Source organism: Serratia sp. D1N4 (assembly GCF_054552755.1).
This window is the reverse complement of sequence record NZ_CM137274.1, coordinates 1,556,872-1,614,542: the sequence shown is the minus strand read 5'-3', so window position 1 is coordinate 1,614,542 and position 57,671 is coordinate 1,556,872. Positions and strand designations below refer to the sequence as shown.

The following is a 57,671-nucleotide window of genomic DNA, read 5'->3' as shown; positions in this document are numbered from 1 at the left end:
CTTCCGCACGGCCCGACAACGTTGGCGTCGGATCGTCCGTTGCACTGCCGCTGGTCATAGCCTGTGGCTGCACGCTGCCCACGTCGTCCGCTGCCGCGTCGATAAACGGTGCGTTCGGTGCCACCGAGTCGACCGTAAACGCCCACTTGCCGCTGGTGCTGACGTTGCCCGCCGGATCCTTGGCGCTGGCGCTCAGGCTGTGTGCGCCCTGACCCAGATCGACCGCTGGCGTAAAGCTCCAGTTGCCGCTGCCGTCCGCCGTCACGCTGCCCAGCACTGTGGTGCCGTCGCTCACCGTCACCACGCTGCCAGCTTTCGCCGTGCCGTTCAGCGTCGGACGGGTGTCGTCCGTCACGCCGTTCTGCTCGATGGCGCCCTGCTTGCTGCCCACGTCGTCCGTCAGACCGCCCAGTTGCACCTGACCCGGTACCACGTCCACGTTCACCACCAGATGCTCACCTTCGGCACTGGTGTTGCCCGCTTTATCGGTCACCGTGGTGGTGAAATCGTGCTCGCCGTTGGTCAGCGGGGTACTTGGCGTCAATGTCCAGTTACCGTTCACATCCACCGTGGTGCTGCCGATCGCCTGGCCTTTGTCCAGCACGGTGACCACGCTGCCCGCTTCCGCTTTGCCGCTGAAGGTTGGCGTGTTGTCGTCGGTCGTAGCGCCCGCCGTCAATGGGCCCTGTACGGCACCAAAGTCGTCGGTGACCACCAGACCGGTGGCCGGGGCCGGAGGCAGGGTGTCAACCACGATACCGAAGTCGCCGGTGGTCGGGCTGACCTGGCCGATGCTGTCCATCACCGAAGCCGTCAGGTTGTGGTTACCCTCACTCAGCGGGGTGGATGGCGTAAAGCTCCAGTTACCGTTGGTATCGACGGTGGTGGTACCGATCGCGGTGGTGCCGTCGTACACGGTCACGGTGCCGCCTGGCAACGCCGTCCCTTTCAGGGTCGGGGTGTTGTCATTGGTGACATCGCCCTTCTGCAACGCGCCGGTGTGCGGTTCAGCGTTATCTTCCACCGAGCCGATCACCGGGGCCGCCGGGGCCTGGGTGATGACCGTAAAGCCATACTCCGGTGACGCCACCGTGGTATTACCCACGCTGTCGGTTTCTTTCGCGGTCAAGGTCACCAGACCGTCTGCCAGTGGCAGGGTCGGCTTCAGTGACCAGGTACCGTCATCTTGCACGGTCGCCGTACCAATCACGGTAGTGCCGTTGTACACCGTAATGGTGTTACCGGCTTCCGCCCCGGTCCCCTTGAGGGTCGGACGGTTATCGTCGGTCGAACCACCGGCTACCACATTGCCTTTGATGGCGCCAACCGCATCATCCACCCCGGTGATCGCCACAAGGCTTGCGTCCGGTGCGCTGAAGTCCAGCGTCAGGGTAAAGGTGTTGGACGGATCGCTGACGTTACCCGCCGCATCCGTTGCCGTCACCGTAAAGCGGTGTTCGCCTTCCGCCAGCTTGCTGGTCGGGGTAAAGCTCCACTTGCCCGTGGCATCGGTCTGTGCCGAGCCCAGCAACCCGTTCTGATCGGAGATCTTCACGATGCTGTTGGCTTCCGCACGGCCCGACAACGTTGGCGTCGGATCGTCCGTTGCACTGCCGCTGGTCATAGCCTGTGGCTGCACGCTGCCCACGTCGTCCGCTGCCGCGTCGATAAACGGTGCAGTTGGTGCCACCGAGTCGACCGTAAACGCCCAGCTACCGCTGGTGCTGACGTTGCCCGCCGGATCCTTGGCGCTGGCGCTCAGGCTGTGTGCGCCCTGGCCCAGATCGGTGGTTGGCGTAAAGCTCCAGTTGCCGCTGCCGTCCGCCGTCACGCTGCCCAGCACTGTGGTGCCGTCGCTCACCGTCACCACGCTGCCAGCTTTCGCCGTGCCGTTCAGCGTCGGACGGGTATCGTCCGTCACGCCGTTCTGCACGATATTGCCCTGCACGCTGCCCACGTCATCTGCCAGCCCGGTCAATTGTACCTGACCCGGTACCACGTCCACGTTCACCACCAGATGCTCACCTTCGGCACTGGTGTTGCCCGCTTTATCGGTCACCGTGGTGGTGAAATCGTGCTCGCCGTTGGTCAGCGGGGTGCTTGGCGTCAATGTCCAGTTACCGTTCACATCCGCCGTGGTGCTGCCGATCGCCTGGCCTTTGTCCAGCACGGTGACCACGCTGCCCGCTTCCGCTTTGCCGCTGAAGGTTGGCGTGTTGTCGTCGGTCGTAGCGCCCGCCGTCAATGGGCCCTGTACGGCACCAAAGTCGTCGGTGACCACCAGACCGGTAGCCGGGGCCGGAGGCAGAGTATCGATCACGATACCGAAGTCGCCGGTGGTCGGGCTGACCTGGCCGATGCTGTCCATCACCGAAGCCGTCAGGTTGTGGTTACCCTCACTCAGCGGGGTGGATGGCGTAAAGCTCCATGCGCCGTTGTTATCAGCAGTGGTGCTGCCGATCGCGGTGGTGCCGTCGTACACGGTCACGATCCCGCCTGGCAACGCCGTCCCTTTCAGGGTCGGGGTGTTGTCATTGGTGACATCGCCCTTCTGCAACGCGCCGGTGTGCGGTTCAGCGTTATCTTCCACCGAGCCGATCACCGGGGCCGCCGGGGCCTGGGTGCTCACCGTAAAGCCGTATTCTGCCGACGGTGCGGTGGTATTGCCCACGCTGTCGGTTTCTTTCGCGGTCAGGGTCACCAGACCGTCTGCCAGTGGCAGGGTCGGCTTCAGTGACCAGGTGCCATCGACCTGGACCGTCGCGGTGCCGATCACGGTGCTGCCGTTGTACACCGTAATGGTGTTACCGGCTTCCGCCCCGGTCCCCTTGAGGGTTGGACGGTTGTCGTCTGTGATCCCATCCACAGCCACATTGCCTTTGATGGCCCCAACCGCATCGTCCACGCCGGTGATCGCCACTTTGCTCGCATCCGGTGCAGAATAGTCGGTAGTCAGGTCAAACGACTCGGATGGCGCACTGGTGTTGCCCGCTTTGTCCGTTGCCGTGGTGGTGATGCTGTGTTCGCCTTCCACCAGTGGGGTGGTCGGGGTAAACGACCACGCGCCGTTGTTGTCGGTCACGACCGAACCCAACAGTTTATCGTTGTCGTACACCTTGATGGTGCTGCCCGGCTCTGCTGACCCGTTGAAAGTCGGGTTGGCGTCGTCGGTCACGCTGCCGCTGCTCAATGGCCCGCGCACATCGCCCACGTCGTCAATCGCCCCGCCAATCACCGGCTGTGCTGGGGCTTCAGTGTCCACCTTCAGCTCAAACGCCGGGGAGGTCACGCTGTTACCCGCCGCATCTTCTGCGGTCACGGTCAGGCTGTGGTTGCCTTCACCCAGGTCGGTCTCTGGCGTAAAGCTCCAACTGCCGTCCGGATTCACGGTGGTGGTGCCCAGCACGGTGTCACCGTCTTTCACGGTCACGGTGCTGCCCGGCTTGCCGCTGCCGTTCAGTTCTGGACGCGCGTCGTCCGTCACATCGCCCGGTTGCAGGCTGCCGGTATTCGGCCCCACGTTGTCGTTAACGGAACCCAACTGAACCAGGACCGGGGTGTCGTCCACCACGATATTCACGCCCGGGCTCGGCTCGCTCACGTTGCCTGCCGGATCGGTCACGGTGGTGCTCAGGGTGTGATCGCCGTTATCCAGCGGTTCACTCGGGGTGAACGTCCAGTTGCCGTTCTCGTCGATCACGGTGCTGCCAATTTCGTTGCCGTTGTCGATCACCGTCACGGTGCCGCCCGGCTCACCTTTGCCGCTCAGGGTTGGTGAACGGTCATCGGTAGTCTCACCCGGCTTCACTTCACCGGTCTTCTCACCCACGTTGTCGGTGATGACAATTTCGGTGGCCGAATCTGGCACCGTGGTGTCAATGACGATACCGAAGCTGCCGCTTGGCGCGCTGACGTTACCCGCCGCATCGGTCGCGGTGATATTCAGGCTGTGGCTGCCGTCTTTCAACGCAACGTCCGGTGTGAAGCTCCACTTGCCGTTGGCATCGGCGGTCACCGAACCAATGGCCTGGCCGTTGTCAGAGACAGTGACAATGCTGCCCGCTTCGGCAGTACCGCTCAGGGTCGGGGTGCTGTCGTTGGTAACATCGCCCTTTTGCAGTGCACCGACGTGTGGCTCGGCGTTATCGACTACGCTGGTGATCGCTGGCTGCGTCGGCACGGTAATGTCGACGTTGAGGTCATACGAAGGGGTGCTTGGCGTGGTCTTATTGCCTGCCGCATCCACCGCCACGATGGTCAGTTGGTTCTGGCCTTCCAGCAGCGGGGTGGCTGGCGTCAGTGACCAGGTGCCATTGGCCTGCACGGTGGTGCTGCCAATCGGGTGGTTACCCGCCGCATCGGCTGCGTACACGATGATGGTGTCACCGGCGGTACCGATACCGCTGATCAACGGCTGGCTGTCGTCGGTGATGCCGCCGGACGCAATGGTGCCCTGCTCGCTGCCCACGCGGTCTTGCACGCCAGTGATCGCCAGGAACTCTGGCCCGGTCGGTGACGCGGTGTAGTCGGTGGTCAGGTCGAACGACTCGGATGGCGCACTGGTGTTGCCCGCGGTGTCCGTTGCCGTGGTGGTGATGCTGTGCTCACCCTCCACCAGTGGGGTAGTCGGGGTAAACGACCACGCGCCGTTGTTGTCGGTCACGACCGAACCCAACAGTTTATCGTTGTCGTACACCTTGATGGTGCTGCCCGGCTCCGCTGTCCCGTTGAAGGTCGGGTTGGCGTCGTCGGTCACGCTGCCGCTGCTCAATGGCCCGCGCACGTCGCCCACGTCGTCAATCGCCCCGCCAATCACCGGCTGTGCTGGGGCTTCGGTGTCCACCTTCAGCTCAAACGCTGGCGAGGTCACGCTGTTACCCGCCGCATCTTCTGCGGTCACGGTCAGGCTGTGGTTGCCTTCACCCAGGTCGGTCTCTGGCGTAAAGCTCCAGCTGCCGTCCGGCTTCACGGTGGTGGTGCCCAGCACGGTGTCACCGTCTTTCACGGTCACGGTGCTGCCCGGCTTGCCGCTGCCGTTCAGTTCTGGACGCGCGTCGTCCGTCACATCACCCGGTTGCAGGCTGCCGGTATTCGGCCCCACGTTGTCGTTAACGGAACCCAACTGAACCAGGACCGGGGTGTCGTCCACCACAATGTTCACGCCCGGGCTCGGCTCACTCACGTTGCCTGCCGGATCGGTCACGGTGGTGCTCAGAGTGTGATCGCCGTTATCCAGCGGTTCACTCGGGGTGAACGTCCAGTTGCCGTTCTCGTCGATCACGGTGCTGCCAATTTCTTTGCCGTTGTCGGTCACCGTCACGGTGCCGCCCGGCTCACCTTTCCCGCTCAGGGTCGGTGAACGGTCATCGGTAGTCTCGCCTGGCTTCACTTCACCGGTCTTCTCACCCACGTTATCGGTAATAACAATATCGGTGGCCGAATCTGGCACGGTGGTGTCAATGACGATACCGAAGTTGCCGCTTGGCTGGCTGACGTTACCCGCCGCATCGGTCGCGGTGATATTCAGGCTGTGGTTGCCGTCTTTCATCGCCGTTTCTGGCGTGAAGGTCCACTTGCCGTTGGCATCGGCGGTCACTGAACCAATGGCCTGGCCGTTATCTATCACGGTGACGATGTTACCTGGTGCCGCAGTGCCGCTCAGGGTCGGGGTCGTGTCGTTGGTGACATCGCCTTTCTGCAGTGGCCCGACGTGTGGCTCCGCGTTGTCCACCACGCTGCCGATCGTCGCTTCGGATGAGACAGGAATAAACAGGCTGATGTCATAGCTCGGTGAAGAGAAGCCGGTACGGTTGCCCGCCGGATCCTGCGCCACGATCGCCAGTTGGTTGTTGCCTTCCAGCAGCGGCAGCTCAGGCGTCATGCTCCACTTGCCATCCGGCTGTACCACGGCGCTGCCAATCAGATGCTGACCGGCGCTGTCGGTGGTGTAAACAAACACGGTGTCACCGGCGGTGCCGATACCGCTGATCAGCGGCTGGCTGTCGTCGGTCACCGCGCCGTTATCCACGGCACCCTGGCGATCGCCCACGCGGTCTTCCACGGCGGTAATGGCCAGATGATCCGGGCCCTCCGGCGATGCGGTGGTATCGACGGTAAAGTTCAATGACTCGGACGGCGCACTTTCATTGCCGGCCGGATCGGTTTCGGTCACGGTAATGCTGTGATCGGTTTCAGCCAGCGGGGTCTCTGGCGTGAAGGACCACTTGCCGTTGTCACCCACCACCACGGAGCCGATTTTCTCGCCGCCGTCATAGATGTTGATAACGTTGCCTGGTTCACCCGCGCCACTCAGTTTAGGCTGGGTTTCATCGGTGGAGCCGCCGTTAACAATCGGCCCGGTGATCGGCCCGGTATTATCCTGCGCCTGCGCCACATCCGGTTTGCCCGGTGCCGTGGTATCGACCACGATCTCAATCGGGTTGGACGGTACGCTGGCATTGCCGGCCTGGTCGACTTCGGTCACGACGAGTTGATGGCTGCCTTCAGTCAGAGGCTCATCAACGACGTAGCTCCAGTTGCCCTGATCGTCGACCACGGCAGAGCCCAGTGGCTTACCGTTGTCCGTGATAATGATGACGTTACCGGGCTCACCCACGCCGTTCAGCTGTGGCTGGGTTTCATCCGTCACGCTGCCATTGGTCAACGGGCCAGTGACGCTGCCGGTGTTGTCAAGAATGCTGCCGATAGACGGCTGGGAAGGAGCCTGGGTATCGACCGTAAAGGTCCAGCCGCCAGACTGCTCGCTCTGGTTGCCCGCCGGATCGGTCTGGGAAACGGTCAGGGTATGGCTGCCGTCGGTCAGATCGGTGTCAGGCTTAAAGGACCAGCGGCCATCTTCGTTGACCTCGGTTTCGCCAATCACGATACCATTGTCATAAATGGTGACGGTGCTGCCGACTTCGCCGCTGCCGCTCAGTTCAGGACGCGGATCGTCGGTCATGCCGCCGGCGTTGATTTCACCCACAACATCCCCGACTTTATCCATGACATGCTGGAGGCCCGGCACATCCGGAGGAGTGGTATCGACGTTGAAATTCAGAGAATCGGACGGCGAACTGACGTTGCCTGCCGGATCGGTCTCGGTGATCACCAACTGGTGCGAACCTTCACCCAGTTCAGCGTCAGGGGTAAACGTCCAGTTGCCGTTGCCGTCAATCACCACGCTGCCAATGGCCTGACCGTTGTCATAGACGGTGATGAGGTCACCAGGCGTGCCCTGACCGTTCAGAACCGGGCGAGTTTCGTCGGTGACGCTGCCGTTCTGGATCGCGCCGGTGACGGCACCTTTCTGGTCTAACGCTTCGCCGATGGCGGGTTTGGCCGGTGGGGTGGTATCAGCCGGGTTGTTGTCATCGGTGTTGCGGTTATGATAGGCAATAGCGGCACCAGCGCCGATCGCCGTCGCCGCAGCGACCCAACCGAGCAGACCAAACAAGGCATCATGATTGTCGTCTGAGGAGGTAAATATACCATTGCCGCTGCCTAACGCGGGGCCGCCTAAAGCGGCTGGCGACAACTCACCTTCACCGGTCAGATAGCCATGTTCGTAGCCTTCACCGGACAATGGTACGTAGGCATACAGTTGCCCATCTTCCGCCATGCCCAACAGCACCGGGTTGTTGGCATCACCATTGAAATAATCCTCAATGATAATACTGGCTTTAGTGTCCCCTTCCTGGATAACGTGTAGCGCTTTGCCTACACGTACCAGGGTAATATTCTCCGGTGCAAAATCGTTACCCAGATTTTTCAACAGGTATTTATTACCGTGAATCAGCTTAACTTTAACAGCCTTGTTTGCGTTCGCAGTCAACAGTCGAGTTTTTCCTTCTCCGCTGTTAACAGCCAGAACTATTGTTTTATCCATGTATGTCATAACTCCAGACGTAGTTCCGATTAAAATTCAATTACATTCCCTGATAGCAACCCATACCTCGCATTGTTATACGAGTTAATCACCGAACATCTTATCACCAATTATTCTCTCAAATGATGCCTCCCGAACGGGGTATAACCACACAGAAACAGCACACTAAGTAAAAATAAGAACCACCCAACAAAAAACAAAACTAACCATATGTTTTTAATGATTTTTTAATGACAAAAAACATAAAAAAATACATAATTCTAGGAAAAAATAATCCTTGGATTAAATAAATAATCCATTCCTAGTAGTATGGTTTTAATGATTTTTTAGGATTATTCCAATTCATGCACAATGAAAAACCAACACATAAAGTAGGTTTTTAATTAAAAGAAAAAATAGAGCATGAAACAGTATGAGTGCGTATTGGCACACATAATTTTCATTAGCCTATAAGTCGCTAAAGAGGTAGAAATTGTTGTTGCGGACAAACTCAGAATCCAATGTTGGAAACTGAATCGAGCAGTTCGAAAATCTGCCAGTAGCGACCTTGAATTAGAACGACGCAGACAGCATTTTTAAACGGAGAGGAAGGTCATAGAACATTGCTAACATTTCCCTGTTTTGTGAGCAGCAAGAAGCATAATCAATATGATGAGATAGGATCAAACTCCTTTCCTCCTCTCTCAAACTTCTGGAGTTCCAACACGCTGAGAGAGTATTGGAACAACCTAAAATAGTGACTTAATGAGTTAGATTAACGGGTAACCGTTTGGTACCAATTTTGCGCAGTATGTTAGACTTGTGCGCACTGATAGTTTTTTGACTGCGTGACAGTTTGATTGAGATTTCCTTATTTGTTGCACCATCCAGGTACATCTTCAGGATCTCCATCTCACGCCGTGTCAAACCCACAGACTCAAAATAGGCTTCATTAAATAATTCTGAATTGTCATTCTTCAGGTTATAGATATCCCATGAATAACAATATCCACCGGCTAGAACCATGTTTATGGCATTAAGGAAAAACTCAACACCACTTTCATACTCAATGACTCCGCGCACATTGCTCAAGTGATTGAAGAATTTATGCAATGATTGCTCTTTTTTTGCCAGAATAAGAACAGGGATGTCAGACATCAGCAATAGTTTCTTAAAGTTTTCAACTGGCTGTGTCTCGAGTTTTTTGCCATCAATAATACAGATATCATAAGGATCTGATAATGCCTTATTGTCGCACTCTTCCACACCTTTTAGAATAATTGATGACTCTGGATAACTGGTCTCAATAATGCGGATAATCCCTAAACTTCCAATGTTCTTTTCACCCAAGTATAAAACTTTCATCATACAATCCTGTTAATACTACGTCCATATGCCCTTTATACTTGAAACTATAGGGGATCCAACCACCTTCACTCACTGGGATGCTGACGAGAACCAGCTCACGCACATGCTCCTTAATCAGTATTTTCAAAAAGCTAAAAACTGATTAAATAGAGCATTACCGTGCATAAACACCGTTTATGAAGATGTGGTAAACAGTGACTAAAAATCCATTTATCGTCTTCTTTCTCGTCAATACTAAATTGAGTAGAGTTTACATAGAATTAATTCAGATCTGAGTTATCACCAATTACCATTACCCATATCAGAAATTATTTTACCTCTACCCAATAGAATAGAAATAAGATTTCACGCAATCATCATGTAAGATGATTCTTAAAAATAATCTTTATAAGGATTATCTTAGGAAAATAATACATGAAACTTAGCGAGAAAAAAATAGAATATGGTAACTATTCGTTTAAAAAACCGTAACTCATTGGTTTATTTATGAGAAAATTCTTAATTGGAAATCAAGGAAGGACTAAGCACACAAAGTAATAATAAGACAATATGCCGGGTTTCAAGAAAATTCCTAAAACGCAATGACTGGTCGTGAGGTGAGAATGAGGTTTTCGTTATCTAAAAAACCACTAACATCACTCATTTTATAAACCATACACTTAGTTATATAAACAAACATGCAACAAATAACACATTCCGTATAGTATAGTAAATAAAGGACATCGCACTGTAAATCTATGCTGGCTGGCATTGATGCTATAGCACGCCCACATTGGATTACCCGTAACCATTAACTCATGATATCGTTGTTCTCCCGTACTGATTACAGAGCTATAATTATTATCTGAATAATAGATTAAAAGCCTGGTGGTTTTCCGGCATTGATATTCTTAGATATTCTTAATTAACTCGCTCTTTTTCAACGGTATGGAAAGAGTGTCGTTTGCTTTGTTGGTAAACGGTTCAATGGGGGCAAGGATCGCCCAGCGCAGGTCCCCACATTCAGATCATGTATCAGTTTGAGGCAAGCTTATTTATGCGTCCTTTTCAGAAAAACAACCCAACCTCTCCTCCCCATGCCTTGCAGGAACAGCGTCTCAACGCACTTGCGCAGCAGTATCGTGAGGCTATCGCTCTCAATGATTATGCAGCTGGCAAAGCGATCGCAGAAGCTACGCTGCGCTTGGTACCACGCAACGCCGACGTGCTAGCCAGTTATGCCCTGTGCTTAATGCGTACGGGGGACTATGAGAAAGCCTATAAAACCTATAAAAAGCTGTTGCAAAGCCAACCACTGGAACAGCTCCCTGCTACTATGATCGATGGTTTGGCAGAGGTTTGTGGCTGGTTGAACCGCCCGGATGAGGTGCGGCGCTTCGGTTTGATGTCACTGGAACAGGGGGACCAGAAATTCGGTAGCAGCCAAGCTTACCCGCTGCCCGCCCCCCAGCCCCCGGCATTTAACCCGCATAATCCAGAAGAAAATGCCATTGCGTTCACCCTGTTTGGTTCACTGGTGCGTTACTGTGAAAGTGCCGTGATGAACGCCAAGGTGAGTAAAGCGTTGTTTCCCCACTGGCATTGCCGTTTCTATCTGGACGATAGCGTGCCGCAGGATGTGCAGCAACGTCTGCGCGAGGCTGGGGCCAAGGTGATCAAAGTGGAAGGTGAACTGCATCAGAATATCCCACCGCTGATGTGGCGCTTTTTGGTGCTGGATGACCCAACTGTTAAACGCTATCTCATTCGCGATGCGGATTCGCTACTCTCAGAGCGGGAACAAGCGGCGGTAGAAGCCTGGTTGCAAAGCGATTACTGGTATCACCACATGCGGGATTACTTTACTCATACCGAACTGTTGCTGGCAGGGATGTGGGGCGGCTGTCACAACCCTAATCTGCCCTCAATCATCAACCAGACCCGTGAGTATCTGAGCCAGCAGGACAACCATCGCCGCTTTGTCGATCAGTATTTCCTGCGCCAGCATCTTTGGCCCACCGTCAGGCAGAGCTTGCTCAGCCATGACGATCTTTTCGGTTTCCACCAGGCTCAACCTTTTCCCGCGCATGCGCCGATTCGCTGGCAGACAGACAAATTCCATGTGGGCAGTAACGCCAGTTATCAGTTAGCAGGCGTCGCCAGCCAGAGGCAAGAGGGTGAATTACAACCGTGGGAAGTGCTGGATGAACAGGGTAACCGGTTATGCCAATACGCAACGGTAGTGAAAAACCACGAGTGGCGCGAATTGATGCCTTTCTTTTTGCTCGACCGTATTCTCGCCGGAGAATGGCAGTTACGTAATATCGATTGATTTGAAAGCCATCAGGGGCCCTGACTGGGCCCCTGAGGTTGCTGACAAACGGATTTTTAGACCGCTATCACTTCTCCAGCGAAACCTGCTTGAAGATATGCTTGCCGAACGGATCGATCTCGTAACCTTTCACTTCTTTGCGCACCGGCTCAAAAATGGTGGAATGGGCGATCATCAGCGCGGGCATCTGCTCGTGCATCATCACCTGTGCCTGTTCATACATTGCCACACGTTTTTGATGATCATTTTCTTCCCGCGCCTTAGCGATCAGCTCATCAAACGGCTTATAGCACCACTTGGCCGAGTTTGAACCGCCGTTAGCAGAGGTGCAGGTAAACAGCGGGCCGAAGAAGTTGTCCGGGTCACCATTTGCGGTAGTCCAGCCCATCAACGCCGTCTGGTGCTCACCACTTTTCACCCGTTGCAGATATTCACCCCATTCGAAAGTGACCACTTTAGCCTGAACGCCAATCTTGGCCCAGTCCGCCTGGATCATCTCGGCCATGCGTTTGGCGTTCGGGTTATAGGGGCGCTGCACCGGCATCGCCCATAAGTCGATAGCAAAGCCCTCCCCCAACCCGGCCTCTTGCAGCAACTGTTTCGCCTTCTCTGGCGAGTAGGCATAATCTTCAATGCTGGCATTGTTGCCCCATTGGGTTGGCGGCAACAGGTTCTTCGCCTGCTGGCCTGCACCGTGGAACACCGCCTCGATGATCGCCGGTCGGTTCACCGCCATCGCCAATGCCTGGCGTACTTTCACGTTATCCAGCGGTTTCTTCTGGGTGTTAAACGCCAGGAAACCAATGTTCAAACCTGATTTCTCCATCACCTGAATATTTTTATCTTCGCGCATGCGCACCAGATCGGCCGGATTAGGGAACGGCATCACCTGGCACTCGTTCTTTTGAAGTTTAGCGTAACGCACCGCCGCATCTGGCGTGATGGAGTACACCAGCCGATCGATCTTCGGCTTGCCTTCCCAATATTGATCAAAGGCTTTATAGAGGATCTTGGCGTCTTTCTGATACTGCAAAAGCTGGAACGGCCCGGTACCGATCGGATCGTTATCCACCCGCTGCGGCGTACCGGCCTTCAGCATCACGTCGGCATATTCAGCCGACAGGATGGTGGCAAAATACATCCCCAGATCGGCCACAAACGGCGCTTCAGCACGTGAAAGCTCAAAACGCACGGTGTGATCGTCCACTTTGACGATGTTATTGATCAGCGAACCAAACTCCATCGACTCAAAGTTGGTATAAGCGCCGTTGGACACCTTGTGATAAGGGTGATTAGCGTCTTTCTGGCGCATAAAGGAGAAGATCACGTCGTCGGCGTTAAAATCACGGGTCGGCGTGAAGAATTTGTTGCTTTGGAATTTCACCCCTTTACGCAGATAGAAAGTGTAATTCTTGCCATCTTCACTCACTTCCCAACGCTCCGCCAGGCTCGGTTGCAGATCGACAGTACCGGTTTTGAAGTCCACCAGCCGGTTGTAAATGGCGGCAGAACTGGCATCTACCGTAGGGCCAGAGGTAAACAGCTGTGGGTTAAAGCCTTCAGGCGAACTCTCTGAACAGAAAACCAGCGTGTTAGCCTGCACACTACTCATTACCGCCAGTGCCAACAGGCCCAGCGTCATTTTTACGATCTTTTTCTGCATTGTCCCATCCCATGAGGTATTAAAGAATTAAAAACTCTGATACCAATAAATCAAACAGTTAGGGATGTAAAGCAGAAGTTATAGCTGCTTGCCCCACCTAATAGCAGGGCAAAGGAATAAGGCAGGATTAAATCATCTGGCTGAAGTTCATTTGGGCCATCAGCTTGTAGTTGTCGGCATAATCTACCGGGATCGCCACCACCACCGGCCCCTGAATTTCCATCGCCTTACGCAGCGTCGGCCGCAGCTCTTCCACCGCTTGCACGGCAAACCCGACCGCACCGCACGCCTCGGCATAGGCTTTGAAATCAATCGGGCCAAATTCTACGCCAGATTTACGCTGATATTTACTCACCTCCTGCATTGCCACCATGTTGTAAGCGTTGTCCACCCAGATGACATGTACAATATTGGCTTTCAGCCGTACCGCCGTTTCCAGCTCCATGCTCGACTGCATAAACCCGCCATCGCCGGAGATGGATAACACTTTGTCTCCCGGCCGAACCAGTGCAGCGCCAATGGCCCAAGGCAGGGCGACCCCCATGGTCTGCTGACCATTAGAGATCAGCAACTGACGCGCGCGGAAGCTATACAAATAGCGAGCGATCCAGATATGGAAGCTCCCCATATCCACACACAGCGTCACGTCATCGCTGACAATATCCTGCAACTCCTTAACGATGCGCAGCGGATGAATTGGCATACTATTACGGCGTGCCGCGCGCTCGGCCAGTTCTGCACGTTGCAAGCTGAGATCGGACAAGATCAGCTCCACCTCGGCAGGCACGCTGAGCGCATGGCTGAAACCTTCGGTCAGCAAATCGATAGTGGTGCTGATATTGCCCACCAGCTCCACATCCGGGCGGTAGCAGGTATCAATCTCTGCCGGTTGTACATCGATATGCACCAACTTCAACTGCCTTTGGCTGTTCCACATGTAGGGATCGTATTCGATCGGGCTATAGCCTACGCTCACCACAAGATCGGCCTTTTGCAACAGTTGGTCGGCAGGCTGATTGTTGAATAACCCGACACGGCCAGCAAAGCGGGAAAAATCATTAACATCAATCACCCCGGCGGCCTGATACGTGCCTACCACCGGCATATGCGTGCGCTGCAACAAATGACGCACCGCGGTGCTGTTTTCCGGGCGGCTGGCTTGCAGCCCCAATAACAGTACCGGGCATTTCGCCTGCTGGATCAGTTTTAGCGCCGTGTGAATATCTTCGATACAAGCGGCACCCAGGCGGGGAGCCCGCCCGCCAGCCAGCACCGGTGCAATGACCGGCTCATTGATGATGTCCATCGGTAAGCTGACAAATGCCGCCCCCGGACGGCCAAATTCAGCGCTGCGGAACGCATTGGCCATCACTTCTGAAATGGCCGAACCGGCATGCACCTCAGCACAATATTTGGTCACCGGCCGGAACATGCTGACGGTATCCATGCTCTGGTGCGTTTGTTTCAGGTTATCAGCACGCTTCACCGCACCGCCAAAGGCCACGACCGCATCCCCTTCCGACGTTGCGGTCGCCAGCCCGGTAATCAGGTTAGAACTGCCCGGCCCGGAGGTCACCAGCGCCACTCCGGCCTTGCCGGTCAGGCGACCAACCGCCGCCGCCATAAATGCCGCGTTGGCTTCGTGACGCACCACCACGGTTTTTATCGATGGCTCATCTTCCAACGCATCGAATACCCGATCGATTTTCGCCCCAGGGATACCAAACACCTGTTTCACGCCCTGTGCTTGCAGATTTTTGACCACCAAATCTGCACCGCACCGCCAGTGATTGTCTGAACCAACCATAATCCACCTCCTGAAAAACGACGCCGATTAACCTTCGGCAGAACGAATGGCGCGATCCAAATCCTCTGGGCAGAGATCGGCGCGCAAAAAATCCGCATCGTGCGGCAATTGCAGATTGAGACGGGCGATCACACCGAACTGCAAGCGGCCATGATCGAGCTGATAATCCAGCACGTGGCCGCCGCCGTTGCGATCGTCGGTAACAAAGTGCTCGTGGTAACCGGCAACGCCAATGCCTTGCAGATAATCGGGCGTGCGGAACCCCACCAGCGTGCCGCAGCGCTGATGGAATGCAAAGGTCGGTTGCGCTTCGATCGCCTCCAGCATCGGCTTGTAGGGCCGCTCCTGGCGCTGCACGGTGCGGGTTTCCACATGGCTGAACTGACCATCAACCCGTAGCGCACAGAACAGATTGGGTGAAACCATCTGCTGGTTGATGTACTGGTGCAGTTCGTCTTTGCTGATGGGTTTTTCGACCTGCAAGGTAACGCTGGGCTGGAAAAAAGTGACCACCGCAAACGGCGTTTTTTGCTGCAAACCGGCGCGGCGGGCGCTGCCATCGGCAAGCAACTGATGCACTTCCCGATCAAAGGCGATCAGTTCGCCGTCGAGATGGTTGAAGGTCCCCAGGCCAAAGTTGCCGTGTTTTAGCAACTCGGCAATGGTGACATCGCCTTCGTAAACCCCATCGAGCAAGGCACTCATCACTGAGACCTGGTAAATTTCACCTTTACCACAATCCAGCGCTTGTTTGGCAAAACCTTGCACCAAGTGTTGTGCGCAGGAACAACCGTGATTTTCATTCATTACAACCTCCTCCACCCGCACCGCACCAGGGGTGCTATGCATTCAAATACTCAAAGATTGAGCACATCTGCCAAGCTCAACGGCAACGTATAAAAATGAAGATTCTCTAATCGTTATTGAAGAATTACATCACATTAACGGCTGATTCGGCGTTGAGGCGAAAATGAATGCAATAGATAAAAACACTGCTAAATTTCATGGTGGCAATCTTAAAAACACGCAATAAAGGTATTTCTTTCTGCTTATAGAAATACAACCAGCTCGATTCCAGCTATTTACTTCAGAGGGAGAGTAACCTTAACACCGTCAGCAGAGAACCCGGTATTCATAAGAAATGCTTTTGCATATAATGCAAAGATGAATGACGTACGCTATGCCGAACATCTGCCGATCTTTCTCGAAGTTGCCCAACTGGGTAGCTTCTCCGCCGCCGCACGCAAACTGGGTATGGTGCCTTCTTCATTGGTACGGCATATCGATACGCTGGAAAGTGAACTTGGCATCACGCTGTTTGTACGTTCAACGCGCGGTCTGATGTTGACCGATGCCGGTGAAACGCTGAGAAATCGCGCTGCGCTGTTGCAGGCAGAAATCATCGATATTCGTGCCGAACTGATGGCACAAGACGAGACGCCACAAGGCGTGCTGCGCATCAGTTGTTTGCCCACCTTCGGCAAAACCTATCTGCTGCCGCTGTTGCCGGAATTGACCCAGCGTTATCCACAATTGGTGGTTGAGCTGGATCTCACCGAGCGCCAGACCGATCCGAAACAAGAATTGCTGGACGCCGCCATTCGTATTGGCGAGCAGAAAGACAGTTCGCTATATGCCAGCCGCATCGCCACACAGCGTTGGATCATGTGTGCCAGCCCGGCCTACGCCGCTCGATATGGGGTTCCAGCCAACCTGCTGGCGTTACGCGATCATCAGTTGATCGCTCGTTATCACAAACAGCAGCCCGCCTGCTGGGCACAAATCCTCAGTGAACCGCTGATGAATCAGTGCAAGATGGTGCTGCGCTGTGATGATTTCTCGGCGCAGCGGCAAGCGGCGTTACTCGGATTGGGCATCACTTTCTTACCCAACTGGGTGGTAGGGCCGGATATTCAGGCTGGGCGTTTGCTACCCCTGCTGGCAGACCCACGCGGCGAGGAACAGGGGATCTATCTGTTGCGCCCGGTCGCCAGAGTTTCGGCCAAGCTGAACGCCTTTATCAGCCTGCTCACTGAGAGTATTGGTCAGCCACCAAGCTGGCAATGAGGCGGAACGATCCGGCCATGCAACGCCGGGTTATCGCTCTCGTCTTTCAGCTCAATACCGGTCAAACGCCGCTGATACGCCTGCTCCAACAGCCAGGCCAGCTTGAACGCCGCCTGTGGATAATCCAACCCTTCCGGGCGAATATTGGAAATGCAGTTGCGTTCCGACTCCAACCTGCCGGTATGCGGGCCCCAGGTGAGGTAAATACCGAGGCTGTCCGGCGAGGACAAGCCCGGCCGCTCGCCGATGAGGATCGCAACGGCCTTCGCCCGCAGGCATTCACCGATATCATCCCCCAAGGCAACCCGCGCCTGATGCGCCAACACCACCGGTGCCACGCTGATATCCAGGCGATTAAGATAAGGCCGCAAGGCTTGCAAGAACGGCAGGGCCTGGCGGTGAACCGCCTTCGACGAGAGGCCATCGCCGATCACCAGCAGCAGATCCGCCGGTTTTAGCGCCAGACTTTGCAATGCTTCACGGCTTACGAGCGACAGTTTCCGCCCCAGATCTGGGCGGCGCAGAAAAATGCTGCGATCCGCTGCTGCACTGTGCACCGTAAGCGTCTGCCAGCCATCGATCTGCAAGGCATCGGCTAATTGATCGCTACTGAAAGGCTGATGCACCGCGTCACGCGCCTGCGCATGCGCCAAACCAAACTTCAGCAGTTCCTGCGTCGGCAGGCTGGCACCGGTGCGGCCCAGCGCAATGCGCGCATCGGTAAATGCCCGTAGCGCATCCCAGCCGTTGGTATGAACCAGTTTGCTCATTGGTTGCCTCCCTGTAATCCCAGCAACAGCGGATGATTAGCGGCGGTATCACGCAAACGCCCCGCCTGATCGATGATCTGCATCTCTGCCAGCCAGGCGGCAAATTCCGGCGCATGCTTGAGACCCAGCAGCTCGCGGATATACAGCGCATCGTGAAACGAGGTGCTCTGGTAATTGAGCATGATGTCATCAGCACCGGGCACGCCAATCAGGAAGGTCAGGCCAGCGGTGGCCAGCAAGGTGAGCAGCGTATCCATATCATCCTGATCCGCTTCGGCATGATTGGTGTAACACACGTCGCAGCCGAGCGGCAGGCCAAGCAGCTTGCCGCAGAAGTGATCCTCCAACCCGGCGCGGATGATTTGCTTGCCGTCATAGAGATATTCCGGCCCGATAAAACCCACCACGGTGTTAATCAACAACGGCGAAAAATGCCGCGCTACGGCATAGGCGCGCGCTTCACAGGTTTGTTGATCGACTCCATGATGCGCATTGGCCGACAAGCAACTGCCCTGCCCGGTCTCGAAATACATGACGTTATTGCCCAAGGTGCCACGCTGTAGGCTCAGCGCCGCCTGCTGAGCCTCGGCCAGCAACGCCAGATTAATACCAAAGCCGCTGTTGGCGGCCTCGGTCCCGGCGATCGACTGAAACACCAGATCCACCGGCGCACCACGCTCGATCAGCCGTAGCGTATTGGTCACATGAGTCAGCACGCAGGATTGGGTGGGAATGGCAAAGCGCTGGATCACGTCGTCCAGCATGTAGTTAAGCTTTTCCAACAGAGGCAGGCTGTCGCTGGCCGGATTGATGCCTACCACCGCATCGCCGCTGCCATACAGCAAGCCATCGAGCATGCTGGCGGCAATCCCTTGCAGGCTGTCGGTGGGATGATTAGGTTGCAACCGCACGCTGAGATGGCCCGGTAAGCCGATAGTGTTGCGAAAACGGGTGACGACGCGGCACTTTTTCGCCACCAGAATCAGATCCTGATTGCGCATGATTTTGCTGACCGCCGCCGCCATTTCCGGCGTGATGCCTGCCGCCACCTGTGTCAGCATCGCGCTGTCCGCCTGTTCGCTCAGCAACCAGTCGCGGAAATCGCCGACCGTCAGATGAGAAATTGGCATAAACGCCAATGCATCATGCTGATCGATAATCAGCCGGGTAACTTCATCCTGTTCATAAGGCACCAACACCTGCTGCAAAAAAGTTTTCAGCGGCACTTCGGCTAGAGCCATGCGCGCCGCTATGCGCTCCTCGGCACTGTCAGCCGCCAACTCGGCTAAATAGTCGCCAGAACGGGCCGGTGAGGCTTTTGCCATCAACTGGCGTAAGTCACGAAAGCGGTAGCTGCGCTGGCTGAGCGTTGCCTGATACATAGTGTCCCCTGAAGCAGATTGATTGCAGCAAGATTGCAAAGTCTGTACCCAGTGTAGTCAACGAAGCAGGAGGGCTTTATGATATCTTTATAATCAATATGTTAGTCTGAATCAATACTCAGCCTGTTGCTGGCGCTGCTGCTGTAACCGCTCCGCCTGCTGGCGTACTACCTGCCAGATCACCTCTGCCGCTGGCGTCAGCGAGCGGTTTTTACGCCGCACCAGCATCAGAGCCCGGTTAATCTCCGGCATCAGCCGCCGCACCTTGAGTTGCCCCCCTTCCGGCAGCGGTAGCGCCAGGGCCGGAAAGATGCTGATGCCGATACCCGCCGTTACCATCGGGAACAGCGTCGCCGGATGGCCGATCTCCTGCACCACCTGCGCCTCTACGCCCTGTTGACTCAAGGCGCTGTCGATCAAGGGTCGGCTGCCGGAAGCGTAATCCTGTAACACCAACCGGCAGCCGTTAAGCGCCGCCCACTGCACTTCGGGTTGAGTGGCAAATGGATGATCGTTGCGGCACAGCAATAAAAAGGGTTCATACAGAATCGCTTCGCAGTCCAGATCCACCGCCTGAATCGGATCAACCACAATGCCGAAATCCACTTCGGCGTTACGGATACTTTTCAGCACCTGCTGCTGCGACTGATCGCGCAGCACAATGCGGATCTCGGGATACTGCTGCTCGCCAGCTGCGATACACTGCGGCATCAGATGAGCAGAAATGGTCTGGCTGGACGCCACACGCACCGTGCCGCTGCGCTGCAAGCCAAAGCTGCGTGCATCCAGCAATGCTGTCTGTAATTCGTCCAGCAGGCGCTCAACGCGATTGGCCAAGCGCAAACCGGCGTCGGTCAGCACCACTTCACGGGTAGTGCGATCCAACAGGCGCACGCCCACTTCGGCTTCCAGCTCTTTGACACTGTGGCTGACGGCCGATTGCGTCAGGCCCAAAACCTCCCCGGCACGGCTGAAGCTGCCATGGCGCGCGATGGTGACAAAAACCCGGAGCTGCTTGAGAGAGTAATTCATGTTTTTTATTCATATATGAATTAAATAAATCAATTTTATTATTATATCGTGCCGCGCGAGAATCACCGCATCGATTTCTCTTCTGAGTCAGTCACCATGAAGTTTCTTCCCGATCGTTTTACCCTGACGCTGGTTGCCACCGTGCTGCTGGCCTCATTCTTGCCCGCACGCGGTGAGTTCGTCAGTTGGCTCCACGGGCTGACCGTGGCTGCCATCGCTCTGCTGTTCTTTATGCACGGAGCCAAGCTTTCCCGCGAAGCCATCCTGGCGGGCAGCAATAACTGGCGTTTGCATCTGTGGGTGATGTGCAGCACGTTCATCATCTTCCCGGTGCTGGGGGTGCTGTTTCAATGGTGGTCGCCCGTCAACGTCAGCCCCGAACTGTATACCGGCTTTATTTACCTGTGCATCTTGCCCGCTACGGTGCAATCGGCCATTGCTTTTACCTCGCTGGCCGGGGGAAACGTGGCGGCGGCGGTATGCAGCGCTTCGGCCTCCAGCCTGTTAGGGATTTTTGTTTCGCCGCTGCTGGTGGGCCTGTTGATGAACGTGCACGGCGATACCGGCGGGCTGCAACAGGTTGGCACCATTGTGCTGCAACTGCTGGTGCCGTTTATTGCAGGGCATCTTTCCCGCCCGTTGATTGGCAAATGGGTCGAACGTAACCGCAAACTGATTGGCAAAACCGATCAGACCTCGATTCTGCTGGTGGTTTACACCGCCTTTGGTGAAGCGGTGACGCACGGGATCTGGCATCAGGTGGGAGCGGGTTCACTGGTGTTTATCGTGGTGGTCAGCATAGTGTTGCTGACATTGGTGTTGGTAATGAATACCTACATGGCGCGCTGGCTGGGTTTCAGCAAAGCCGATGAGATCACCATTGTGTTCTGCGGATCGAAGAAAAGCCTGGCTAACGGTATCCCGATGGCCAACATTCTGTTCCCGGCGGCAACCGTGGGGATCATGGTGTTGCCATTGATGATCTTCCATCAGATACAGTTGATGGCCTGCGCGGTGCTGGCAAAACGCTATCAGAAAAAACAGCAGGAACAGCAGGCGGTGTTGAGTACGGAAACGTCCCGGGGATAATCAGGTGGGCCTCCGCCCACCCGTTCAGCTTTTCTTTAGCGGCTTGACCAGGTGGTCAAGCCCTTCAATCTTAATCGCCAAGGTCATTTCCATCAGCATACCTAGCTTGCCGTTTGGGAACTCGCCCTTGCGGGCAAACCACAGCAGGTACTCTTCGGGAAGATCGATCAGCACCCGGCCCTGATATTTACCAAAGGGCATCACGGTGTTGGCGATTTCAATCAGGTTCTCTTTTTCCATCAGGCACCTAACAGGCGGATCATTTCCGCTTCGTCGATCACCTCAATACCCAGTTCCTGCGCTTTAACCAGCTTGGAACCTGCGGCTTCACCGGCGATCACCAGATCGGTTTTCTTGGAAACGCTGCCGCTGACCTTGGCCCCTAAGGCGGTCAGGCGATCTTTGGCCTCATCGCGCGAAAGCTGGCTGAGAGAACCGGTCAACACCACGGTTTTACCGGCAAACGGGCTGTCGATCTCTTCTTTCACCACCACGACCGGCGCAGGCCAGTTGATGCCCACCTCCGGGCTGACCAACTCTTCGATCACCTGTTGGTTATGGGCTTCAGCAAAGAAATTCACCACGTGCTTCGCCACCACCTCACCGACATCCGGCACTTCTTTCAGCGCGTCCAGATCGGCCGCTCGCAGTTTATCCAGCGAACCAAAATGAGCGGCCAGATTCGCCGCGGTAGATTCCCCCACTTCACGGATGCCCAGCGCATACAGGAAACGGGCAAAAGTGGTTTGCTTGGCGGTTTCCAGCGCATCGACCAGATTCTGCGCCGACTTCGGCCCCATGCGATCCAGCCCGGTCAAGATACCGGCTGAAAGACGGAACAGATCGGCTGGGTTTTGCACGTACTCTTTGTCCACCAGTTGCTCAATGATTTTCTCCCCCATGCCGTCGACGTCCATCGCACGGCGCGAGACAAAGTGCTTCAGCGCTTCTTTACGCTGAGCCCCGCAGATCAGACCACCGGTGCAACGCGCTATGGCTTCGCCTTCCACCCGTTCCACGTCAGAGCCACAGACCGGGCAGTGCTGCGGGAACACCACCTCACGGGCATCCTGCGGGCGACGATCTTCCACCACGCCCACCACTTTCGGGATCACATCCCCCGCACGGCGCACAATCACCGTATCGCCAATGCGCAGACCCAAGCGTTCGATCTCATCGGCATTATGCAGCGTCGCGTTGCTGACGATCACTCCGGCCACCTGCACCGGCTCCAGACGCGCCACCGGGGTAATCGCCCCGGTACGCCCTACCTGGAACTCGACTTCACGCACGATGGTGATCTGTTCCTGTGCCGGGAACTTAAAAGCGGTTGCCCAACGCGGCGCACGCGCCACAAAACCGAGCGCTTCTTGCAGATCGATATCGTCGATCTTCACCACCACGCCGTCGATATCAAAACCGAGCTGAGCGCGGTCTTGCTCAACCTGACGATAAAATGCCAGCACCTCATCGCTGCCGGTACAGCATTTGACGCGATCGCTCACCGGCAAACCCCAGGCTTTAAACTGCATCAGGCGCTGCCAGTGGCTACGCGGCAGTTCGCCCCCTTCCAATAGGCCAACACCGTAACAGAGGAAGGTCAAAGGGCGTTTAGCCGTGATGCGCGGATCGAGCTGGCGGATTGAACCCGCAGCCGCATTGCGCGGGTTGGCAAATATCTTGCCATCTTTGCGCCGGGCTTCTTCGTTCATCTGTTCAAAACCGGCCTGCGGCATAAACACTTCGCCACGCACTTCCAACCGAGATGGGATGTTATCCCCGGTCAGGCGTAGCGGGATGGCGCGGATGGTACGCACATTAGAGGTGATATTCTCCCCGGTGGTGCCATCACCACGGGTCGCCGCGCGCACCAGTTCACCGTTTTCGTACAGCAGGCTGACCGCCAAACCATCCAGCTTCAGTTCACAGCAGAACGTCAGCGGCTCGCTGGTCTTCAGGCGATCCTGCACGCGCTTGTAAAACGCCAGATAGCTCTCTTCGTCAAACACGTTATCCAGCGAGAGCATCGGCACTTCATGGCGCACCTGATCAAACGCCGCCAAAGGTGCAGCACCGACGCGCTGGGTCGGTGAGTCAGCGGTGATCAGTTCGGGATGCGCCTGTTCCAAAGCGCGCAGTTCCTGCATCAGGCGGTCATATTCCGCATCCGGGATCTCCGGCGCATCAAGCACGTGATACTGATATTCGTGATGGCGCAGTGAGGTTCGCAGTTGATTGATTTTTTGGTTGATCGATTCCATGGCTCACCATCAGAAGATAAAAAGCCCCCGGGTAGCGGGGGCTAGAGATAACAGATTATTCAGTGCGGCTAGCTGGCGATCAGGCGCTCTTGTTTTCCAGCACTTCACGAATGCGCGCTTTGTAGGTTTCCAGCTTCTGCGGCGTCATCATACGACGCTCGTCGTCCAACACCACGCCGCCCACATCGTCGGCAATACGCTGGGCCGATTGCAGCATCAGCTTGAAGTTCTGATTGGCGTCTCCGTAAGACGGCACCATCATAAACATCGATACGCCCGGCGTAGAGAAATCAGACATCATTTCAGGATCAAAGGATCCTGGTTTGACCATATTGGCCAGGCTGAACAACACTGGGCCACTGCCTGCCGGGCTGATATGGCGATGGAAAATGCCCATTTCACCAAACTGGAAGCCTGCTTGCAGCACGCTCTGTAGCAAAATTTCGCCGCCAATCACGCCACCTTGATGCGCCGCTACGTGCAGCACCAGGACGGTTTCTTTCAGTTTTGCCGGCTTGCTCGGCTCTTGCTCTGCCGGTTTCACTTCCGGCTTCGGCTGCTGATTCGCAGGTTCGGCATGATGGGCTGCTTGTGGTGCATGTGCCGACGGCAAGTCGTCAACGCGCGGCGCAGGTTGCTGTTGCGGTTCGTCGTCTTCATCGTCCTGCGCGTAGTTATCCAGCAGGATGTCATCATAATCCGGCCGCTCAGAAAGCGGTGCAGGTTGATGAGCTACCGGCTGAACGGGCCGTGGGGCTGGAGCAGGCTTCGGCATAACCGCAGGCTCTTCGCGTGCAGCATCAAAATGGCCCAATGACGGCTCGTCCTGGGGATGAGTGGCACGAATACGCACCTCGCCCACACCTTCAGCAGGTTCGTCGAATGGAGTTGGTTCACGTTCTTTTTTCGAACGCTTGGCTGGGCGATCGCGGAAAATCGACGAGCGTTCCTTGCGGCTGGTCCAAAGACCATGCAATAACAACGCTATTATGGCGATCGCGCCAACAACGATTAATATCAGACGCAAATCCTGCATCATTGCTATCTCTGTTGTTCCAATACATTGCCACCGCGGCAAACATTCACTCCTTAACTCTATTTGCCTGCAGGCACAAGTGCAAGTCCGTGCTGAACTTTATGCCAATAAAGATGATTACACTGCATTTTTTGGCTGTTTTTTCAACCAACCGCCCTCTAGCCAGTGGAAAATCATACCGATATGATAGAGATGCCTGTTCAGACAAAGAGATAAACTTAAGATATGTCCTATACGCAACCTGCTTCCAAGCCCACCAGCGGCATGCATTACTTCGCCGAAGGGTGGCGCCTGATTTCGCGCCCAGGGATTAAACGCTATGTAGTATTACCTTTGCTCGTTAACGTGTTGTTGATGGGATCCGCCTTCTGGTGGCTGTTCAGCCAACTGGGTGACTGGATCCCAAGCATGATGAGCCATGTGCCTGACTGGCTGCAATGGCTGAGTTATTTGCTTTGGCCGCTGGCGGTGATTTCGGTGCTGCTGGTGTTCAGTTACCTGTTCAGTACCCTCACCAACCTGATCGCAGCACCGTTTTGCGGATTGCTGGCCGAACAGCTTGAAGGCAGCCTGACCGGTAAATCACTGCCGGATACCGGCATCTTGGGTATCATGAAAGATCTTCCGCGCATTATGGGGCGCGAATGGCGCAAGCTGATGTACTACCTGCCACGTGCGCTAGTGCTGCTGGTGCTCTACTTCGTACCTGGTATCGGCCAGACGCTGGCACCGGTGCTGTGGTTCCTGTTCAGCGCCTGGATGCTGGCGATTCAGTACTGCGATTATCCGTTTGATAATCATAAAGTCAGCTTTGCCGACATGCGCCGCACGCTGCGCCAGCACAAAACCGACAATCTGCAATTCGGTGCGCTGGTCAGCCTGTTCACCATGATCCCTATCCTGAATCTGGTGATCCTGCCGGTAGCCGTGTGCGGTGCCACCGCCATGTGGGTGGACCGTTATCGCCCGCAATTTGTTCGTTCCTGATCGAATATTGCTTCAACTGAGGGTGCTTCCGGCACCCTTGTTATTGGGCATAAAACTTATTCTCTAATAACATATAGATATACCAATTCCTTACTTCCCTGCCGGGGCCGTTAGCGTATGCTTTCGATGTTCCCTACATTTTCATAGAGTTAAAGGACGGGCTATGAGCAAGATATATGAAGACAACTCATTAACAATCGGCCATACGCCGCTGGTTCGTCTGAACCGTATCGGCAATGGGCGCATTCTCGCCAAGGTTGAATCTCGCAACCCGAGCTTCAGCGTCAAATGCCGCATCGGTTCCAATATGATTTGGGATGCCGAAAAGCGTGGCATTCTCAGCGCCGGTAAAGAGCTGGTGGAACCCACCAGCGGCAACACCGGTATTGCTCTGGCCTTCGTGGCGGCAGCGCGTGGCTACAAACTGACGCTGACCATGCCGGAAACCATGAGCATTGAACGCCGCAAACTGTTGAAAGCGCTGGGGGCCAATCTGGTGCTGACCGAAGGCGCGAAAGGCATGAAAGGGGCGATCGCCAAGGCTGAAGAGATTGTGGCGACCGATCCGAACCGCTACGTTCTGCTACAGCAGTTCAGCAATCCGGCTAACCCGGAAATTCATGAAAAAACCACCGGCCCGGAAATCTGGGCAGATACCGACGGTGAAGTCGATGTGTTCATCGCGGGCGTGGGTACTGGCGGTACGCTGACCGGCGTCAGCCGTTTCATCAAGAAAACCAAAGGCAAAGCCATCACCACCGTGGCGGTTGAACCGACAGATTCACCGGTGATCAGCCAGGCCTTGGCCGGTTTAGAGATCAAACCAGGCCCGCACAAAATTCAGGGTATCGGTGCAGGTTTTATCCCTGGCAACCTGGATCTTGAGTTAGTTGATCGCGTTGAGCAGATCACCAACGATGAAGCCATCAGCATGGCCCGTCGTCTGATGGAAGAAGAAGGTATTCTGGCAGGAATTTCCTCCGGCGCCGCTGTTGCGGCCGCGGTCAAACTTTCAGAAAACGCAGCCTTTACCGATAAAACAATTGTGGTTATCCTGCCTTCTTCAGGTGAACGCTATTTGAGCACCGCATTGTTTGCAGATTTGTTCACCGAACAAGAGCTGCAGCAGTAGAGCGAAGAGTGCACAAAAAGCTAAAAAAGCACCTTTCGGGGTGCTTTTTTGTGGACTGGATCAAAGTTTACACCCATCAAAGATTGATTTTAGCCTCTGGCTTTAGTATTTAACCGGACAATTATTTCGGTACGCGAAATTAATCACCTTCCGCCTGTTGTTTGAGCTGAATCGATTTACTTGTTTGTCGCTAACGCGCAAAACACGGCATAATAGGAAGTTGATTGAAATGGCATCAGAAGCCAGGTTTTTTTGATCTGGCATGACTAAAGCGTCGTTTTATGTTGCATCAACGCTCGCCCCTGTACCATAGTCAGGCACTAACCAGACAGGCTAAAATCACGCCGCTAGGCTAAACTTTAGCTCCACAACATTAATCCAATAAGTTGGGGAAACATCAATGTTCCAGCAAGAAGTTACTATTACCGCTCCGAATGGTCTGCACACTCGCCCTGCCGCTCAGTTCGTTAAAGAAGCCAAAGGCTTTGTCTCTGACATTACCGTCACCTCCAACGGCAAAAGCGCAAGTGCCAAGAGCCTGTTTAAACTGCAAACTCTGGGCCTGACCCAAGGTACCGTAGTAGTCATCGAAGCTGTTGGTGAAGACGAGCAGAAAGCCGTTGAGCACTTGGTAAAACTGATGGCAGAGCTTGAGTAATCGGCCCGTCTTTTTAGTTAACACCAGTCAAGAGTAAGGTAGGGTTATGATTTCAGGCATTTTAGTATCACCGGGTATCGCTTTTGGTAAGGCTCTCCTACTGAAAGAAGATGAGATTGTCATCAACCGGAAGAAAATCTCTGCAGACCTAGTAGAGCAGGAAGTCTCGCGTTTTCTGGCAGGCCGAGCTAAGGCATCCGAGCAGTTGGAAGCGATCAAGACCAAAGCTGGCGAAACCTTCGGCGAAGAGAAGGAAGCCATCTTCGAAGGCCACATCATGCTGCTGGAAGACGAAGAGCTTGAGCAGGAAATCATAGCCCTCATCAAAGACGATCTGGCGTCCGCTGATGCTGCCGCTTATACCGTGATTGAAGGCCAGGCAAAAGCGTTAGAAGAGTTGGATGATGAATACCTGAAAGAGCGCGCGGCTGACGTGCGTGACATCGGTAAACGTCTGCTGCGCAATATTCTGGGCCTGGCGATTGTCGATCTGAGCTCTATTCAGGATGAAGTGATCCTGGTTGCCACCGATCTGACCCCGTCAGAAACGGCCCAATTGAACCTGGACAAAGTGCTGGGTTTCATCACCGATCTGGGTGGCCGTACTTCCCACACCTCCATTATGGCCCGTTCCCTGGAGTTGCCGGCAATCGTAGGCACCAGCGACGTGACCAAGCAGGTGAAAAATGACGATTACCTGATTCTGGACGCCGTTAACAACCTGATTTACGTTAACCCGACCACTGAGGTGATCGAGCAGTTGAAAGCTGCTGAGAGTCTTTACACCAGCGAGAAAAACGAACTGGTCAAGCTGAAAGATCTGCCAGCCATCACGCTGGACGGACATCAGGTTGAAGTCTGTGCCAACATCGGTACCGTGCGCGACGTCGCAGGTGCAGAGCGCAATGGCGCCGAAGGTGTCGGCCTGTATCGTACCGAATTCCTGTTCATGGATCGCGACTCACTGCCCACTGAAGACGAGCAGTTTATGGCTTACAAAGCCGTTGCGGAAGCCATGGGCTCACAGGCAGTGATCGTCCGTACCATGGACATCGGCGGTGATAAAGACCTGCCGTACATGAACCTGCCGAAAGAAGAGAACCCGTTCCTCGGCTGGCGTGCGATCCGTATCGCGATGGACCGCCGGGAAATCCTGCACGCCCAGTTGCGCGCCATCCTGCGTGCTTCCGCCTTCGGTAAACTGCGTATCATGTTCCCGATGATCATTTCGGTGGAAGAAGTACGCGATCTGAAAGGCGAACTGGAAACGCTGAAAGCGCAATTACGCGCAGAAAACAAAGCCTTTGATGAGTCGATCGAAGTGGGCGTGATGGTGGAAACACCGGCCGCGGCAGTGATTGCTCATCACCTGGCGAAAGAAGTCGACTTCTTTAGTATTGGGACAAACGACCTTACCCAGTATACTCTGGCAGTAGATCGCGGCAATGAGCTGATTTCTCATCTCTATAACCCGATGTCCCCATCAGTGCTTGGCCTGATCAAACAGGTCATTGATGCATCTCATGCGGAAGGCAAGTGGACCGGTATGTGCGGTGAACTGGCTGGCGATGAACGTGCTACACTGTTGTTATTGGGCATGGGGCTGGATGAGTTCAGCATGAGTGCGATTTCAATCCCGCGCATCAAGAAAATCATTCGTAACACGAACTTCGAAGATGTGAAGGCGTTGGCAGCGCAAGCCTTGGCTCAGCCAACGGCACAAGATTTGATGAATTGTGTGAATAAATTCATCGAAGAAAAGACGCTCTGCTAAACTTCCACGACACTGGAACGCCGCCCAATTTAATGCTTAGGAGAAGATCATGGGTTTGTTCGATAAACTGAAATCTCTGGTTTCTGATGACAAGAAAGACACGGGCACTATCGAGATTGTCGCTCCAATTTCTGGCGAAATCGTCAACATCGAAGATGTACCTGACGTTGTATTCGCCGAGAAAATCGTTGGTGACGGTATTGCTATCAAACCGGCAGGCAACAAAATGGTTGCTCCGGTTGACGGCACTATCGGCAAGATTTTCGAAACCAACCATGCGTTCTCTATCGAATCCGACAGCGGTATTGAGCTGTTTGTCCACTTCGGTATCGATACTGTTGAGCTGAAAGGCGAAGGCTTCAAGCGCATCGCTGAAGAAGGCCAGCGCGTTAAGAAAGGCGATGTCATCATCGAGTTCAACCTGGCACTGCTGGAAGAGAAAGCCAAGTCCACTCTGACCCCGGTTGTCATCTCCAACATGGACGAGATCAAAGAGCTGATCAAACTGTCCGGCAGCGTTATCGTGGGTGAAACCCCGATCATCCGCATCAAAAAATAATCACCGTTGGTGATAGCATCAAGCAAATGCCAGTCGGTTAATCCTGACTGGCATTTTTCTTTTCTGCCCTACCACATAACTCTGTTCTGGCTTCTGCCACTCATAAGCTGCCTGTGCTCAAATTGCCCCCCTGCCAGGCCTCATTGTCGCCATCTCGGGCAGCTTAAAACTAACCAACAAAACAGCCCCAGCACGCCACCAGACAAAATTTTCACCATAAAAAGCGATAGAGCAAGATAACTCTTATATCGTCTTACTTCACAGTATGCCGAGTTAATGCACAAAAAAGTTTTAAAATGCAAATATCATCAAACTTTATACGGTTTATAAAATTAATCTATCACCCTATAGCTGGCTAAAATTTATGCTAAAAGAAATGTTTTTATAGGGTTTGACCAAGATAAGACATTTATAAAGCTTAATCATTCCAGGTGAAATGACATTTATGCATAGCATGAAACAAAATATCATCTTACAACAAACCGAGATATGTCCTATAGTCCACAACACTAAATACCTACAGGAAGTAAGGTTTATTTAACATTTCCCACATAGCGTGACAGTGGGGGGAATATTATTAAAACAAGCCGTAGATTAAAAAGTGATTTTATTTATTTCAGGAGGAAATAATGAAAAGTAATAACAGGGACAAGAGACCCACTCAAATCTATCCTCGCAGAACGGAGTAACAATTTTCCAAGTTACTCAATCACTTAATTTAATTAAAAATGATCACACTTTGATTTAACGGTGGTCACACATACATTTTTTCACTTGGGAAGAAGGACTTATTAATATAAGGACCTGTACATCATGCCGGGTGAGAAATTAAAAAAGCGAATGTAACAAACTCATTTAACTAATTACGAACGAAATGTTTAAAACATTATTTCGTGCAAAGGTTTTTCATGCTGTCTGTGGCGCATGTGCCACGTAACCTCTCCGGGTATCCGGAATATTATTATCTATATATAAGGAAATATGATGCGTAAGATCCTATCAACCATGACCCCAGTTGCCCTGTTACTTTTGGCTACCGCTGGTAATGTTCAGGCTGCTTCCAACGCTCAAATGACTATCACTGGTACCGTAGTTGCGGCCACCTGTGACGTCAGCCTGTCTACCAACAACCTGGATCTGGGCAACTTTACCCCTGCAGATTTCACCGCAGTAGCAACACCTGTTGCGGCCAGCCAGAAATCATTCACCGTGGGTATCAACAACTGCCAAACCCCATTGGCTGCTGGTGATAAAGCCAATCTGGTAGTCACAGGTCAAACTCTGGGTGGTAACCCGAGCATCTTTAACAGCACCGGCACTAACGCTGGCGTAATGCTGCGCGACGTTGCTGCTCCAGCGGGTACCTATATCAAGAACGGCGACAAACTGTTGGTGGCCACTGCGGGTGCAACTCCAGCATCTGGCGACTTCAACGGTAAAAGCCTGAGCCTGCAGGCTGGTTTGGCATCAAGCAGCTCCAACACTGGGGTGAATATCGGTGCTGTTAACGCACCAGTTCTGTTCAGCTTTGCCTACAACTGATTTATCTCCTAGGGGGCATTTGCCCCCTTTTCCAGCACCCAGGAACTGTATATGTCCCGTATCTTCTCACTGCTTTCAGTATTACTTGCTCTGCTGACGCTCCCTGCTACGGCACAGGTAGGTGGCTTTGGTATTAATGCCACCCGCCTGATTTACCCCCAGGATGCTGACAGTATCAGCGTGACAGTGCGCAATACCATGACAACACAACCTTATCTGGTGCAGGTCAGGATCAGTGGTTCCCAAGACGGAAGCCAGCCAGCACCCTTTATTACTCGGCCCCCTCTGTTTCGCCTAGAGCCAAGCAGCGTCAACCAGGTACGCATTCTGGCACAAGGTGCTGTTCTGCCAACAGATCGTGAGTCCGTGTTCTATTTTCATGCCAGCGCTATTCCAGCCAGTCTAACTCCCCAATCCAATGCGCAAAACAACGGGGTATCTGGTACTGCTCAATTTGGCGTTGGCAATATTATCAAACTGTTTTACCGCCCCAAAAACCTGCCTTCATCATCAATGGCAGCGCAACAGAATCTGCAGTTTTCTCGGGTAAAGGGAGGGCTTCATGTCAGGAATAACTCACCCTACTTTGTCAGTTTTGCCAGCCTGCGTTTAGGGAGCCAAGCAATCACACTGGATACCCCTGCCGCGTTGATGCTTGCACCGTTCAGCAACCATATCTATCCAACGACAGCCACACAAAGCGCAGTGCGCTGGGAAACTATTAATGATGAAGGGGGAGTCAATGCGTTCAACCATAACTTGCCGTAAAAAATCCTCTCTGCTGATGCTTGTGACACTGTCAGCGTTGATGAGTACGTCTGCTCCAGCAGTAACACTCAACTTCTCTGCCGTGCTCAACCCGGGAACATGCACCTTCAGTCTGGATAAAAGCACGCTGACGCTTGACTCAATTAACCTGTCGCAATTGACATCTTCAACATTGCGGGCAGCGCAACCCTTTACTCTGATGGTTAAGGATTGCAGCGGAACCGATGCCGTCCTTGCGCCAGTAGTTAATATCAGCGGTGACGGGCTTACTCAGGATGGCAAATGGCTGTTTCGTAGCAGTGACTCCACGGCTTCTGGTATGGGCATCATGCTGGTGAAAACAGACGTTACACCCAGCTATGGCGATACCGAAGTCAAAAATGGCGACAATATTCCATTGGCCGCAGCCGGGGTTAATCCGCCCGATCAGAATATCAAATTTTACGCTGGGATAACCTGCGGCAGCTTGGCATGTGCCAGTGGGCCATTGAGCCCGGGAACGCTGACGGCCCGCGTTCTGTTTAACCTCGCCTATCGCTGAGGCTGATATGTTTTTGACACCCACCTATCGTGTAACAGTGGCTGCAGTGCTGTGGCTGCTGATATCAGAGCAGGCACTGGCAGCGCAAGCTACTGACGGTGGAGTCAGCCTGAGCCAAACGCGGGTGGTATTTGTGTCTACAGATAAGGCGCAAACCCTGGCGGTGAAAAATACCGGTACCCTAAGCTATCTGATTCAAAGTCGGGTACAGCAGGGGCCTGATGATACCGCTTCAGCACCTTTTGTTGTGACGCCGCCGCTTTTCCCGCTAAAACCTGAAAGCCAGCAGTTGCTGCGCATCATACCGCAGGGTGCTTCCCTGCCCACCGATCGGGAATCACTCTTTTACCTTACGGTATTAGCCATTCCCGCTCAGACCAGCAACGACAATCCCCAAACGCAGGTATCAATGGGGATACGTTTTATCATTAAGCTGTTTTACCGCCCGGCGAATCTAAAGATGCCGCCAAGTAAAGCCATCTGCAACCTACGTTTGAGCCCCACCGCCAACGGGATACGTATCGAGAACCCGACCCCCTATTTTCAGACGTTGGCGAATCTGAAGCTCAACATGACCTCGGTCAATCTGGACGCTCAGTCATCAATGCTGGCCCCCTTGAGCGGGCAGAACTACCCCACTCAACAACGAGTTACCAAGGCCGAATGGCAGACTGTCACTGACTACGGCGGGTTGTCCACCCCATGCCAACAAACGGTCTCATCTACACAGGAAACACCGTAATGAACTCTTTATTTCGCTGGCGTTCTGTCGGCTGGATCTTTTGTCTGCTAACGGCCTATGTCAGCACTGTTCAGGCTCAGGCTCCCACGGCACCAAAGGGGATTTCCTTTTATGTGCTGCGAGTGATTTATCTTGAAAGTGATAAGAGAGGGGTCACCCTGACGGCCCACAATACGACCTCTATCCCCTATCTGATGCAGTCCTGGATACAGCCCGTTGATCCTGCAACTGGCAATCCGCTCATGGCGAATAAAGAACATTCTGCCATGCCGTTTATTGTCACCCCACCGCTAACGCGGCTGGAAGCTGACAGCGAGTTGACGTTGCGTATCCGGCGTAACGGTGAGCCGTTACCGGCCGATCGGGAATCAGTGTTTTTTATCTCGATGAAAGCGATCCCCTCACAGGCAGCACCAGATCAGCGCACAGAAGAGAAGCAGATGGTGCTGACGGTCACCAGCAATATAAAGGTGTTTTATCGCCCGGAGGGGCTGGTTAAACGCGCCGTGGCTGACATGGCCCCCAAGCTGAAATTCCGTCGTGATGGTAACCAATTGATTGCAGAGAACCCAACACCCTATTGGCTGACTTTTTCACGCTTAACGGTAGGTTCGGCAGCGTTGGATAAGGCACAACTGCGCCTGATGGTTCCTCCTAAAGGCCAGCAGCGTTACACCCTACCAAGCGGTGCCTCTGGCAACGTGACATGGCAACTGATTGATGAAGATGGTTGGGACACCCCTACCGAGCAGCGCCCCCTGTAGGCTTTTTCTGAAGTAATACATGGAAAAGTGACATTTTAGCTTTCGTTATGGACGCGATAATAATGACAACACGACATACTGATTTCACATTATTGCCTGTGCTGGCAGGAGCAACCCTACTGGTGAGCGGTCCCCCTGCTCTGGCACGAGACTACTTCGACCCAGGGTTGCTGTCTTTGGGGGGCACTGATGCAGCCAAAGTGGACCTGAGTGCCTTTGAAACCTCCGGGAAAACACCGCCAGGCACCTATACCGTCGCCCTATTTGTCAATCAGGCCGATCAAGGTCAGCACACCTTGGTATTCAAGAGCGATGCGCAGGGGAATATTCAACCTGAACTGACGCCAACATTCCTGCATAAGCTTGGAGTGAACACCAAGGTTTTACCCGCTTTTGTCGGCTTACCCTCGGAAGTACCGGTTAAAGATCTTGCTGCACTGATCCCAGAGTCGAAAGTCAAATTTGACTTTGCCCAGCTCCGCTTGGATATCAGCATCCCGCAGGTAGCAATGCAGCCCAACTCTCAGGGGGCGGTCGACCCGGCGTTATGGGATCACGGCGTACCTGCATTATTGTTCAATTATAACCTGAACGGCGGGCGCAACTGGCAGGATGACCAGCCGGGAATGGGGGATGGTACCCAGACAAGCCTGTTTGTCGGCATACAAGGGGGAGCCAACCTGCAAGCATGGCGCCTGCGCAGCAACATGACCTACACGCGCAACACCAGCAACCAGAGTAATATGGCGGCGCAGACTACCCAGCGCACGCAGTTTTCCAACACTTTCCTGCAGCGTGATATCCAGCCTTGGCGGTCGGAAATTCTGCTAGGAGAAAACAACACCGAAAACGACGTGTTTGACAGCATCCCATTTCGCGGGGTCAAGCTCAACTCCAGCGATGATATGCTGCCCAACAGCCTGCGTGGTTTTGCGCCCATCATCAGCGGTATTGCGCAAACCAACGCACGCGTGACGGTGAGCCAGAACGGTAATATCGTCTATCAGACTTATGTCGCTCCAGGGCCATTCCGTATTACTGACCTGTTCCAGACCGGGCAGGCTGGTGACTTGCTCCTCACCGTTAACGAATCCGATGGTACTGTCCGCACCCAGACGCTAGCCTTCTCATCACTCCCCGTGATGCGGCGGCAAGGCAGCCTGAAATATGAGGTAACGGCAGGCCGTTATAATGGTGGCATCACGGTAGATTCGCAGCGATCGAACTTTATTCTCGGCACCGCCGTTTATGGCCTGCCCCACGATATCACCCTGTATGGCGGTACGCTCTTAGCCAAAGACTATGTCTCTGCCGTGGCTGGCAGCGGTTTCTCCCTGGGCAACTTTGGCGCGCTGTCTGCCGATATCACCACCTCCAATACCAAATTGCCTGGGCGAGACGATCGTCAGCAAGGGTATTCTTACCGGCTGCGCTACTCCAAAAGTATGTTGAGTACCGGTACGGCGGTGGACTTGACCGCTTACCGCTATTCAACTCGCCACTATTACAGTTTCTCGGACTTTAACAACCTCGGTTTCCAACTCACTGAAGGCCAAGTGCCATGGGCGCTGGAACGCCAGCGTTCCAATTTCCAGGTGCGGCTCAGTCAGCAACTGAATTCATGGGGCTCACTGTATCTGTCCGCTTCCCGCAATGATTTCTGGGGTAATGACAAGATACTTAACACGGTATCGGCCGGTTACAACGGCAGTTACCGCGGTGTGAGTTACGGCCTGGCCTACAGTATTGACCGACTGAAAGGCGAGGGTGATTGGCCAGAAAACCGCCAGCTATCGCTAAACGTACAGGTGCCACTCAACCTGTTCACAGCATCATCTACCCTACGTAATGCCTATGCCAGTTACCAGATGACCCACGACAATCAGGGGCAGGTACAGCAGCAGACTGGGATTAGCGGCAGCGCGTTGGATAGCCAACTCTCCTACAGTGCGATGCAGGGCTGGTCCAACGGGAAAGGCAGCAACAACAGCACGTTAAACGCCGGTTATCAGGGGAGCAAAGGGGCCGCTAGCATGGGCTATAGCTACAGCCGCCAGAATCGCTCGCTGAACATCAGCGGCAACGGTGGGCTGGTTGTGCATCCGCAAGGGGTCACCTTGAGCCAGATGCTGGGCAATTCAATAGCCATTGTGAATGCCCCGGGGTCCGCAGGCACCAGCGTGATGAGCGGTAATATCCAGACGGACTACCGTGGCTATGCGGTAGTGCCCTACCTGTCGAGCTATCAATCCAACAGCGTCAGCCTGAACCCGGCCACCTTGCCAGACGATGTGGATATCAGCCAGTCAAGCCTAAACCTGTATCCGACCAAAGGGGCCGTAGTGATGGCTAACTTTGCCACACAGGTCGGTTATCAGGTGCTGATGACGCTGTTGCAGGCGAACAACACCCCGGTACCGTTCGGGGCGCTGGTGACCATAGAGAACAGGGTCGCACAAGAGCCTAATAGCGGGATTGTCGGTGAAGCGGGTCAGGTATACCTGAGCGGATTATCGGAGCAAGGGAAGCTGAAAGTGACCTGGGGCAAAGAAGCCAGCCAGCAGTGCCTGGCGGCGTTTAATCTGACAAAAGCCACGCTGCCGTCAGCCAATAACCCGGTGCGCGTGTTGACCGTGGTCTGCCAAGGGAAATAAACACATCATGACAACATCAAAAGCAGTGAACATCGCCACAGAGCGTGAAAACAGAAAGAGGAAGACAATGGAAAACATGCCTATGCCCGCATCGATTCGTCAGAACCGGCCAAACAGTGGTATTGCGCGTCTACTGACTATCTTCACTTTATTGCTGACGAGCGCCTCTTCATCCTGGGCCGAAACCATCACTATCGGCAAGGGAAGCGGGATAATCTGGGAAGGAATGCCATTTAACACCACACTGACGGGTCATTTGGGAGGCACTCGCTTACTGGTGACTGCTGGGATCATATCTATATCTAATAAATCAGTATCCTGCATGGATGAAGGCCTTATCACTGGTCATCAAATCGCGGGTTATGATGCATTACCACTTCGTGATGCTGCAAATAACAAAATAGGCATAGGATTAATCCCCAGAGCTGTCGGGACCGCGACATACCGTATACTTGATGGTAGCACCATAGAGACCCTCACCGGTACGATAGGGATGCCCGAAACGAGAGGCAGAACAAATACCGGGTTCGAAATCACCAACCCAATCCTCTTCGCTCCACCAAGGCAATGGTGCTTACCTTCGCGAGCAGCTCCAATCAGCACAACCTATTTTTATGACGATAGCTTTAGTCGGACTGTCAATATATCAGGGACTTGGGTCATGGTAGCCGATGGTAGTCAACACAGTGGAGAATTTACGATTCCTACCATGTATGCTGGGAGCTTCACTGCCTCTACAGCAAACTGGGACAGAAGTACAGTGATTTTAAACGGGCCAATAACCCTCCGGATATCTACCTTGGCCTGCACCGTAGCCACCACCACCAATATCAACTTTGGCGGTGTGCAACGTAATACCCAAGTTGGGAGCGAGCTGGCACGTTTATCCTATCCGCTCACCGTTACCTGTTCACAAGATACCGACAAGATTAACGCCAATATCAACGTTCAGTTCCGTGCTGCCAGCGGTCAGTATGAAGGAACTCCGACACGGCTAGCGCTGACCCAAGGCGGCGGCTATATCACGGGTGAAATCGATAAAGGCGTGACGGGCAGCGGTGCTTGTAACTTAACCACCGGTATTCCTTTTGATAATACCCAGCTCAAAGTGGGCAGTATCACCAGTTCCGAGGCCACTAAAGTCACCAATAACCAAGTCACCTGGCGTTTGTGTTCTGGTGGCGCCGCTTTACCTGTCGGCCCCGTTGATGCCTCAACCGATATGCTAGTCACCTTTAACTAATCGTTTCAAATGCATGATTGGGCGCTGGTATGCAGCGCCCGCTCCTACGCAACCCAACGCGGCACCCGCAGCCTAATCACCAACCCACCCTGTTCACCATTATGTGCCTCTACCTGCCCACCGTGAGCCAACACCACTTTGCGGGCGATCGCCAGCCCCAACCCATATCCTTTGCCAGACAGCGCCGATTTCACCCGCACGAACGGATCAAAAATGCTGGAAAGCTTCGACTCCTCTACCCCAGGCCCCTGATCGCGGACCTCAATCTGCAACAGTGGGTCAATACTCGTCAGTTCCACCGTCACTTGTTGCCCCTGGCTAGAGAAACGCAGCGCGTTGCGAACAATATTTTCTACCGCGCGGCGCATCAGCTCCGCATTGCCTTTCACCGTGTATTCCACATCTAAACTGGCCTGCAATACAATCTCTACGCCGGGGATTTGTGCCTCGTAGCGTGCATCATTCACCACCGCATCCACCAGCCCGTAAAGATCAAAATACTCTTCATCTGGCAGGCTATTGCTCTCGGCACGCGACAGAGTCAGCAGTTCGCCGATCATTTTGTCTAGGCGCCCCGCTTCATGCTCAATACGCTGTAGCGAGTTTTCCACGTTATCCGGGTTTTGCCGCCCCAGGCCAATCGCCAATTGCAAGCGCGCCAATGGCGAGCGTAGCTCATGAGAAACGTCATGCAGCAGTTGTTCACGGGCGCTGACCAGCAGTTCCAGGCGTTCAACCATGGTATCGAAATCCTGTGCCACGTCGGCAAGCTCATCATGCCGCCGCCGCATTGCAGGGAACAACCGTACCGCCAAATCCCCCTGTGCCACACGCTCAAAACTGGTGCGCAGTTGGCGCATCGGGCGCGTCAGGTTCCAGGCTAATACGGCACTGAACAGCAACCCACCAAACGCACCCACCCACAGAAACGGAGCCGGGATATTAAGAAAGCGCCAGCGCTTGGTGGGGCGGTACTCTTGCCGTAGCCCTTCAAGATCATAACTCAGCAAATAACCCCGGTTATCCGCCCCGATCACCCATTTAGCCACCTTTGGTGGTAGCCGCCCCGCCTCAGCGCTTTCCACCGCATCCTCTGCCGGTGGCTGTGCCGCCGGAGTCACGGTGAAGAAACGGCGATCGTTCGGCGGCCAATCAGCCACCATGGCGTTCAGCGCTGGCATACCGCCGCTTTGCAGCACGGCAGCAGCCGATGCTATTTGCAGGCTGACTATACGTCGGGCAATGCTGGTTTCCGGTGATTCATGGCGATTGCCATAAAAAGTGAAGGTGACCCACAACGCCTGGGTCATGATGATAAATGTCAGCCAGAAGCCGAGCAGGATTTTCCAGAACAATCTTCCGCGCATAGGCTTCACCTGATGCGGTAACCGATACTGCGCACCGTTTCGATGCTCAGCAGGTTACCGGTCAGCACACTCAACTTTTGGCGGATATTGCTGATATGAACGTCAACGCTGCGATCGTAGGCTTCACGCTGGCGTCCCAGCCCTTTCTGCGAGAGTTCGTCTTTAGAAACTACCCGCTCCGGCGAGCGCAGCAGCAGTTCCAGCAGATTGAATTCCGATGCGGTCAGATCAAACGCCTGCCCTTGCCATTCCGTGCTGCGGGTGGAAGGGTTAAGCGTCAGCCCGCCAAATACCAGCACCAAATCCTTATTCACCGCTTCCGGCTGTTCTTCAAAACGGCGCAGCACCGCGCGCAAGCGTGCCACCAGCTCACGTGGATAACAAGGCTTAGGCACGTAATCGTCAGCCCCCATCTCCAGGCCAATCACCCGATCAATGTTGTCGCCTTTGGCGGTCAGCATGATGATCGGCAAGCGACTTTTTCTGCGTACCTCGCGCAACACATCAATGCCGCTCATATCCGGCAGCATAATATCGAGGATCATCGCGGTGTAGTTACCGGAAAGCGCCCCAGCGACTCCATCTTTGCCGGTCAGCACCAGGGTCGCGTTGAATCCTTCAGCAGTCAGGTATTCGCTCAGCATGGTGCCCAGTTCAAGATCGTCGTCGACCAACAAAATTTTCATGCCTTTCTCCCTCGCTGATTCACGTCATTCTCCCGCTGATTGATTCATGGCGCAGCCAGTTTTACTTAATCCTTACATATCACACAGCGATATCCCTATACCGACGGTCGGGAAGAGGCATTAGTCAAACACGCCGGTAGAAAGGTAACGATCGCCGCGATCGCAGATAATCGCCACAATCACGCTGCCTGGGTTGGCCGCTGCGATACGCAATGCGCCAGCCACGGCACCGCCGGAACTGACGCCGCAGAAGATCCCTTCGCGCTGCGCCAGTTGACGCATGGTCTGTTCAGCGGTGCTTTGGCTCATATCCAGCACCTGATCCACCAGCTCAGGGCGGAAAATACCCGGCAGGTAAGCAGCAGGCCAACGGCGAATGCCCGGAATACTGCTGCCTTCGGCCGGTTGCAGACCGATGATGTTAACCTGCGGATTTTGGCTTTTCAGGTAACCCCCAACGCCGGTAATGGTGCCGGTGGTACCCATGCTGGAAACAAAATGGGTAATGCGGCCCGCCGTTTGCTGCCAGATTTCTGGACCGGTGGTGGTGAAGTGGGCGTAGGGGTTATCCAGATTATTAAACTGATCCAGCACCTTGCCCTGCCCTTGCTGCTGCATTTCCAACGCCAGATCGCGTGCCCCTTCCATCCCCTGCTCACGGCTGACCAGGATCAGTTCGGCACCGTAAGCGCGCATTGCCGCCTGGCGCTCCATGCTCATGTTTTCCGGCATCAGCAGCTTCAGGGTATAGCCTTTCATCGCGGCAATCATCGCCAGCGCAATGCCGGTGTTGCCACTGGTTGCCTCAATCAGCGTATCGCCCGGCGCGATCTCACCGCGCAGTTCCGCCTGTTGGATCATCGCCAGCGCGGCGCGATCTTTAACCGAACCTGCCGGATTATTGCCTTCCAGCTTGACCCAGACTTCCGCGCTCAGCCCTTCAGCCAATCGTTGCAGTTTTACTAACGGTGTATTCCCGATGCATTGTTCCAGCGTGGTCACAATCGTTGCCTGTTTATAATGTCAAAAGGCAACCCCGAGGTTGCCTTAAATACGAATAATGGGGGGTTAAAAACTATCAGGCGCTTTTCGCTAACGCAACTGGTTGTAACAATTGTTCACCGGCATACAGGCGCGCGTTCAGGCTGCCGACATAGTAACGGCCGCCGCGAGTCGGTGCCGTATTGTCTTCCGACAATACCACGCTGATTGGTTCCTGATGCCAGCCGATCGGCTGCACGGTCAGTTGCCAGAAGTGGCCGCGCGGGCTGACTTCCAGCACCTGCACCGGTAACGGGCAACGAGCACTGCTCTCGGTGCTGATCTCCATTTCCCACGGGCGCAGGAACAGATCGACACGGCCCTGATGCATCGGCTGGAACGACAGCGGCCATTGGTGCGCGCCCACAAACAGCTGCGAACCACGGATTTCGCCGTTCAGGCGGTTAACTTCGCCCATAAACTCCAGCACGAAACGGGTCGCCGGTTCACGCATGATCTCGACCGGTGAACCCACCTGCTCGATATTACCCTGGCTCATCACCACGATACGATCGGCCACTTCCATTGCCTCTTCCTGATCGTGGGTAACGAACACGCTGGTGAATTTCAACTCTTCATGCAGTTGGCGCAGCCAGCGGCGCAGTTCTTTGCGCACCTGGGCATCCAGCGCGCCAAAGGGTTCGTCCAACAGCAGGATTTGCGGTTCCACTGCCAGCGCCCGCGCCAACGCCACGCGCTGTTTCTGACCACCAGAAAGTTGCGAAGGATAGCGATTCGCCAGGTGGCCCAACTGCACCATCTCCAGCAGTTGTTCCACTTTCTGTTTGATCGCTGCGGCGTTCGGGCGCTCACGGCGCGGCAGCACGCTCAGGCCAAAAGCGATATTGTCGAATACCGTCATATGGCGGAACAGCGCGTAATGCTGGAATACGAAACCGACGCGACGATCGCGCGCATGCACGCGGCTGACGTCTGTACCGTGGAAACCCAGCTTGCCGCCGCTCTGGCTTTCCAGCCCGGCGATAATCCGCAGCAGGGTGGTTTTACCGGAACCCGACGGCCCCAGCAGTGCCACCATCTCACCAGAAGGAATATCGAGCGAGATATCGTTCAATACCTTGGTACGACCGAAGAATTTGTTGATACCGTTGATCTCAATGCTCATGATTTTCCTCCCGCTCAAGACGTGCGTTCTGGCGCGCTAAACGCCATTGCAAGCCGCTTTTCAGAAATAAGGTTACTATGGCCATCAGGGTCAGCAGCGCGGCGGCGGTAAAGGCCCCGGCGGTGTTGTAATCCTGATGCAGTAATTCAACTTGCAGCGGCAAGGTGTAGGTTTCACCGCGAATCGAACCGGAAACCACCGACACCGCACCAAATTCACCAATGGCGCGCGCATTGGTCAGCACCACGCCGTACAGCAGCGCCCAACGGATGTTCGGCAGCGTAACGCGGCGGAACATCTGCCAGCCAGAAGCCCCCAGCAGCACGGCAGCCTCATCTTCGTGACTGCCTTGGCTCAACATCAGCGGCACCAGTTCGCGCACCACAAACGGGCAAGTGACGAACACCGTAACCAACACCATGCCCGGCCAGGCGAACATCAGTTGGATGTTATGCGCATCGAGCCAACCGCCGATCGGCCCATTGGTGCCGTAAAACAGCAGATACAATAGCCCCGCCACCACCGGCGACACGGCAAATGGCATATCGAACAGCGTCAGCAGCAATTGGCGGCCAGGGAAGGTAAAGCGCGTTACCAGCCAAGCCAGCAAAGTGCCGAACACCAGATTGACCGGTACGGTAATCAGTGCCACCAGCACCGTCAGCCAGATCGCATGCAACATGTCTGGATTGGACAGGTTTTGCCACACGGCCCCCGCGCCAGAAGAGAATGCCTCGATGAAAATCACCACCATCGGCACCACCAGCAGCAGGATGGAGAACAGTACGCCGATAGCGATCAACGTCCACTTCCCCCAGTTCACACGCGGGCGTTCTACGCCACGGAAGGCGGTAATATCAGCCATCAGTGCCCCCCGATACGGCGGCCGAAGCGGCTCTGCAAAGTGTTAATCGCAAACAGCAGCAGCAACGATGCAGCCAGGATCACCGAAGCGATAGCGCTGGCCGCCGGGTAATCAAACTCCTGCAAGCGGACAAAAATCATCAATGAGGTCACTTCGGTCTTCCAGGCAATGTTACCGGCGATAAAGATCACCGCGCCAAACTCGCCCAGGCTGCGGGTAAACGACAGCGCCGTGCCGGCCAGCAGCGCCGGGGCCACTTCCGGCAGCACTACGCGGCGGAAGCTCTGCCAGCGGCCTGCTCCCAGCGTTTCGGCCGCCTCTTCGTATTCCGGCCCCAACTCTTCCAGCACCGGTTGCACGGTGCGCACCACGAACGGAATACTGGTGAACGCCATCGCCACTGCGATGCCGAGCCAGGTAAACGACACCTTGATATCAAACTGCGCCAACCACTGCCCGTACCAGCCGGTAGTGGAAAACAGCCCGGCCAGCGTCAGGCCAGCCACCGCCGTTGGCAGCGCGAAAGGCAGGTCCATCAGGCCATCCAGCAAAGAACGGCCAGGAAATTGATAGCGGGTAAGGATCCAGGCCATCAGCATGCCAAATACCGCGTTGAAAATACTGGCCACGCCCGCCGCCAGCAGCGTCACTTTATAGGCGGCCACCACCTGCGGATTGGTGATCACTTCCCAGTATTGCGCCAGGCTCATCTGCGCCAGTTGCATCACCAGCGCGCTGAGTGGCAACAGCAAAATCAGGCAGGTATACAGCAGGCTGCTGCCCAGACTGAGGGTGAAGCCGGGCAGAACCCGCTTGCTGGACAACGCCAACATTACTTATGCCCTGCCGCTAGCAGTTGATCCAGCTCGCCACCGGTCACGAAGTGTGTGCTCATTACCTGCGGCCAACTGCCGAACTGATCTTCCACGCGGAACAGTTTGGTCTGCGGGAACTGGCCTTTCGCCGCATCCATCGCTTTCTGGTCATAGACGCGGTAATAGAAACTGGTGATCACCTGCTGAGCCGCCGGGCTGTAGAGATAGTTCAGATAATCTTTCGCTGCCTGCTCGGTGCCGTTTTTCTCAACGTTTTTATCCACCCAGGCCACCGGGAACTCCGCCAGAATATCGACGGGTGGCACGATCACATCGTATTTGTCTTCACCGTACTGCTTGCGGATATTGTTCACTTCCGACTCAAAGCTGATCAGCACGTCGCCCAAACCGCGCTCAACGAACGTCGTGGTCGCGCCACGGCCGCCGGTATCAAACACCACCACGTTTTTCAGCAAACGGGTCATAAAGGCGCGGGTTTTGGCCTGATCGTTATCATTCGCCTGGCTGGTTGCGCCCCAGGCGGCCAAATAGGTATAGCGGCCATTGCCGGAGGTTTTCGGATTCGGGAAGACCAGTTGCACATCATCACGCACCAGATCGTTCCAGGTGTGGATACCTTTCGGGTTACCCTTGTGCACCAGAAACGCCATGGTGGAATAGAACGGCGAGCTGTTATTGGGCAAACGCTGCTGCCAGTCGGCCGGGATCAGCTTGCCGCGATCGTGCAGGATCTGCACATCGGTAACCTGGTTATAGGTCACCACGTCGGCTTTAAGCCCCTGCAAGATCGCCAGCGCCTGTTTGGAAGAACCGGCGTGGGATTGTTTGATCGTCAGTTTGTCGTTCGGATGCTGTTGATTCCACTGCTGTTCAAAGCCTGGATTCAGCGCGGCAAACAATTCACGGGAAACGTCGTAAGAGCTGTTGAGCAATTCAGTTGCAGAAAGGCTACCGCTGGCCAATAACAACGCCGCCAGACCTCCTTTCAGCACACTATTTTTATATTTCATTCTGCACCTTATCACTCAGTCAAACCGCCGGGCCTGTGCCCTGATGCTGACCAGTGTATTTATAACTCGATGCAGAGCTGTAACGCTTTTATATACCGTTTAGTGATTTTCAAGCATCAAATGCTCTAAGGCAGGAAGGGAGCGGTTTTGCCGTGGGGGAAGGGAAACCTGGGCCAGCGTAGCTGACCCAGGGTAAGGCATCAAAGCGACAGCAGGCGCGTCAGCGACGGTGCAAAGTAGTAACTGCCGGTCACCGCACGGCTGAAACGCAGCATAGCATCGTGTTTACCATCCAACTCACCAAACATGCTCAGCAGTTGTTGTTCAATATTGTGCAGGCGCGCGCAGTAGGCAATAAAGTACAGGCCATGTTTGCCGCTGGCGGTGCCGTAAGGCAGGCTCTGGCGCAGGATTTTCAGCCCTTTGCCTTCTTCTTTCAGATCGACGCGGCTGACGTGCGACGTCTCCGGCCGCTGCTCCGGCGGCAGTTCCTCGCTGTCGTGCTTGGTACGGCCAATGATCTGCTCCTGCTGCTCGGTGGTGAAACGCTGCCACTGGCGCAGGTTATGCTCGTAGCGCTGCACCAGCACATAGCTGCCGCCTGCGTCTTCATCACCTTCACCAATCACCGCCACCACCGGGCGCTGTTCGCCTTGCGGGTTTTCTGTGCCGTCGATAAAGCCGCTCAGATCGCGCTCTTCCACCCAGCGGAAACCGTGGGTTTCTTCTTCAACGCGGATGGTATTGCCAAAGGCTGCCAGTGCCGCCTGCGCCAAAGAGAAATTAACGTCATGGCGCAGAGATTGAATATGGATCAGCAAATCGCGCTGGGTCGCCGGTGCCAAACCCTTGCCCAGTGGCCTAAAAGGCTTCAGATCTTTGGCACCCTGGCCGTTGGAAAGGTCGTGCCAGACGTCAGCGCCAAAAGCTATCACTGCCCCCAGATGGGCATCTTTGAACTGCTGTTGCAGCTCGTTAAGCGACTGGCAGAATTGCTTACACCCCTGACGCAAATCGGCGAATTCACCCTGAACCATGGCTTCGATAAAGATGCCAAAACGGCAATGCTCCAGCAGGATCCCGCTCTGAATCTGTGTCATGTACTTATCCTCAATACCTGAATCGGGTAACAGGTTCGCGTTCGACGCGTGGGTTCCCTGTTACAAACGCGCATTATCTTAGCGCACGCGAAAAAAATTACCTTAGCGGAGCGCAAAGAATAAAGCGGGATTTAACGCTAAAAAATGCGGATGCCGCGAAGAGCACCCGCAAGAGAATTATTGCGCTTTGGCATGCCAGATGATTTTGCTCACCGTCCAGCTCTGCAACGTGTCATCAGGTGGCATAATGTCCTGTGGGCCAGCCCACTTACCACTGAAGATATAGCTGACGTAGCGGCTTTGCTCAGCCACACACTCCACGCTCCCCGCGTCCTCGCCTTCACCCGGTTTACAGGAACCAAAGGCTTTGCTGAACAGATCGCTGAATGGCGTGCCCAGCTTGCTGCCCCATTCGGTGGCAACATTAGGATCCATGACGTCGACGCGCTGCGCATAGCCTTTTGGCTGACCGGTGATCACCAGTTTCACATTATCGCCGTCCAGCGCCTGATAGTAGGCAACGATCTGGCCGTTGCTGGTCGCCATGCCGCCGCGCATGCGGTAGTTGTTGTTCAGACCTTCGCCAAGCGCGCTTTCTGTCATTGAGGTACCGGCATTAATGCCGCCGACGCCTTTGCCGCTGACTTCCACGCTGCCGCCGAACCAGTTGAACGGCGACAGGCTGGACCAAGAGAAACCACTCAAGGTCGAACAGCCGGTCAGTAGCAGCGGTAGCCCTAACAGCAGTGGGCGAATATTCATCTTATAGCTCCTTAACATCAAACACATCGGCCGTTTCAGCCTCTCATAACTGCCTGGACGACGCCATTGGTTGCGAGCTTGGAGTGTGCAAATTGGGAAAAGTGCCGCAAAAACAGGAATTAGTCCAGTTCTTCCGCTGGCATAAAGCAGGCCTTCAGGCGTTGGTTAAGCAGCAGATAACCCAGCGCCAACGCATCTAACAGCACCAACACCATATCCAGCGGTGGCTCATTACCGCCCTGTTGCCACAGGCTGTAGAGCGATCCCAGTAAAGCGGCCACCAGAGAAAATGCCAGCACCCAGCGCCAGCAACGCCACAAGCGCGGCCAGTGCTGGCGGCGGCCACCAATCAGGAAAGCCAGTGCCGCTGGCAGGCCCAGCAAAATACCGTACCAAAAACGCTGGGTATCGGGATAAAACAGTTGCAGCAGCCCTGTTCCTTGATCGCGCGAAGCCCCCGCCATCACAAACAATATCCAGGTGCGAGCCTGCAGTATCAATACGCCCCAAAACCATAAGGGGAGGCGCAATACGCCATGCTGATCGTAATCATCCGGCGAAAACCGGTGTGATGAATTCTTCAAGAGCTATTCCTTGCTGATGCCATAATCATTCATACAAATGGCGACAGCGCTGACCGTTTTCAATCTCCAGCTTAAGAAGCTCTTAAGATCCTTATGGTTTAATCCTCACTATCAAAACCGACAGCCTGATGAGTAAGGCTATTGATTCTCATGAAAGATAAGGAAAACACCGATGAAAAAAATCACTTTAGCACTCTTAATCGCCCTGTGTAGCGCACCGGTTTTGGCACAGCAGGCGGGATTCCTCGATCCAAACGCCCCGCAGGCCCAGACGCAAAACAGCCAACAAGGCGGTTTTTCCGGCCCAAGCGCAGCGCTGACCACCGTGGATAAGGTAAAATCGATGAGCGACGATACCTGGGTGATGTTGCAGGGCAACATTGAACAGCGCGTGGGTGATGATACCTATACCTTCCGCGATGCTACCGGTACCCTGACGGTCGAGATCGATAAAAAACGCTGGGGCGGCCAAACCATCACCCCGAAAGACAAAGTACAGCTGGAAGGGAAAGTGGATAAAGAGTGGAGCAGCGTAGAAGTCGATGTGAAGAACATCAAAAAGCTGCCATAACCGATAATCAGGGCGGTCAGTTAAGGCTAACCAGTTCCCTCTCCTTCGGGGAGAGGATTAGGGTGAGGGGAAGATCACTGAACGAAAGCCCCTCACCCCGGCCCTCTCCCACAGCTGTCTCTTATACACATTTCCCCGGCACAAACGCCGGGGAGTTTTTGAACTTTCTCCCCGTCTGTTGATCTCTCTTTATATTCTCCTCTTCTTCGGTTTTTAGTATGGTGCTTTCTGATTGTTATTCATGGGCTAATGACACTTTTGGGCTCGCTCAACTTGGCGACTATCGGCGAACTCAGCGTCTCGTCAAATTCACTGCCTCGTTGGCTAAAAATACAGGACTTTCTATTGTGAAATCATCCCAAACCACCGCTGAAGTTGAAGGGGCTTATCGTCTGATCCGCAATCCCAACGTCTCACCCGATGCCATTGCCGAGGCCGGCTTCAACGCCACAGCAATGGCCGCCAAGACGCACACCCTGCTACTTGCTTTGGAAGACACCACCTCCATTAACTTCGCTCACACCACCGCGTATGACGAGTTGGGAAATACGACAACCAGCAAGAATACGCATGGCCTGTTAGCCCACACCGTCCTGCTTTATGCTCCCGAGCACGCACTGTTCTTGGGGCTCATCGACCAGCATCGCTGGAGCCGTGAAGCGAACAAATACGGTAAAAAGCACCAACGTAAACACGTGCCTTATGAAGAGAAAGAGAGTTACAAATGGCAACAGGCATCTGAACGAACGGCACAGCGTCTCGGTGACACACAAGCACACGTTATCTCCGTCTGTGACCGGGAAGCGGATATCTGGCATTACCTTGATTATAAAACGAAAAACAAACAGCGCTTCATCGTTCGAGCCGCTCAGAACCGGTTGCTAAGTGGACACAATGAGAAGCTGTTGGAGTTGCCAGAAACACTAACAGAAGCAGGCAGTTATCGACTGAATGTGGTCCAGAAAGGCGGACGTGCTGCGCGTGAGGCACAAATGAGTATCCGCTATAGCTCGGTCGAACTCAAAATGCCGGGGAGTACGTCAGAAGAAAATACCGTCCCACTGACGTATATCTGCTGTCGTGAAGAAGGAGAAGACGGAGCGTGCTGGCACCTTCTGACATCAGAAAAAGTCACATCAGCGGAAGAAGCCCGGGTTATTATCAGTTACTACGAGCGTCGCTGGCTGATAGAGGAATACCATAAAGCGTGGAAAAGCGGTGGAACGCAGGTGGAACAGCTACGGATGCAAACGCGAAATAATCTGGAGCGAATGATCGTCATCCTGAGCTTTATAGCGGTGCGGGTGTTGTCGTTACGCCAGGGCGGGTTGAGTGAAGAGACGCTCAATGCAAGTTGTGAACGGGTACTGAGTCCACTTGAATGGAAGTTGCTGTGGGTGAAACAGGAAGGTAAAACCTTGCCGAAGAGGCCGCCGAGTGTGAAGTGGGCGTACCTGAATCTGGCGAAGCTGGGGCGTTGGTATGACAGTAAACGGACGGGACGAGCAGGATGGGTAGTGATGTGGGAGGGATGGTTCAAGCTTCAGGATATCGTCGAAGGGTATAAACTGGCGAAGTCTCTTGATCAGGAGATCTGATCAAGAGACAGCCCCAAGGAGAGGGAACTGGTTAGGTAGCCCTAAATGACCAGAGGGTCACAGGGGCTTTTCTTATGCTTTGCAGCGCGTAGCAATGGCCTGAATATCAGCAGGGGTGGTTCGACAGCAACCACCGATCAGGCGGGCACCGTTGCGTTGCCAGTCTGCGAGCTGATTGATCAGATGATGTTGCTCATCGCCGCAGTGGTGCCAGGTTTTGCTCACCGCATCGTAGTGCTCACCGGAATTAGGATAAACCAACAGCGGTTTATCGCTCAGCGCGGCAAACTGCTGCAACGCCGGGGTAACGTTTTCCAGCGCAATACAGTTAATCCCCACAGCCAGCACCTGTGGGTTGCCCTGCATCGCGGCGATCGCTTCCACCAGCGGCGTACCGTCGCTCAGATGCTGGCTATCGCGCAGTGTGAACGAGAACCAGGCACCCAGCGTTGGGAATTGCCGCAACAGTACCAGCAACGCCTGCAATTCGGCGAAAGACGGCAGGGTTTCACAGGCCAGCAGATCGACCCCTGCGGCGGCTAAGGCCGCAATGCGCGGGCGATGAAACGCGATCATCTCTTCCTGCGGTAAATGGTAATCCCCACGATACTCAGAACCATCGGCAAGATAGGCACCGTAAGGGCCGACCGAACCGGCAACCAGCAACGGCGCGGCCTGCGGGTGCTCGGCCAGATAATCCGCGCGCGCCTGCTGTGCCAACTGCACGCTTTTCGCGATGAGCGCGAGCGATTGCTGCTCATCAAGCCCACGGCGCAGAAAACCCTGCGGCGTTGCCTGATAGCTGGCGGTGATGGCGCACTGTGCCCCGGCGTTGAAATAGTCCAGATGGACGTGATAAATCAGTTGCGGGTTCTCGATCAGTACTTTGGCTGACCACAGCGGATCGGTCAGATCGCAGCCACGCGCTTCTAGCTCGGTAGCCAAGGCTCCGTCCAGAATCAACGTGCGGTTATTTGCCAACAGAGGGGCGATAGGATTATTAACCGACATGGTCTTCTCCGGTCTTCAGTAAGTTTTTCTGCCCGGCCCGGCGGGTCAGGTAATAGAGCAGGTAACACAGCGCGACAAACGGCAGGCCGCAGTACAAGGCCACGCGCTGTTCAGGATCAAACGCCAGGCCAACGCAGGCCAGCAAGCACAGCAAGAAGCCAGCAATCGGCGTCAACGGATAGCCGGGGGCGCGATATTTCAGCCCAGCCAGCGGCTGGCCGCTGCGCAGATAATGGCGGCGGAAAGCATAATGCGCCGCACAGATGCTTAACCAGACCGCGACGACCGCAAAGCCAGAAATGGCCGATAACGCCACAAACACCGTATCGGGAGCGATCACGCTGGTCAGCAGCGCCAAGACTCCGCCGAGCATGCTGAAGGTCAGGGCGTTAATCGGGACACCGCGCGCATTGACCCGCGAAAAATACGCTGGCAGCGTGCGCTGATTGGCCAGCGACCACAGCATGCGGCCCGAGGCATACAGGCCAGAGTTGGCAGCGGAAAGAATGGCGGTGAGGATCACGAAGTTAAAAATATCGGCGGCATAAGGCACGCCGATACGTTCAAACACCAGCACAAACGGGCTTTTGACGATCCCGGCCTGATCCATGGGGATCAGCGCTGCCAGAATAAACACCGTACCGATAAAGAACAGCATCAGGCGGATCACCGTAGTACGGATCGCCCAGGGCACCACTTTCTCCGGGTTTTCCGTTTCACCGGCGGCGATACCAATCAACTCCGTTCCCGAAAAGGCAAAGTTAACCGCCACCATGGTCATCAGGATTGGTAACGTGCCGTTCGGCAACCAACCGGATGAGGTGAGATTATGCAGAAATGGTGCTGGCGTGCCGTCTTTCATCGGTATCAGGCCGAACATAGCCGCACCGCCCAGCACGATAAACGCCAGAATGGTGATCACCTTGATCAGTGAGAACCAGAATTCACTTTCGGCAAAGAAACGGGTGGTGATGATGTTGAGCAGGAAGATCGCCAGGCAAAAGATCAGGCACCACAGCCAGACCGGTGACTGGGGGAACCAGTATTGCATACAGAATCCGGCGGCGGTGAGGCTGGAGCCGAGGGCGACCGTCCAGGTCAACCAGTACAACCAGGCCACGGTATAGCCGGTTGCCGGGCCCAGATAGCGCGAAGCATAGACGTGAAATGCGCCGGTTTCTGGCATCGCGACCGCCAGTTCACCCAAACACAGCATCACCAGATAGACCACCAGTGCGCCGATCAGATAAGCCAGCAGAGTGCCGAGGGCCCCGGTGGTGGCAATGATGTAGCCGGTATTGAAAAACAGCCCGGTGCCGATCACGCCACCTAATGACAGCATCACCAGATGCCGGGCCTTCATGGTGCGCTTGAATTGCCCTTCAACGGGGTGCGCTGTTTGCATGATTTTATATCCATATAGACGGCTAAATAGCCAGATGGCTAATGGTTATACCCCCACTAGTGGATAAAATCAACGTGATACCAAATATGGGATAGCCGCAGTAGAAATAACCGGCGGCGTTATTGCGTAATGCTTGTCAGTTAAGGAAAGGGGGCGATGCCTTTAGCAATTGCGCATGATTATGCCGTTTTGCACTTAACTGACCGGCATTACGGCGTTATTGCGCCCGTTTCGCCTGTTGCAGCCACTTATCCAGCTCGTTGGCAAACTGCTGGCGATCGCGCTGGTTTAAGGTATTTGGCCCACCGGTCTGGATGCCGCTGGAGCGCAGGGTATCCATAAAATCACGCATATTCAGGCGTTCGCGGATGGTATCTGGCGTATAGCGCTCACCGCGCGGGTTCAGCGCGATCGCCCCTTTCTCTATCACCTCGGCCGCCAGCGGAATATCGGCGGTGATCACCAGATCGTTCGGCTCGCAGCGGCGTACGATTTCGTTATCCGCCACGTCAAAACCCGCCGCAACCTGCAAGGTGCGGATGAATTTAGACGGCGGTGTGCGCAACGGCTGGTTGGCCACCAGCGTGACTGGCATGGCGGCACGATCTGCGGCACGGAACAGCACCTCCTTAATCACGTTCGGACAGGCATCCGCATCGACCCAAATCTGCATTATTGTTGCTCCTGCAACCAGTCGCGTACCGGCAGGAAGTCGCTATACAGTGCGGCTTCCGGGCTACCTGCTTCCGGTTGATGGTTATATTCCCAGCGCACCAGCGGTGGCATGGACATCAGAATCGATTCGGTGCGGCCACCGGTTTGCAGGCCGAACAGCGTACCGCGATCCCACACCAGATTGAATTCCACATAGCGACCACGGCGGTAAAGCTGGAACTGGCGCTGGCTTTCGCCCCACGACAATGTTTTACGCCTTGCCACAATCGGCAGATAGGCATCCAGAAAGCCTTCGCCCACCGCACGGGTAAAGGCGAAACAGTTGTCAAAGTCTGGCGTGTTCAGATCGTCAAAGAACAGGCCGCCAATGCCGCGTGCTTCGTTACGGTGTTTAATAAAGAAATAGTCGTCGCACCATTTTTTGTATTTCGGGTAAACATCGTTACCAAATGGCGCGCAGAGTTGCTGCGCCGTGCGGTGCCAGTGGATGGCATCTTCTTCAAAGCCATAGAACGGTGTCAGATCGAAACCGCCGCCGAACCACCAGACCGGCTCTTCACCCGCTTTCTCGGCAATAAAGAACCGCACGTTAGCGTGGCTGGTGGGAATGTAAGGGCTGAGGGGATGGATCACCAGCGAAACCCCCATCGCCTGGAAGCTGCGCCCGGCCAGTTCAGGGCGATGGGCAGTAGCAGAGGCGGGCAGCGCAGCACCGGAAACATGGGAGAAGTTTACCCCGGCCTGCTCAAACACCGCGCCGTTGGTCAGCACCCGGCTGCGGCCACCGCCGCCTTCTGCGCGTTCCCAACGGTCTTCATGAAAACTGGCGCTGCCATCGGCCTGGGCCAATTGTTCACAAAGGTGATCTTGCAGCGCCAGCAGAAAGGATTTTACTGCGGCAATGGTGGGTAAACTCATACGGGTTATTCGCAACGGGTGGCGGAACAGGGCGCTAAGTATATACGTAAAGTCATTGGGGTTGCAGCAAGGGAACAACCCCGTTAATCAGCAGGGGGAACCGTGGATGCTCTTAACGCGGTTTTCGTTGGTGTGCGTCGTAATAACTGAAGAAGCCGATCACGCCGTCGGCAATCGCGCGGGCAATTTTTTCGCGGAACGCGGTGGTTCCCAGCAGGCGCTCTTCCGCCGGGTTGGTAATAAAGGAGGTTTCCACCAGCACGGAAGGAATCGACGGGGATTTCAATACCGCAAATGCCGCCTGCTCGGTGCTGTCGCTGTGCAGCCGATGCACCGGGCGGATCTGCCCCAGCACATGGCGGCCCAGCGTCAGGCTGTTGTTGATGGTGTCGGTCTGTACCAGATCGAACAATACCTGTTGCAGATAGTTATCCTGTTGCTGGTATTTGCCCCCGGCGATTTCATCGGCGGCGTTTTCCCGTTTAGACAGATAACGCGCCATGGCGCTGCTGGCCCCACGGTTGGAGAGCGCAAATACCGAAGCACCGGCGGCTTCCGGGCTGGTAAAACCGTCGGCGTGGATCGAGATAAACAGGTCGGCTCGGTGCTGGTGGGCGATCTCCACGCGCTGGAACAGCGGGATGAACTCATCTTGTTCGCGCGTCAGCCGTGCCTCAACGTGATCGTGCTCATGCAGAAAGCGGCGCACGTGATTGGCTATTTCCAGCACCACATGTTTTTCCTGCGAACCTTCGTGGCCTACGGCACCGGAATCAATACCGCCATGGCCGGGATCGATCATCACCAGCTTTTTACCTCCAGCCGTTTTAGGTGCAGGTTTACTGTGCTGGCTGCGCAGCATACTACCGGAATCGCTGGCTTGAGCACTTGGCGTTTTGCCACCAAGCAGCGCCAGAGCAAGGCCGGAGAGCAACAGTTGGCGGCGTGTCTGTGAGGTAGCGAGAGGCGTAAAACTGAGGTAGGGGTCAATCGGTTTTTTCATCGCACTCGGCTCCAACGGGGGAAGACTGTTTCGCGACGTTATAGCGTATTGATCTTGCTTAATCGACTTGATAACTATTGCTATTTATTACGCGAAAGTTTCGTCTGGCTGCAATGCTAACGACTTTGAGTATAATCAGAGTAATCCTTTTTATAATGGCGCATATCTAATGGAAATTCGCGTATTTCGGCAAGACGACTTTGAAGAAGTCATCACCCTGTGGGAGCGTTGTGATCTGCTGCGGCCATGGAACGATCCTGAAATGGATATCGAACGCAAACTGAATCACGATCCAGACCTGTTCCTGGTGGCAGAAGTGGGCGGCGAAGTTGTGGGTTCGGTGATGGGGGGCTACGATGGCCACCGTGGCTCGGCGTATTATCTGGGCGTTCACCCTGATTATCGTGGCCGTGGCATTGCCAATGCGCTGATTAACCGGTTGGAGAAAAAGCTGATTGCGCGCGGTTGCCCAAAAATTCAGCTGATGGTGCGTGAAGATAATGATGCTGTGATCGAGATGTATGAAAAGCTGGGCTATGAGATCCAGGGTATTACCAGCCTGGGTAAACGGCTGATTGAAGATCAGGAATATTAGCCATCAGGGCGCTATGATGCCGGTCAGTTAAGCGCAAAGCTGCATAATTATGCAGCAGGTGCTAAAGGTGTGGCCTCCCTCTCCCTGTGGGAGCTGTCTCTTATACACATTTCCCCGGCACAAACGCCGGGGAGTTTTTGAACTTTCTCCCCGCCTGTTGATCTCTCTTTATATTCTCCTCTTCTTCGGTTTTTAGTATGGTGCTTTCTGATTGTTATTCATGGGCTAATGACACTTTTGGGCTCGCTCAACTTGGCGACTATCGGCGAACTCAGCGTCTCGTCAAATTCACTGCCTCGTTGGCTAAAAATACAGGACTTTCTATTGTGAAATCATCCCAAACCACCGCTGAAGTTGAAGGGGCTTATCGTCTGATCCGCAATCCCAACGTCTCACCCGATGCCATTGCCGAGGCCGGCTTCAACGCCACAGCAATGGCCGCCAAGACGCACACCCTGCTACTTGCTTTGGAAGACACCACCTCCATTAACTTCGCTCACACCACCGCGTATGACGAGTTGGGAAATACGACAACCAGCAAGAATACGCATGGCCTGTTAGCCCACACCGTCCTGCTTTATGCTCCCGAGCACGCACTGTTCTTGGGGCTCATCGACCAGCATCGCTGGAGCCGTGAAGCGAACAAATACGGTAAAAAGCACCAACGTAAACACGTGCCTTATGAAGAGAAAGAGAGTTACAAATGGCAACAGGCATCTGAACGAACGGCACAGCGTCTCGGTGACACTCAAGCACACGTTATCTCCGTCTGTGACCGGGAAGCGGATATCTGGCATTACCTTGATTATAAAACGAAAAACAAACAGCGCTTCATCGTTCGAGCCGCTCAGAACCGGTTGCTAAGTGGACATAATGAGAAGCTGTTGGAGTTGCCAGAAACGCTAACAGAAGCAGGCAGTTATCGACTGAATGTGGTCCAGAAAGGCGGACGTGCCGCTCGTGACGCACAAATGAGTATCCGCTATAGCTCGGTCGAACTCAAAATGCCGGGGAGTACGTCAGAAGAAAATACCGTCCCACTGACGTATATCTGCTGTCGTGAAGAAGGAGAAGACGGAGCATGCTGGCACCTTCTGACATCAGAAAAAGTCACATCAGCGGAAGAAGCCCGGGTGATTATCAGTTACTACGAGCGTCGCTGGCTGATAGAGGAATACCATAAAGCGTGGAAAAGCGGTGGAACGCAGGTGGAACAGCTACGGATGCAAACGCGAAATAATCTGGAGCGAATGATCGTCATCCTGAGCTTTATAGCGGTGCGGGTGTTGGCGTTACGCCAGGGCGGGTTGAGTGAAGAGACGCTCAATGCAAGCTGTGAACGGGTACTGAGTCCACTTGAATGGAAGTTGCTGTGGGTGAAACAGGAAGGTAAAACGTTGCCGAAGAGGCCGCCGAGTGTGAAGTGGGCGTACCTGAATCTGGCGAAGCTGGGGCGTTGGTATGACAGTAAACGGACGGGACGAGCAGGATGGGTAGTGATGTGGGAGGGATGGTTCAAGCTTCAGGATATCGTCGAAGGGTATAAACTGGCGAAGTCTCTTGATCAGGAGATCTGATCAAGAGACAGCACAGGGAGAGCAGCTGTGTTTAAAGTCAACGGGTGATGATTAATTTGTCACCCATTTTTTATTATCCCGCAACATCGCATTCAGGATGGTTAGCAGCTTTCTCACACAAGCCGTCACCGCCACCTTGAACGGTTTTCCACGCCCTGTCAGGCGCTCGTAGAACTCCCGGATTGTCGGGTTGTACCGCACCGCTGACAAGGTCGCCATGTATAGCGCTGAACGCACCGCGCTTCGCCCTCCCCAGATACTTCGCTTCCCTTTCATTTTTCCACTGTCATGGGCATAGGGACACACGCCAACCAACGCGCTTATCTTGTGCCGATTCAGCTTCCCCAGCTCCGGCAACATCGCAAGAAGCACCGCCATCGTTGTCGGCCCGATACCTTTGACTTCCTCCAACAACGTCGCCTTTTCCTGCCACAGAGGCATTACTTTTATTTGCCTGTCGATGTCGTCATCGGCATCCCGGATTTCAGCGGTCAGCCAGTCGATATGCCGCTTGATGCCCGCTGAGACCACCACGTCATCGCAGCTTTTATAGCGGTTTATCTCCATGGTCCGGTTATCGACCAGTTGGCGACGGCGGGTCACCATCCCGGCCAGACGCTGCGTCTGTTCGTCCGGTGTGGCGCGGGCTTCGGGCTCCATTCTCCGGCCAAACTCGCAGATGATACGCGCATCATTCGGGTCGGTTTTGTACAGGGTCCCTAGCGCACGAGCGAAGTTCTTCACCTGGCGTGGATTGACCACGGCCACAGGTAACCCAGCCAACTCAAGCGTGGCGGCCAGTAATGAGTGATATCGGCCTGTCGCCTCCATCACGACAAGCTTGACGGTGATGGCAGAGAGCGAACTCAGCAGCTGTTGATGGCCTTCCGGTGTGTTATCCAGATGCAGACGCTGACGAGTTGG

At 54.6% G+C, this 57,671-nt stretch carries 46 protein-coding genes (2 of these 46 only partly in view); 19 read left to right on the top strand and 27 right to left on the bottom strand.

Annotated features, from left to right (window positions below; translation table 11 throughout):
* Both ACX1CU_RS06945 and ACX1CU_RS06940 read right to left on the bottom strand, forming a co-directional pair.
* Positions 1-7,834, bottom strand: the beginning of a protein-coding gene (locus ACX1CU_RS06945; RefSeq protein WP_459401859.1) for an Ig-like domain-containing protein. The gene continues 9,899 nt to the left of window position 1, outside the view; only the first 7,834 of its 17,733 coding nucleotides appear in the window; its start codon is at positions 7,832-7,834; its stop codon lies beyond the left edge, outside the window.
* A gap of 795 nt (positions 7,835-8,629) precedes the next feature.
* The gene (locus ACX1CU_RS06940) at positions 8,630-9,235 is read right to left on the bottom strand and encodes a helix-turn-helix transcriptional regulator (RefSeq protein ID WP_459401858.1); all 606 of its coding nucleotides are present in this window, start codon (positions 9,233-9,235) and stop codon (positions 8,630-8,632) included.
* Between the two features lie 1,036 nt (positions 9,236-10,271).
* Between ACX1CU_RS06940 and ACX1CU_RS06935 the strand changes: the two genes are divergently transcribed.
* Positions 10,272-11,546, top strand: coding sequence for a tetratricopeptide repeat protein (locus ACX1CU_RS06935; RefSeq protein WP_459401857.1), 1,275 nt, complete (start codon positions 10,272-10,274; stop codon positions 11,544-11,546).
* Positions 11,547-11,613: 67 nt separating this feature from the next.
* On the opposite strand, the gene ACX1CU_RS06930 is transcribed toward ACX1CU_RS06935, so the two are convergent.
* The 3 genes from ACX1CU_RS06930 to budA all read right to left on the bottom strand — a co-directional run bounded on the left by ACX1CU_RS06930 (position 11,614) and on the right by budA (position 15,823).
* Positions 11,614-13,209 carry an ABC transporter substrate-binding protein gene (locus ACX1CU_RS06930; RefSeq protein WP_459401856.1) on the bottom strand — a complete coding sequence of 532 codons (1,596 nt, stop codon included), beginning with the start codon at positions 13,207-13,209 and terminating at the stop codon, positions 11,614-11,616.
* A 127-nt stretch (positions 13,210-13,336) separates the two neighbouring features.
* Positions 13,337-15,016, bottom strand: coding sequence for an acetolactate synthase AlsS (alsS, locus tag ACX1CU_RS06925; RefSeq protein WP_459401855.1), 1,680 nt, complete (start codon positions 15,014-15,016; stop codon positions 13,337-13,339).
* 27 nt (positions 15,017-15,043) lie between these two features.
* A complete protein-coding gene (gene budA, locus ACX1CU_RS06920) occupies positions 15,044-15,823 on the bottom strand; it encodes an acetolactate decarboxylase (RefSeq protein WP_459401854.1) in 780 nt (259 codons plus the stop codon).
* Positions 15,824-16,180: 357 nt separating this feature from the next.
* Here budA and ACX1CU_RS06915 point away from each other — a divergent pair, with 357 nt between their 5' ends.
* Positions 16,181-17,083, top strand: a complete 903-nt coding sequence (locus ACX1CU_RS06915; protein ID WP_459401853.1) for a LysR family transcriptional regulator — start codon at positions 16,181-16,183, stop codon at positions 17,081-17,083.
* Here ACX1CU_RS06915 and eutC read toward each other — a convergent pair.
* From eutC to ACX1CU_RS06900, 3 genes are all read right to left on the bottom strand, one after another.
* Positions 17,062-17,853: an ethanolamine ammonia-lyase subunit EutC gene (eutC, locus tag ACX1CU_RS06910; RefSeq protein ID WP_459401852.1), complete on the bottom strand. Its 792-nt coding sequence runs from the start codon at positions 17,851-17,853 to the stop codon at positions 17,062-17,064. The genes ACX1CU_RS06915 and eutC overlap by 22 nt on opposite strands.
* A complete protein-coding gene (locus ACX1CU_RS06905; protein ID WP_459401851.1) occupies positions 17,850-19,235 on the bottom strand; it encodes an ethanolamine ammonia-lyase subunit EutB in 1,386 nt (461 codons plus the stop codon). Before ACX1CU_RS06905 ends, eutC begins: the two co-directional genes overlap by 4 nt.
* 111 nt (positions 19,236-19,346) lie before the next feature.
* Positions 19,347-20,267 (bottom strand): LysR family transcriptional regulator, encoded by a 921-nt coding sequence (locus ACX1CU_RS06900; protein WP_459401850.1) that lies wholly within the window; start codon positions 20,265-20,267, stop codon positions 19,347-19,349.
* A 96-nt stretch (positions 20,268-20,363) separates the two neighbouring features.
* On the opposite strand from ACX1CU_RS06900, the gene ACX1CU_RS06895 reads away from it, so the two are divergent.
* Positions 20,364-21,356: a bile acid:sodium symporter family protein gene (locus ACX1CU_RS06895; protein WP_459401849.1), complete on the top strand. Its 993-nt coding sequence runs from the start codon at positions 20,364-20,366 to the stop codon at positions 21,354-21,356.
* Positions 21,357-21,380: 24 nt separating this feature from the next.
* Here the strand turns inward: ACX1CU_RS06895 and ACX1CU_RS06890 are convergent, their stop codons facing one another.
* The 3 genes from ACX1CU_RS06890 to zipA all read right to left on the bottom strand — a co-directional run bounded on the left by ACX1CU_RS06890 (position 21,381) and on the right by zipA (position 24,656).
* Positions 21,381-21,596, bottom strand: a complete 216-nt coding sequence (locus ACX1CU_RS06890) for a DUF3820 family protein (protein WP_459401848.1) — start codon at positions 21,594-21,596, stop codon at positions 21,381-21,383.
* A complete protein-coding gene (gene ligA, locus ACX1CU_RS06885; RefSeq protein ID WP_459401847.1) occupies positions 21,596-23,617 on the bottom strand; it encodes an NAD-dependent DNA ligase LigA in 2,022 nt (673 codons plus the stop codon). The genes ACX1CU_RS06890 and ligA overlap by 1 nt, the downstream gene beginning before the upstream one ends.
* Positions 23,618-23,696: 79 nt before the next feature.
* Positions 23,697-24,656 carry a cell division protein ZipA gene (gene zipA, locus ACX1CU_RS06880; protein WP_459401846.1) on the bottom strand — a complete coding sequence of 320 codons (960 nt, stop codon included), beginning with the start codon at positions 24,654-24,656 and terminating at the stop codon, positions 23,697-23,699.
* A gap of 222 nt (positions 24,657-24,878) precedes the next feature.
* Between zipA and cysZ the strand changes: the two genes are divergently transcribed.
* The 12 genes from cysZ (at position 24,879) to ACX1CU_RS06820 (ending at position 38,017) form a co-directional block, all read left to right on the top strand.
* Positions 24,879-25,640 carry a sulfate transporter CysZ gene (cysZ, locus tag ACX1CU_RS06875; RefSeq protein ID WP_459401845.1) on the top strand — a complete coding sequence of 254 codons (762 nt, stop codon included), beginning with the start codon at positions 24,879-24,881 and terminating at the stop codon, positions 25,638-25,640.
* A 163-nt stretch (positions 25,641-25,803) separates the two neighbouring features.
* Positions 25,804-26,772, top strand: coding sequence for a cysteine synthase A (gene cysK, locus ACX1CU_RS06870; protein ID WP_459401844.1), 969 nt, complete (start codon positions 25,804-25,806; stop codon positions 26,770-26,772).
* A gap of 400 nt (positions 26,773-27,172) precedes the next feature.
* Positions 27,173-27,430, top strand: coding sequence for a phosphocarrier protein Hpr (gene ptsH / locus ACX1CU_RS06865; RefSeq protein ID WP_459401843.1), 258 nt, complete (start codon positions 27,173-27,175; stop codon positions 27,428-27,430).
* Positions 27,431-27,476: 46 nt separating this feature from the next.
* Positions 27,477-29,204 (top strand): phosphoenolpyruvate-protein phosphotransferase PtsI, encoded by a 1,728-nt coding sequence (gene ptsI / locus ACX1CU_RS06860; RefSeq protein WP_459401842.1) that lies wholly within the window; start codon positions 27,477-27,479, stop codon positions 29,202-29,204.
* Between the two features lie 49 nt (positions 29,205-29,253).
* Complete coding sequence (gene crr, locus ACX1CU_RS06855; RefSeq protein ID WP_459401841.1) at positions 29,254-29,763, top strand: PTS glucose transporter subunit IIA; 510 nt, start codon at positions 29,254-29,256, stop codon at positions 29,761-29,763.
* A 981-nt stretch (positions 29,764-30,744) separates the two neighbouring features.
* Positions 30,745-31,305 carry a fimbrial protein gene (locus tag ACX1CU_RS06850; protein WP_459401840.1) on the top strand — a complete coding sequence of 187 codons (561 nt, stop codon included), beginning with the start codon at positions 30,745-30,747 and terminating at the stop codon, positions 31,303-31,305.
* 51 nt (positions 31,306-31,356) lie between these two features.
* On the top strand, positions 31,357-32,073 hold the full coding sequence (locus ACX1CU_RS06845) for a fimbrial biogenesis chaperone (protein ID WP_459401839.1): 717 nt from the start codon (positions 31,357-31,359) through the stop codon (positions 32,071-32,073).
* Positions 32,048-32,614: a fimbrial protein gene (locus ACX1CU_RS06840; protein WP_459401838.1), complete on the top strand. Its 567-nt coding sequence runs from the start codon at positions 32,048-32,050 to the stop codon at positions 32,612-32,614. The genes ACX1CU_RS06845 and ACX1CU_RS06840 overlap by 26 nt, the downstream gene beginning before the upstream one ends.
* A gap of 7 nt (positions 32,615-32,621) precedes the next feature.
* The gene (locus ACX1CU_RS06835) at positions 32,622-33,356 is read left to right on the top strand and encodes a fimbrial biogenesis chaperone (protein WP_459401837.1); all 735 of its coding nucleotides are present in this window, start codon (positions 32,622-32,624) and stop codon (positions 33,354-33,356) included.
* Positions 33,356-34,120 (top strand): fimbrial biogenesis chaperone, encoded by a 765-nt coding sequence (locus tag ACX1CU_RS06830; RefSeq protein WP_459401836.1) that lies wholly within the window; start codon positions 33,356-33,358, stop codon positions 34,118-34,120. The genes ACX1CU_RS06835 and ACX1CU_RS06830 overlap by 1 nt, the downstream gene beginning before the upstream one ends.
* Positions 34,121-34,242: 122 nt before the next feature.
* Positions 34,243-36,774, top strand: a complete 2,532-nt coding sequence (locus ACX1CU_RS06825) for a fimbria/pilus outer membrane usher protein (RefSeq protein WP_459401835.1) — start codon at positions 34,243-34,245, stop codon at positions 36,772-36,774.
* 7 nt (positions 36,775-36,781) lie between these two features.
* A complete protein-coding gene (locus ACX1CU_RS06820) occupies positions 36,782-38,017 on the top strand; it encodes a hypothetical protein (protein WP_459401834.1) in 1,236 nt (411 codons plus the stop codon).
* A 44-nt stretch (positions 38,018-38,061) separates the two neighbouring features.
* Here ACX1CU_RS06820 and ACX1CU_RS06815 read toward each other — a convergent pair whose 3' ends face one another.
* The 10 genes from ACX1CU_RS06815 to ACX1CU_RS06770 all read right to left on the bottom strand — a co-directional run bounded on the left by ACX1CU_RS06815 (position 38,062) and on the right by ACX1CU_RS06770 (position 47,394).
* Positions 38,062-39,384, bottom strand: a complete 1,323-nt coding sequence (locus ACX1CU_RS06815; protein ID WP_459401833.1) for an ATP-binding protein — start codon at positions 39,382-39,384, stop codon at positions 38,062-38,064.
* Between the two features lie 5 nt (positions 39,385-39,389).
* The gene (locus ACX1CU_RS06810; RefSeq protein WP_459401832.1) at positions 39,390-40,070 is read right to left on the bottom strand and encodes a response regulator transcription factor; all 681 of its coding nucleotides are present in this window, start codon (positions 40,068-40,070) and stop codon (positions 39,390-39,392) included.
* A gap of 120 nt (positions 40,071-40,190) precedes the next feature.
* On the bottom strand, positions 40,191-41,072 hold the full coding sequence (gene cysM / locus ACX1CU_RS06805; RefSeq protein WP_459401831.1) for a cysteine synthase CysM: 882 nt from the start codon (positions 41,070-41,072) through the stop codon (positions 40,191-40,193).
* A gap of 76 nt (positions 41,073-41,148) precedes the next feature.
* Positions 41,149-42,237 (bottom strand): sulfate/thiosulfate ABC transporter ATP-binding protein CysA, encoded by a 1,089-nt coding sequence (gene cysA, locus ACX1CU_RS06800; protein ID WP_459401830.1) that lies wholly within the window; start codon positions 42,235-42,237, stop codon positions 41,149-41,151.
* Positions 42,227-43,102: a sulfate/thiosulfate ABC transporter permease CysW gene (gene cysW / locus ACX1CU_RS06795; protein ID WP_459401829.1), complete on the bottom strand. Its 876-nt coding sequence runs from the start codon at positions 43,100-43,102 to the stop codon at positions 42,227-42,229. The genes cysA and cysW overlap by 11 nt, the downstream gene beginning before the upstream one ends.
* Positions 43,102-43,935: a sulfate/thiosulfate ABC transporter permease CysT gene (cysT, locus tag ACX1CU_RS06790; RefSeq protein WP_459401828.1), complete on the bottom strand. Its 834-nt coding sequence runs from the start codon at positions 43,933-43,935 to the stop codon at positions 43,102-43,104. The genes cysW and cysT overlap by 1 nt, the downstream gene beginning before the upstream one ends.
* A complete protein-coding gene (locus ACX1CU_RS06785; RefSeq protein ID WP_459401827.1) occupies positions 43,935-44,948 on the bottom strand; it encodes a sulfate ABC transporter substrate-binding protein in 1,014 nt (337 codons plus the stop codon). The genes cysT and ACX1CU_RS06785 overlap by 1 nt, the downstream gene beginning before the upstream one ends.
* A 200-nt stretch (positions 44,949-45,148) precedes the next feature.
* Positions 45,149-46,048 (bottom strand): Dyp-type peroxidase, encoded by a 900-nt coding sequence (locus ACX1CU_RS06780; protein ID WP_459401826.1) that lies wholly within the window; start codon positions 46,046-46,048, stop codon positions 45,149-45,151.
* 177 nt (positions 46,049-46,225) lie between these two features.
* Entirely contained in the window at positions 46,226-46,810 is a 585-nt protein-coding gene (locus ACX1CU_RS06775; RefSeq protein ID WP_459401825.1) for an RpoE-regulated lipoprotein, read from the bottom strand.
* A gap of 119 nt (positions 46,811-46,929) precedes the next feature.
* Positions 46,930-47,394: a DUF2919 domain-containing protein gene (locus ACX1CU_RS06770; RefSeq protein WP_459401824.1), complete on the bottom strand. Its 465-nt coding sequence runs from the start codon at positions 47,392-47,394 to the stop codon at positions 46,930-46,932.
* 172 nt (positions 47,395-47,566) lie between these two features.
* On the opposite strand from ACX1CU_RS06770, the gene ACX1CU_RS06765 reads away from it, so the two are divergent.
* Both ACX1CU_RS06765 and ACX1CU_RS06760 read left to right on the top strand, forming a co-directional pair.
* The gene (locus ACX1CU_RS06765) at positions 47,567-47,965 is read left to right on the top strand and encodes a YgiW/YdeI family stress tolerance OB fold protein (RefSeq protein ID WP_459401823.1); all 399 of its coding nucleotides are present in this window, start codon (positions 47,567-47,569) and stop codon (positions 47,963-47,965) included.
* A gap of 218 nt (positions 47,966-48,183) precedes the next feature.
* On the top strand, positions 48,184-49,563 hold the full coding sequence (locus ACX1CU_RS06760; protein WP_459399038.1) for an IS4 family transposase: 1,380 nt from the start codon (positions 48,184-48,186) through the stop codon (positions 49,561-49,563).
* A gap of 72 nt (positions 49,564-49,635) precedes the next feature.
* On the opposite strand, the gene mmuM is transcribed toward ACX1CU_RS06760, so the two are convergent.
* The 5 genes from mmuM to amiA form a co-directional block, all read right to left on the bottom strand.
* The gene (gene mmuM / locus ACX1CU_RS06755; protein ID WP_459401822.1) at positions 49,636-50,574 is read right to left on the bottom strand and encodes a homocysteine S-methyltransferase; all 939 of its coding nucleotides are present in this window, start codon (positions 50,572-50,574) and stop codon (positions 49,636-49,638) included.
* Complete coding sequence (mmuP, locus tag ACX1CU_RS06750) at positions 50,564-51,979, bottom strand: S-methylmethionine permease (protein WP_459401821.1); 1,416 nt, start codon at positions 51,977-51,979, stop codon at positions 50,564-50,566. The genes mmuM and mmuP overlap by 11 nt, the downstream gene beginning before the upstream one ends.
* Before the next feature lie 217 nt (positions 51,980-52,196).
* A complete protein-coding gene (locus ACX1CU_RS06745) occupies positions 52,197-52,652 on the bottom strand; it encodes a YaiI/YqxD family protein (protein WP_459401820.1) in 456 nt (151 codons plus the stop codon).
* Complete coding sequence (gene hemF / locus ACX1CU_RS06740; protein ID WP_459401819.1) at positions 52,652-53,572, bottom strand: oxygen-dependent coproporphyrinogen oxidase; 921 nt, start codon at positions 53,570-53,572, stop codon at positions 52,652-52,654. The genes ACX1CU_RS06745 and hemF overlap by 1 nt, the downstream gene beginning before the upstream one ends.
* 112 nt (positions 53,573-53,684) lie before the next feature.
* On the bottom strand, positions 53,685-54,575 hold the full coding sequence (amiA, locus tag ACX1CU_RS06735; protein WP_459401818.1) for an N-acetylmuramoyl-L-alanine amidase AmiA: 891 nt from the start codon (positions 54,573-54,575) through the stop codon (positions 53,685-53,687).
* Between the two features lie 169 nt (positions 54,576-54,744).
* On the opposite strand from amiA, the gene ACX1CU_RS06730 reads away from it, so the two are divergent.
* Positions 54,745-55,170, top strand: a complete 426-nt coding sequence (locus tag ACX1CU_RS06730) for a GNAT family acetyltransferase (protein ID WP_459401817.1) — start codon at positions 54,745-54,747, stop codon at positions 55,168-55,170.
* Positions 55,171-55,367: 197 nt separating this feature from the next.
* On the top strand, positions 55,368-56,747 hold the full coding sequence (locus ACX1CU_RS06725) for an IS4 family transposase (protein ID WP_459401816.1): 1,380 nt from the start codon (positions 55,368-55,370) through the stop codon (positions 56,745-56,747).
* A gap of 51 nt (positions 56,748-56,798) precedes the next feature.
* Here the strand turns inward: ACX1CU_RS06725 and ACX1CU_RS06720 are convergent, their stop codons facing one another.
* Positions 56,799-57,671, bottom strand: partial view of an IS110 family RNA-guided transposase gene (locus tag ACX1CU_RS06720; RefSeq protein ID WP_459401815.1) — the 3' portion only. Its footprint extends 63 nt past the window's final position; only the last 873 of its 936 coding nucleotides appear in the window; the start codon falls outside the window, past its right edge; its stop codon occupies positions 56,799-56,801.

What these genes read in the sequence shown, in the direction of transcription:
- alsS (WP_459401855.1), bottom strand. Translation starts at nt 15,016, where the DNA reads ATGGTTGGTTCAGACAATCACTGGCGGTGCGGTGCAGATTTGGTGGTC.
- ACX1CU_RS06815 (WP_459401833.1), bottom strand. Translation starts at nt 39,384, where the DNA reads ATGCGCGGAAGATTGTTCTGGAAAATCCTGCTCGGCTTCTGGCTGACA.
- ACX1CU_RS06930 (WP_459401856.1), bottom strand. Translation starts at nt 13,209, where the DNA reads ATGCAGAAAAAGATCGTAAAAATGACGCTGGGCCTGTTGGCACTGGCG.
- hemF (WP_459401819.1), bottom strand. Translation starts at nt 53,572, where the DNA reads ATGAGTTTACCCACCATTGCCGCAGTAAAATCCTTTCTGCTGGCGCTG.
- ptsH (WP_459401843.1), top strand. Translation starts at nt 27,173, where the DNA reads ATGTTCCAGCAAGAAGTTACTATTACCGCTCCGAATGGTCTGCACACT.
- mmuM (WP_459401822.1), bottom strand. Translation starts at nt 50,574, where the DNA reads ATGTCGGTTAATAATCCTATCGCCCCTCTGTTGGCAAATAACCGCACG.
- cysA (WP_459401830.1), bottom strand. Translation starts at nt 42,237, where the DNA reads ATGAGCATTGAGATCAACGGTATCAACAAATTCTTCGGTCGTACCAAG.
- cysZ (WP_459401845.1), top strand. Translation starts at nt 24,879, where the DNA reads ATGTCCTATACGCAACCTGCTTCCAAGCCCACCAGCGGCATGCATTAC.
- ACX1CU_RS06890 (WP_459401848.1), bottom strand. Translation starts at nt 21,596, where the DNA reads ATGGAAAAAGAGAACCTGATTGAAATCGCCAACACCGTGATGCCCTTT.
- ACX1CU_RS06830 (WP_459401836.1), top strand. Translation starts at nt 33,356, where the DNA reads ATGAACTCTTTATTTCGCTGGCGTTCTGTCGGCTGGATCTTTTGTCTG.
- ACX1CU_RS06935 (WP_459401857.1), top strand. Translation starts at nt 10,272, where the DNA reads ATGCGTCCTTTTCAGAAAAACAACCCAACCTCTCCTCCCCATGCCTTG.
- eutC (WP_459401852.1), bottom strand. Translation starts at nt 17,853, where the DNA reads ATGAGCAAACTGGTTCATACCAACGGCTGGGATGCGCTACGGGCATTT.
- ACX1CU_RS06730 (WP_459401817.1), top strand. Translation starts at nt 54,745, where the DNA reads ATGGAAATTCGCGTATTTCGGCAAGACGACTTTGAAGAAGTCATCACC.
- ACX1CU_RS06835 (WP_459401837.1), top strand. Translation starts at nt 32,622, where the DNA reads ATGTTTTTGACACCCACCTATCGTGTAACAGTGGCTGCAGTGCTGTGG.
- ACX1CU_RS06915 (WP_459401853.1), top strand. Translation starts at nt 16,181, where the DNA reads ATGAATGACGTACGCTATGCCGAACATCTGCCGATCTTTCTCGAAGTT.
- ACX1CU_RS06725 (WP_459401816.1), top strand. Translation starts at nt 55,368, where the DNA reads ATGGTGCTTTCTGATTGTTATTCATGGGCTAATGACACTTTTGGGCTC.
- ACX1CU_RS06745 (WP_459401820.1), bottom strand. Translation starts at nt 52,652, where the DNA reads ATGCAGATTTGGGTCGATGCGGATGCCTGTCCGAACGTGATTAAGGAG.
- cysW (WP_459401829.1), bottom strand. Translation starts at nt 43,102, where the DNA reads ATGGCTGATATTACCGCCTTCCGTGGCGTAGAACGCCCGCGTGTGAAC.
- ACX1CU_RS06765 (WP_459401823.1), top strand. Translation starts at nt 47,567, where the DNA reads ATGAAAAAAATCACTTTAGCACTCTTAATCGCCCTGTGTAGCGCACCG.
- ACX1CU_RS06785 (WP_459401827.1), bottom strand. Translation starts at nt 44,948, where the DNA reads ATGAAATATAAAAATAGTGTGCTGAAAGGAGGTCTGGCGGCGTTGTTA.
- ACX1CU_RS06840 (WP_459401838.1), top strand. Translation starts at nt 32,048, where the DNA reads ATGCGTTCAACCATAACTTGCCGTAAAAAATCCTCTCTGCTGATGCTT.
- ACX1CU_RS06905 (WP_459401851.1), bottom strand. Translation starts at nt 19,235, where the DNA reads ATGTATCAGGCAACGCTCAGCCAGCGCAGCTACCGCTTTCGTGACTTA.
- crr (WP_459401841.1), top strand. Translation starts at nt 29,254, where the DNA reads ATGGGTTTGTTCGATAAACTGAAATCTCTGGTTTCTGATGACAAGAAA.
- ACX1CU_RS06940 (WP_459401858.1), bottom strand. Translation starts at nt 9,235, where the DNA reads ATGATGAAAGTTTTATACTTGGGTGAAAAGAACATTGGAAGTTTAGGG.
- mmuP (WP_459401821.1), bottom strand. Translation starts at nt 51,979, where the DNA reads ATGCAAACAGCGCACCCCGTTGAAGGGCAATTCAAGCGCACCATGAAG.
- amiA (WP_459401818.1), bottom strand. Translation starts at nt 54,575, where the DNA reads ATGAAAAAACCGATTGACCCCTACCTCAGTTTTACGCCTCTCGCTACC.
- ACX1CU_RS06810 (WP_459401832.1), bottom strand. Translation starts at nt 40,070, where the DNA reads ATGAAAATTTTGTTGGTCGACGACGATCTTGAACTGGGCACCATGCTG.
- ACX1CU_RS06780 (WP_459401826.1), bottom strand. Translation starts at nt 46,048, where the DNA reads ATGACACAGATTCAGAGCGGGATCCTGCTGGAGCATTGCCGTTTTGGC.
- ptsI (WP_459401842.1), top strand. Translation starts at nt 27,477, where the DNA reads ATGATTTCAGGCATTTTAGTATCACCGGGTATCGCTTTTGGTAAGGCT.
- ACX1CU_RS06850 (WP_459401840.1), top strand. Translation starts at nt 30,745, where the DNA reads ATGATGCGTAAGATCCTATCAACCATGACCCCAGTTGCCCTGTTACTT.
- zipA (WP_459401846.1), bottom strand. Translation starts at nt 24,656, where the DNA reads ATGATGCAGGATTTGCGTCTGATATTAATCGTTGTTGGCGCGATCGCC.
- ACX1CU_RS06845 (WP_459401839.1), top strand. Translation starts at nt 31,357, where the DNA reads ATGTCCCGTATCTTCTCACTGCTTTCAGTATTACTTGCTCTGCTGACG.
- cysT (WP_459401828.1), bottom strand. Translation starts at nt 43,935, where the DNA reads ATGTTGGCGTTGTCCAGCAAGCGGGTTCTGCCCGGCTTCACCCTCAGT.
- ACX1CU_RS06775 (WP_459401825.1), bottom strand. Translation starts at nt 46,810, where the DNA reads ATGAATATTCGCCCACTGCTGTTAGGGCTACCGCTGCTACTGACCGGC.
- cysK (WP_459401844.1), top strand. Translation starts at nt 25,804, where the DNA reads ATGAGCAAGATATATGAAGACAACTCATTAACAATCGGCCATACGCCG.
- ACX1CU_RS06760 (WP_459399038.1), top strand. Translation starts at nt 48,184, where the DNA reads ATGGTGCTTTCTGATTGTTATTCATGGGCTAATGACACTTTTGGGCTC.
- ACX1CU_RS06820 (WP_459401834.1), top strand. Translation starts at nt 36,782, where the DNA reads ATGACAACATCAAAAGCAGTGAACATCGCCACAGAGCGTGAAAACAGA.
- budA (WP_459401854.1), bottom strand. Translation starts at nt 15,823, where the DNA reads ATGAATGAAAATCACGGTTGTTCCTGCGCACAACACTTGGTGCAAGGT.
- ligA (WP_459401847.1), bottom strand. Translation starts at nt 23,617, where the DNA reads ATGGAATCGATCAACCAAAAAATCAATCAACTGCGAACCTCACTGCGC.
- ACX1CU_RS06900 (WP_459401850.1), bottom strand. Translation starts at nt 20,267, where the DNA reads ATGAATTACTCTCTCAAGCAGCTCCGGGTTTTTGTCACCATCGCGCGC.
- ACX1CU_RS06895 (WP_459401849.1), top strand. Translation starts at nt 20,364, where the DNA reads ATGAAGTTTCTTCCCGATCGTTTTACCCTGACGCTGGTTGCCACCGTG.